The sequence below is a fragment of the Thalassovita autumnalis genome, assembly GCF_001458255.1.
Taxonomy (GTDB): domain Bacteria; phylum Pseudomonadota; class Alphaproteobacteria; order Rhodobacterales; family Rhodobacteraceae; genus Thalassobius; species Thalassobius autumnalis.
This window is the reverse complement of record NZ_CYSB01000025.1, coordinates 1-57,671: the sequence shown is the minus strand read 5'-3', so window position 1 is coordinate 57,671 and position 57,671 is coordinate 1. Positions and strand designations below refer to the sequence as shown.

The following is a 57,671-nucleotide window of genomic DNA, read 5'->3' as shown; positions in this document are numbered from 1 at the left end:
TTGCGCATAAGCCATGGCGCCCCCCATCTCAGAGCGCTGGAATGTGCGCCCTTCCGGTGCATTGAGACCCTGCTGTTTGAGAAGCGCCTTGGTAGCAGATTTGTCAGAAGTCAGCGGAACCGCTGGGCCATTGATGTGCCCGCGCGCACCATCCCCTAACATGATGCGGATCGCACCGTTTGCGACGGAATACTCGTGCCCAGCGAGTTGAAATGTTACGGAATTGATCGGCTCACTGTCCGGTTCAGGCGCGTAGGTCGCAACCTGATAGGGAATGTGCGCCATCGCCAGTTCCCGCGCCATTGCGCGTGCTTCGGGGTCGATCCCGCGCAGGTCCGGATCTGCATCGTCCAAAGCCGAGGGCGCATAGTTTGGCAAGGGTGTCATCTGCCACACCTCGTCGCTGCCCAGCATCGCCAGCAATGCGTCGCTGATTTTTTCGGCCGTGTCAGCATCCGCCGCGCAAAACGGGGCCGGATCCGCGTAGGGGATGACATTGCGCAGCACAACGTCAGCGCCAGATTGCAGGCATGCCCCCTTGGGCGCGAACAGTTCAACCGCACCGTAAGGCATTCCCCCAACGGCGGTGAGTGCGGCCTTGGCAAGCTGGGCAAGTGCGCCGTCATGTTGCCGGTCCAGCGGGTCACTCAGCGCACCCACCTCATAGCCTGACGCACCATCCTGTATCTGCCCGAGTTGAACCCGCTGGCCCGCCTCCGGTCGATCCGTCAGTTTCAGCCCCTGGCGATCAAGCGCCCGCATCAGCGCCGGGCGAAGGCTCAGGGCGTCAGCGGTGTCTTCCGCGCTGTTGCGCGCTGAAATCAACTGATAAATCGTTTGGACACCATCACCGGTCACGCTGGGCGGCGCGCGGCGCTGCGTCGCCTGCACAATACCGCCAACCAGATACACATAGATATGCTGCCCCGGGTGGAGTGGTTCCAATGAGACCACTTCGCTTTGCTCAATCATCTCCAGCGCGGCGGCACGCAACGCATCCACTGCCTCGGCATCATAGATCTGAGCGTTCCTGACGTCCCCGGTCAGCCCGTTTGCCCCATCCGCCATCAACCGCACGAAGCCGGGCGCATTATCGGATGGGTCGCAGACCGTTTGCAGGGCATCGTCAATCTGCGCCGCATCCGCAAGACAGGCCGACCAGACCGGCAGGCCCTGCCCCATCAGAACCGCACGCAATGCGCCGCGGCTGGAACAGATCGCCTCCGCCCCCTGATTGAGGCGGCGCCCTGCACGTCTGGGGCGCAATCGCGATACAAACTGGAACACGCCCTTGCGGCGCAAAAATGGGCCATTGGGATGGTCAATCCGCGTCCAATGCGCCTTGGCGCGTGGTTCGCCCAACACTTCGACCTCATTGCAGGGGATGCCCCTGCGTTTGGCCGCACTCAAAAAAATGTTTGCAAATTGATCTGGTCTCATGCCGTGGACGCTACAACCTAGACGCCGCAAAGCACAATCCATGCTATTGAATTGGCGATAAGTTTTTCGACAGCTGAACAGCTTAGGCTTTGGGGAGAATGCCGCGCGCAACCGCGTGCACGTTCACAACACCCGGGCGTCCTGTCAAAGCAGACAGCGTGGTGGGCTGGCACTCAGGGTATTAGTTTAGAGCTTGCACCCCAACAAAGCCAACCTGCGCCTCAAACGGCTCATTTTCATCGGTAAAGGCATGACCGCCCGCAGAGACGCGGGTCGCTACTGCGCCGGTCAGCGGCATGAGGGTCTGACCAGCGCACCGAACGCGCAAATGGCATACAGCACCAGACAAATAAAACTCGCAGAGTGCGCCTTAATGGACATGCCAATACGGCCAACTTATTGGAACCCTTGGGTTGTATCTTGATGGTGAGCTCATCACCCGGACACGGGCGGCGCGCACCGGTCACGACATACTGGCCAAGAAGAGCCAGCTGTAGGGTCATGCGTGACGAATCAACCCGGCATAAACCGCGCCCAGGGGCGGTCTGAAAACTGCTAAAAGTCGGAAAAAATGGTGCGGGTGAAGGGACTTGAACCCCCACGCCTTGCGGCGCCAGAACCTAAATCTGGTGCGTCTACCAATTCCGCCACACCCGCATCCGGTCAATGAAACAAGCGATCACAGCTTGCTTCGCAGAGCCGCTAGATAGCAAACAGTTTCAGAAGATGCGAGAGGAAATTTTTACTAAAAAACAGAAGACAAGGGACGTTATCCACAGTAAGCTGCTTGTATAAAAAATACAGGCAGAGCAGTAGGACATAGCCCATGAAACCGAAAACGGTCGGGGCGCGGCGTGGCGGGATCGCCACTAAGGCCCAATCGGAGTCTATCTTTGGCATATTGCCAGGGACTCAAATCCTGACTTTGGACGGCGCATTGCCGGTCGAAGTCTTGGCTCCAGGAGACAAGATCATCACCCGAAGCAGCGGTGTGGCGATGCTGAAAGGCGTCGAACACGGCTACCAGATGTGCGAAACCGTGCGCGTACGTGCAGGATCGCTGGGGCATGATCGCCCAGGTATGGACACCGTCCTGCCCTCCCATCAGAAACTTTTGATCCGGGATTGGCGCGCCAAGGCCCTTTATGGCGAGCCCCAGAAACTGATCGAGGCCAAGAGCCTGATCGACGGTGAATATCTGCGCCTGCAGCCCAAAGCGCGGCACATGGTGTTCCGGCTCTACTTTGATGAGCCGCAGGTGGTTTACGCCGACGGGCTGGAGCTGGAATGCGCCACAGCCACCATTCGCATGACGGCCTGAGCCACACGCGACAGAGATGAGAAACGGGCCTGCCAGATGCGGGCCCTTTTTCGTTGTTACACCTCTTTTGCCAATAAATCGTTAAGCACCCGCGGCAGCTGTTCCGGCAGATCCTCGGCGATCAGCCCGGGCCCAAAGCTGCGGGCACAGTCTACATGCAGATAGGCCGCTGCTGCCGCCGCCTGATGCGGCGCAAACCCGCGCGCCAATAGACCGGTGATGAATCCCGCCAGCACATCCCCTGCCCCGGCGGTGGCCAGCCAGGGGGCGCTGCGTTCATAGCTGGCGGAATGCACCGAACACTGGCCCGACGGATCGGCGATCACCGTATCCGCCCCCTTGAACAACACGGTACAGCCGGCCCGCGCCGCTGCTTCACGCGTGGCATCCACCTTGGAATAGGCCGGGCCCTTGGTGGCGGGCGCCTGCAGTTTGGCGGCAATGTCGGGGAACAGCCGGGCAAATTCGCCGCCATGTGGGGTCAGAACGCAGTTTTCATGCACCATGGCAAACAGCGCCTCTGGATCCTCAGCAAAAGCGCTCAGCGCATCGGCATCCAGAACCGTTGACCGCGCGGCCGCCAGCGCCACCGGCACCAGATCACGCGCCCGCGCCAACCCCAATCCCGGCCCCAGGCAGAGCGCATTGAGCCGCGCGTCCTCCAGCACCTCAGCCAGCCCCGCCGCATCCGCCACCCGCGTCAGCATCAGGGCCGTGATCTGCGCTGCAACCTCCATCTGCGCAGACGGCGGCACGCCAAGCGTCACCAACCCCGCCCCAATCCGCAACGCGCCACGCGCCGCCAGCCGCGCCGCCCCTGTTTTGCCAGATCCACCGGTCAGAACCAGCGCGTGACCGTGGGAGAATTGGTGCACTCCGGTGGTTTTGCCGAGATAGGTTGAAGGTGCCTCAATCAACCCCGCAACAACGCGCCCAAGTCGCGCCTCGCCCGTCAGCTTCTGCAACGCCTTCCGAGACATCGCATCGCCCAGCTCAGCATGGCCAAGTCCAATGTCCTTGACGACGACCTTGTTGCAGGCACTTGGGCCACCCGCCAAGACGTGCCCGGGCTTTAAGGAATGAAATGTGACCGTAAGAGCCGCCGATATTTCCTCACGGCGCCTGTCTGGCTCATCGGTGTCGAGGTAAACACCTGAATCAGAGCAAACCCCGCTGGGCAAATCCACCGAGACGACGCGAACACCTGGGTATGCCTGCCGTTGAAGTTCCGGCGCGAGACGCCATTCTGACAAATGTGTAACCCAGCCTACAGCGTCAAAGCCCTGAAGAGGGCGCGTCAAACCTGTGCCAAACAAGGCATCAATTAACACCGTTTCGGTCGTGTATATGGATGGATCAAGCCGGAACGCGTCCTCCCCATCGTCTACATATTCCGTCACCACCCCAATCTCACACCAGCGCTCATAATTCACCCGCGCATCCGGCGGCAGTTTGTCAGGGTCGCCATAAAGAAACACCTCCACCACCCAGCCGCGCGCGGCCAGCAGGCGCGCGACCACAAATCCGTCGCCGCCATTGTTGCCCGGCCCGCAGAGCACCACAGCTTTCAACGTTTCAGAAATACTCTGGGGGGCGGTCGCAGGCCGGGGGGCAAGGCCCCCTTCCGCCGCATCAGCCGCGCGCGCGACCTCGGGCATATCGGCTGCCAGCTCCGGCCATTCCTCAAAAATCGCCTCCACCACGCCCTGCCCGGCCCGTTCCATCAATTCCAAACCGGTGACCTGCCCCGACTCGATCGCGGCCTGCTCAATGGCGCGCATCTGTGCAGCGGTTAGCAATTGTGTCATCTTTGCCCTCTATATCTGCCTGTAAATCCGGCAATTGGCGATCCGCGTCGCCGCAAAAGTTTTCAAAACGCCTTAATTTTGTGCATCTCGCACAATTCTTGACCTGCCCTCAGAAAAGCGCCCGCAAAATGGGCTGACTTCACCCTATCCGTTTGAGCCTGCCGAGGGAAAGTGATCTGACGTCATTCAACGCAGTTCGGCCAGTGGAGGGGACGCTCCGCAACGGCCCCGTTTAGCGAGGAGACCCGGGCGATGAAGAAGATCGAAGCGATCATCAAGCCGTTCAAATTGGACGAGGTGAAAGAAGCGCTGCAAGACGCAGGCATTCAAGGCCTGAGCGTGATCGAAGTAAAAGGCTTTGGGCGCCAGAAAGGCCATACCGAGCTGTACCGCGGCGCGGAATACGTGGTTGATTTCCTGCCGAAAGTGAAAATCGAAGTGGTGCTGGACGACGATCTGGTCGACGGCGCTGTTGAAGCGATCATCGACGCGGCCAAAACCGATAAAATCGGCGACGGCAAGATCTTTGTCAGCCCCGTCGAACAAGCCATCCGCATCCGTACCGGTGAGACCGGTTCGGACGCCCTGTAATCCACCCAAATTCTTAACAGAAGGGACAAGAGCATGAGCGCAGAAGCCGTTCTCAAGCTGATCAAAGACGAAGACGCCGCCTACGTGGACATCCGTTTCACCGACACCCGCGGCAAGCTGCAGCACGTGACCGTGGATGTGGACCTGGTTGACGAAGACTTCCTGGAAGAAGGCTTCATGTTCGACGGTTCCTCCATCGCTGGCTGGAAGTCGATCGAAAACTCGGACATGAAACTGATGCCCGACACTGAATCGGCCTATGTCGATCCTTTCTACGCCGAGAAAACCATCGCGATCCATTGCTCGATCGTTGAGCCCGACACCGGCGAAGCCTATGAGCGTGACCCGCGCGGCACCGCCCAGAAAGCCGAAGCTTACCTGAAGTCCTCGGGCATCGGTGACGTGGCCTACATGGGCCCGGAAGCAGAATTCTTCCTGTTCGACAACGTGCGTTTCGCCAACACCATCAACAAAGTGTCCTACGAAGTAGACGCGGTTGACGGTTCGTGGAACACCGACACCGAATATGAAATGGGCAACACCGGCCACCGTCCGGGCGTCAAGGGTGGTTACTTCCCTGTGAACCCGATCGACGATGCACAGGAAATCCGTTCGGAAATGCTGTCGACCATGAAGCGCACCGGCATGAAAGTGGACAAGCACCACCATGAGGTTGCCTCCTGTCAGCACGAGCTGGGCCTGATCTTTGACAGCCTGACCAAACAGGCCGATGAGCTGCAGAAGTACAAGTACATCATCCACAACGTAGCCCACGCCTACGGCAAATCGGCCACCTTCATGCCGAAGCCGATCTACGGTGACAACGGCACCGGCATGCACGTGAACATGTCGATCTGGAAAGACGGCAAGCCGCTGTTTGCTGGCGACAAATACGCCGACCTGTCCCAGGAAGCGCTGTATTTCATCGGTGGTGTTCTGAAGCACGCGAAAACCCTGAACGCCTTCACCAACCCGTCGACCAACAGCTACAAGCGTCTGATCCCGGGCTTTGAAGCACCTGTTCTGCGCGCCTACTCGGCACGCAACCGTTCGGGTTGTGTCCGTATCCCATGGACTGAATCGCCGAAAGCCAAACGTGTGGAAGCCCGCTTCCCCGATCCCTCGGCCAACCCCTACCTGTGCTTCGCAGCTCTGCTGATGGCCGGTCTGGACGGCATCAAGAACAAGATCGATCCGGGCGAAGCCATGGATAAGAACCTCTACGATCTGCCGGCCGAAGAACTGGCTGACATCCCGACCGTATGTGGCAGCCTGCGCGAAGCTCTGGACAGCCTGGCGGCCGACCATGACTTCCTGCTGGCCGGCGACGTGTTCACCAAAGACCAGATCGAAGGCTACATTGAGCTGAAGATGGAAGAGGTCGAAACCTACGAACACACCCCGCACCCGGTTGAGTTCGGCATGTACTACAGCTGCTAATCCGCACCCGCGGTACGCAGAAAGGGCGCCCCATGGGGCGCCCTTTTTCGTGGGGCGCTCCGCCGGTCCTTGCAGCCACCACCGCTGACACCACGTGGGTTCTGCGGGCTTGAACCCGGTTTCAGTTGCCGCCATGCTAGGAACTGCGAACAAACGGATGAGATGAACGGCCTATGGATCCCCTCAGCCTCTGGGACTTTGACGATCTGCTTGCCAGCAAGGCGCGGCTGGAGGCGGCGCTGGCCGCGGCCACGGCCCCTCAGGATCAGGCGATCTGGCTCACTCAGCTGGCACGGATGGCGGGGCTGGAGGGCGATTTCACCCAAGGTGAGCTGCTGCTGGATCAGGCCGAAGCGATAGGCCCCACTGCCGCAACAGCGGCGCGTATCACCTTGGAACGGGCGCGGCTGGCACGCGAAGAGGGCCGCAGCGCTATGGCGGCCACCGGGTTTCATCAGGCGGCCGGACAGGCCCGCGCGGCGGGTGCCACCGATGTGGCACTGGATGCGCTGCACATGCAGGCCATCGCCGCACCGCCCGCCGTGGCCCGCGCCATTGTGGATCAGGCCGAGAGACTAACGCGCGAGGCGCCGAGCCAACGCCATTGGCTGGGCCCGTTTTACAACAACCTCGGCTGGGCCCTGTTCGAAGCGGGCGAGATCGCCGAAGCGCTGGAAATGTTCAACCGCGACAAGGCTTTGCGCCGCAGCCTGGGGGCAGAAAACGAACGCCGGGTCGCAGGTGTGAACGCCGCCAAGATGCTGCGCTATCTCGGCCGCAATGCCGAAGCGCTGGACCAGCTGCAGCGGCTGGTGGTGGAGATCGGGCCGCAGGGCTTTGGTCTGGGGCTGGTGTTTGAGGAACGGGCGGAATTGGCCTTTGCTACGGGCAAGCCGGAAGAGGCGCGCCATTACGCCGATGAAGCCCGCCGCCTGTTTGAGGCCCGTGGCATGAGTGCGGATCAGCAGCCCTCGCGCTTTGCCCGGCTGAGCCATCTGGCCGAACCCACCGGCTAGGCCCGTCCCCCCGCCGCTGAGGCCGGGCTTGACGCGCCCCCCTCACCTGCCTGACCCTATGCATATTCAGACCACGCCCTTTTCCGGAGGTTGCCGATGCTGCGCGCCCTTTTCACACCTGCCTTCACATTGACCTTGTCCCTGACCTTATCCCTCGCCCTGCCCCCCGCCGCCACGGCGGCCACCTGCGGCAATAGCGCGGTGGGCTTTCAGGCCTGGAAACAGGATTTCGCCAGCTACGCCCGCAAAAAAGGCGTGAAGCAACGTGGCCTCGCCGCCCTTGCCGGGGCGCAGTATGCCAGCCGCACCATCGCCGCCGATCGCAACCAGAAAAGCTTTCGCTATTCACTGGACAAGTTCATGCAGATCCGCGGCGCCCCCACCATCGTGGCGCAGGGGCGCAAACGCAAAGCGCAGGATGCGGCGTTCTTTGCGGCACTGGAAAAACGATATGGCGTTCCGGCCGGCGTGATCCTGGCCATTCACGGCATGGAAACCGGCTTTGGCCGTTTCATGGGCGACAGCAATGTGGTCGATGCCATCAACACGCTGTCCTTTGACTGCCGCCGCCCAAGTTTTTTCACCCCACATGCGCTGGCAGCGCTGCAGCTTGTGGATCGCGGCGGGCTGAGCGCAGACACTTTGGGCGCCAAACATGGCGAGGTGGGCCACACCCAGTTCCTGCCCGGCAATATTCTGAAATACGGTGTCGACGGTAACGGCGATGGCCGGGTTGATCTGACGAACCGGGTGGATGCGCTGACCTCCACCGCGAACTTCCTGAAAAAGAAAGGCTGGCGCCGCGGCCGCCCCTATCAGGAGGGCGAGCGGAATTTCAAAGTCATTCAGGAATGGAACGCCGCAACAGTCTATCAACAGGCCATTGCACTGATGGCCGCCCGCATTGACGCGCCTTAGGGTAATGCGCCCCTACCCCTTTCAATGTTCCCCAAATACTCATTGCCCCCTCACCGCAGGGTGCCAGACCTCAATCAGCCCGCAACGCGGGCCGGTCCCGCCGCCAGGGCGCGGCCCAGATCGCCCTCCAGCATGAAGGTGTGAATGGAAAACACCGCCGCACCGGTCTGCGGCAGGCGCAGGATGCATTGCTTTTCTGAGCGCAGGAAAGAGGCCTCCTCCTTGCTGACCCATTCGCGGTGGTCAAATTCCGGCCTTGGGTAATACAGCTCACTAACGCCGTACCACAGGATGTTGAACCGCCAGAGCGGCCGGCCGGGGCGCACACCGTCAAACAGCCGCTGCACCCGTTTGGCCAGGCTGGCGTCATATTCGTCCACCGGCACATGGATCGCGATCAGCGGCTTGCCCAGCTTCTGCGCCAACGTCCAGCTGGAGGGGAAACACAGAACCGCGCCGGTCAGCACATGTTCGCCGCCCTCTGCGTCGCCCTGTTTTTGCAGAATACACAGATCCTCCTGCACCAGATGGCCAAGGGTGGCCAACGGATCGCTGCGGTCAATCTGCACCCGCTGACCATCAGGGCGCAGCACGGTTTCCGCGCTCACAGTGAAATCCGGGCGGCTGGCCAGTTGGCTCAGAACCAGATCCAACAGCTCCGCCGCAGGCTCTGCCGCTTCGGGCAGCAGACCGATCACCTTGTCGCGTTTTTCCGCAATCAACTGCGCGCGGTAGGCCATCTGGCCGAGGTAAGCCTCATCCACATGTAGCCAATCGGCCATATCCAACGGCTGGATCCCCGGCAGGGGCCGTTGCGCGGATAAATCATAGGGCAATTTTGTCTGTAAGATCTGTGTCATAGCCCCCGATCTAACAAAAAACGAAATAAATTGAAAAGAGCGCTAAACATCCAGATGGCCTAGGCCGTTAGGTATATCAAGCCGCTGCAAAAAGAATGGCGGCATGGCATGAGGCTTGCACACCCCTATCGCATGCAAGTGGTAAAAACGCCTGTCCCAGGCGTGAAAACCCCGCGCTTTTTGCGCCGACCTTTGGTGACTCGACTTAACGAATCACCCGAGTCGCATTGGCATGGGAAAAGACCAGAGATCGCCCCGGAGAGGGCGAAAAATTCGACATGGTCACGACGGCACCCCGCCGGATTTTAGGATAAAATTTTGCGCTCTTAAGGCGAAACGACACCTCCTTTGGGGGGTATCGGACCTCGAATAAGTCGGCAATTCCGGCTTGCCGTGGACTTGGCACGGGGCCTTCCACAGTCTCCATCTCAGAAATCTACATCAGGCAGCTCCCCACCTATCGAGCATCAAAAAAATAAGGTTGGGAAGCGTCCGAAAAATCGAAGCGAACACCCTAACCACCTTTTCTTGACGAAAAGAGGGAGCAGTAATGATTTATCTGAACGCACAGTCTCTGGGCGCTAATGAGTACACACAAGAACTCTTTGGGGCCAATGTTTTGTCCAGCCGGGATCAGATCGGCGAAGACGGCACCTATGATGAAAAAGTGGCCGCGCTTGGCGTGGAACACATCCGCTATCCCGGTGGATCGCTGACCGAAGACTATTTCGATCTGCGCAACCCCGACAAAGAGACGGCGATCGATCCCGACACCGGCAATACGGTTGAGCTGCTGCCTTACAGCGAGTTCATGTCTTATGCCGAAGACAACAACATCGACGTCACGGTTGTGCTCCCCACGCGCTATTACCTGAGCCAGGAAGAAGACGCGAGCGGCCACCGCACCGAAGCGGTGGATGATCAGGTGCTGCGTGATTTCATCCGCGACACGCTGGACGGCAAATATGGTGAGCCGACCATCCGCGGTTTTGAAATTGGCAACGAATACTGGGGCAGCGGTGAGATGACCGCGCTGGAATACGGTCGTGTCTCGGCCCGTATGGCCGAGATTGTGCATCAGGAAATCAACGCCCACCCGCAGGCAGAGCTGTTTCAGGACATCGATATCCTGGTGCAGAACGGGCAGAACTACGGCTCCTCGCGCCTGTCCAATGACTATGACCACTTCCTGACCGGCGAAGAGCAGCTGGCGGCGGTGATCGAAGATTATAACCTGGGCGATCTGGACCCCGAGGTCTTTATCTACAATTCAGGCGATGTGGCCTGGCCGAAGGTGATGAATGAAATCATCATGTCGGAGTATGACAAAGCCTCTGAGATCGAAGCGGTCGATGGTCTGGCGCTGCACATCTATTCCAAAGGTGCTGACAACCCTGGCAGCCGCGATTTCGATCTGCGCACGGTGGAACAGACCTGGGACGAACGGTTTGGTGAGCTGGAAAAGCACATCACCGAATGGAACCTGAAAGCGACCCACAATTGGGACGTGACCGAAAACTACGGTCTGAAACAGGCCCATGAAATGCTGAACATGACCGAGGAGTTCACCGAACACGGTGTCGACTCGGGCTTTGTCTGGGCGATCCAGCAGAACAACCTGACCAACCTGGCCGGCAATGAGGGCGAAGACGTGCCCCTGACCGTCCCTGGTGAGATGTTCCGCATGATGAATGAGGTGCTGCCCAACACCACGGCGCTGGATCTCAGCCCCGATGATCGCGATGAACATGAGGTGACCGAAGAGGAAACCTCGGTGCATGCGTTCTACAGCGAAAACACGTTTGTGACCTTTATCGCCTCCAACAACGATGAGGCGCAACAGACCGAGATTGACTTCAACCAGATCCTGGAGGCCGGTGGCACCATGCGGGTTGAGGTTCTTGGGGTTCAGGACGGCTACAGCCCGACCGACAGCAACAGCCCGGCGGAAGTGACCCAACTGGATCCGGCCGACGTCTTCCGAGACGGCATATTCACGGCCGAGCTCGACGCTTATGAAATCATAAGGGGCGTGGTCGAAGATCCCAATTATACCGAGGACTTCGACAGGATGGTGAAACTGGAACAACAAGCCAACAGCGACACCGAACCAGACGACGAAGTCCTGATTGTCACCCCAAGCGAACCCGACCAACCACCCGCACAACCACCCGCAGAGGAGAACGAACCACCCGCCGAAGAAGAAAGCCCAGACGACGGCGGGGCAATGGAAGCAGGAATGAGCGGCCTCTTAGGTTTCCTCCCCCTGCTGGCTCTTCTGGGCGGCTTCTAAAACAAACAAACGACCTTGGGTGCTGACCCTGACTTCGGTCCAAAACAGAACCAAACATAGGATCTCATGATCTCTTCGACGTCACATTCCGAAGATTGAGAACGACGATCCAGCGATACGCGGCCAGGATCCGGCACGCATCAGCAAGGCTGAAGCAGGATTTCCCGGACACCGCAGAAAAAAATCCAAACATTCAGAAATTGCGCCGAAGTGTGTCTAATTGCGACCTATACTTTGGATAGATTCTTACCCCCCTCCGCCATCCCTGCTACCCCCCTCCGCAACGCAGCGCATGGCCCAAGGATATCCCCCATGTCCGATCTGATGCGCCGGCGCGCGATGGGCGATATCGCGCCGCACAAAGGGGCGCGGCAGGATCGTTGGGCTATATAGGATTGGGTCTGGCGGATATGCGGCACATGCAGATCTGGCGCTTACCACAGAAGGGAAAGGGGCGTTGCCCCTCTGCTTTCAAAATGGGATTTTGACCGCATTCACCCCAGAGTATTTGGAAAACGATGAAAGCGCCTTTCAATGATCCTCAAATACTCTCGACGCGACGGTAATTCGAGCGCATCACATAATCCTTACGCGGGCCTTTGACCGTCCAGGTCGCCTGCCAGTCGGGCCAATGGGCGAACTCCATCACCACATCATATTGATCCGGGCTGCACCAATGGGCGGCGGCGATCTGTGCGGCAGGTGTGAAGCGGAAGAACGGGCGCTCATCAGCAAAATACGTCGCGATCTCCGCGCCCTCTTGACGCCAGATGTAGCGCTGCTCCCCCTGCATCGGCGGCTGACCCGCCACCTGCAACGTACCGCTTTCGATCAGCATCAGCCCGTCCTCATGGGGGCGAAACTCGGCCCATCCGGTGAGGGTCATATCGGGACCAACGGCATTTGTGACCAAACGGTCAAGCTGCCAGCGCCCCTCAAAGGCAAAAAGATCAAGATTTACGGGGATCTCAGCCATGTTATCCGCCCTCCTACCCTTGTCGTAACCTCGTCACACAGGTAAAGAAACCGCGAGTTCCAGCCGATCAAGGAAAAACCGATGATCCCTCGTTATGCCCGCCCCGAAATGACCGCCATCTGGTCACCGGAAACCAAGTTCCGCATCTGGTACGAGATTGAAGCGCACGCCTGTGACGCTCAGGCCAAACTGGGGGTGATCCCGCAGGAAAACGCCGATGCCGTTTGGAAAGCCAAGGACGTTGAATTTGACGTTGCGCGCATTGATGAGATCGAAGCGGTCACCAAACATGACGTCATCGCCTTCCTGACCCATCTGGCCGAACATGTCGGCTCTGAGGAAGCACGGTTTGTGCATCAGGGCATGACCTCCTCGGACGTGCTGGACACCTGCCTGAACGTGCAGCTGGTGCGCGCCGCGGACATCCTGCTGGCCGATATGGACCGCCTGCTGGCGGCGCTGAAAACCCGCGCCATGGAACATAAAGACACCGTGCGTGTGGGCCGCAGCCATGGCATCCACGCCGAACCCACCACCATGGGCCTGACCTTTGCCCGGTTCTACGCTGAAATGGACCGCAACAAAGCGCGTCTACAGCAGGCCCGCGAAGAGATCGCCACGGGCGCCATCTCGGGCGCGGTTGGCACCTTCGCCAACATCGACCCGGCGGTTGAGGAGCATGTCTGCGCTGAGCTAGGCCTGAAGCCCGAGCCGATCAGCACCCAGGTGATCCCACGTGACCGTCACGCGATGTTCTTTGCCGTGCTGGGTGTGATCGCCTCGTCGATCGAAAACGTCGCCGTTGAAATCCGCCACATGCAGCGGACCGAGGTTCTGGAAGGTGCGGAGTTCTTCTCGATGGGTCAAAAAGGCTCCTCGGCGATGCCGCATAAGAAGAACCCTGTGTTGACCGAAAACCTGACCGGTCTGGCCCGTCTGGTGCGCATGACCGTGATCCCGGCGATGGAAAACGTGGCGCTTTGGCATGAGCGTGACATCTCGCACTCCTCGGTGGAGCGTGGCATTGGTCCGGATGCAACCGTGACGCTGGACTTCGCACTGAACCGTCTGGCCGGTGTGGTTGAGAAGATGCTGATCTTCCCCGACAACATGCTGGACAACATGAACAAATTCCCCGGTCTGGTGATGTCGCAGCGGGTGCTGCTGGCCCTGACCCAGGCCGGTGTCAGCCGTGAAGACGCCTATTCCATGGTGCAGCGCAATGCGCTGAAGGTCTGGGAAGAGCGTGTTGATTTCCGCGAGTTGCTGCTGGCCGATGATGAGGTTGTGGCCGCGCTTGGCGTTGATGGCATCAACGAAAAATTCGACATGGGCTATCACACAAAACATGTCGACACGATCTTCAAACGGGTGTTTGGCGAAGCCTAAGCCGCCTGTCCTGAGATGATGAAACCGCTCCCTCCGGGGGGCGGTTTTTTTGTGCCCGTAGGGTTCGTGGTGGCGCCCATTCGATTTTGCGCCGGATTTGTGGTAAGGTTACGGATCTTTAGGGAGACCTGCCAATGTATCGAACCCTTGTGATCGCCGCCCTTCTGACCGTGGCTCCTATCATGTCCCATGCGATGGGCTGCTCCTCCGGCCATAGCCAGCAAGCGATGAGCTGCGCCGACGGCACCGTCTGGGACGAAACCGCACGGGCCTGCGTCAAGGTCACCGGCTGACGCCCCATCAACGGATCGGACCGTTGAACCCTGCCAGAGGCATCGCCTGTGGCATAGCTGCCCCTGAACGTCTCCAAGCCACTTGCGTCCCGCAACAAAGACGCAATTACAGCACCTTAAGGCCCGAACCTCACCTTCATGACATGCACTAGACCGGCGCACCCAGCGCCCCGTCCCGCTGCCACCTGCGCGAAAACTCTGCGGTGACAGTTACAAATGGATGCGTTAAAGCCGATATGTCGGCTTGCCCGGCCAGATCACACGGCCCGGCCGAACGGCGATCTGATATCCCCTCAAGCCACGGATCCGCGCCGCGTATGTCCCAGAACACCAAAGCCATTTTGCTGATGATCAGCGCCATCTTTTTCTTTGCCGCAATGGATGCCACCGCCAAGGAGTTGAGCCAACGGGTTGGCACCCTGCAGGCGGTCTGGGCCCGTTACGCCGGTCAAACCGTGATGGTATTCCTGATTGTTCTGCCCCGCATTCAGACTGTGGCGCGCACCCGTTATCCGCTGCTGCAGCTGGCGCGTTCGGTGATCCTGCTGGGGGCGACCGCCTCCTTCTTTACCGGGATCACCCATATTGGTCTGGCTGAGGCCACCGCCATCATGGACATCAACCCGGTGCTGATCACCCTGGGCGCGGCGCTGTTTTTGGGGGAACCGCTGGGGCCACGCCGCGCCTTTGGCATTGCGGTATCGCTGATTGGCGCCCTGATCATCATCCGCCCGGGCAGCGGTGTTTTTTCGGTCTACGCACTGTTCCCGCTGGCGGCGGCGTTTTTCTATTCGGCCTATAACCTTGTGACCCGTTATGTGGGCATGAATGAGGATCCCTGGACCTCGCTCCTCTATACGGCGGCCTTTGGCGCGGTGATCCTCAGCTGTCTGGTGCCATTTTACTGGACGCCGCTGGATCTGACCTCCTTTGCGTTGCTGTGTCTGCTGGCCTGCTTTGGCACCATCTCGCAGCTGTTGCTGATCAAGTCGCTGTCACTGGGTGAGGCCGGGATGCTGGCCCCCTTTGCCTATGTCGGGCTGATCTTTGCCACGCTCTGGGGCATGGTCTTCTTTGATGAATACCCGGATTTCTGGACGGTGATCGGGGCGCTTGTGATTGTTGTGGCTGGGATTTATGTCTGGCATCGAGAAACTGCGCAGAAACGGACCTGATCCCAGATGGCCAAACCCAAGCCCCCCTTTCTGACCCGTGCGGGCCAGTACACGGCCAATCTGATCCTCAGCGCGCCGCTGAAGCTGGCACTGTGCCTGCCCTACCGGCCGCGGGTCTGGCTGATGGGCGCGATGATGTCGCGGGTGCTGGCGCCGCTGCTGGGCTATCGCAAGCGGGTGCGCGACAATCTGGATCTGGTCTGGGCCGACCTGCCTGAGGCCGACAAGCGCCGCCTGGCCCGGCAAGTGCCGGAAAACTTTGGCCGCACGCTGGTGGAGATCTATTCCGGCGCGCAGCTGAAGGACCATCTGGCCGACACCAAACCCGAAGGCCCCGGTGTGGCGGCCCTGGAACAGGCCCATGCTGAGGGGCGGCCTGTCATTCTGGTCTCCGGGCATTTTGGCAACCACGACGCGGTGCGCGCCACAGTATCGCGTGATTTTTCGCCCGTGGGCGCACTCTACCGGCCGCTGGACAACAGCTATTTCAACGAACATTGGGAAGCCGCGATCGAAAGCGTCGCCGAACCCGCCTTTGCCCGCGGTCGCCGCGGGCTGGCCCAGATGGTGAAATACCTGCGCAGCGGCAACATCATTGCACTTCTGGTGGATCAGCATGTCAGCGACGGCGCGGATCTGACCTTCTTTGGTCATCCGGCCCGAACCACCCTGTCGGCCGCGGAAATGGCGTTGAAATACAACGCTCTGGTGCTGCCGGTCTTTGGTGTGCGCCAGCCCGATGGCTATGGTTTCCGCGCCATCATTCAGGATGAGATTCCCCATGGCAGCGCCGAGGACATGGCGCAGGCGATGAACGACGCGCTGGAGGCAATGGTGCGCCAGCATCCCGAGCAATGGTTCTGGGTGCATCGCCGCTGGAAACAACGCGGTAAGAAAAAAGCCGGCTGAGGGGTCCCCCGCCGGCTCGTTAAACTTACTATCAATCGCTTAGCGCAGACGCGCCGCAGCCAGAATGCGGCCCGGGCCACGTTCCTGCACGATTACCACCAGCGGATCCTCTCCGCTGACCTTGGTGCTGAGATCCAGCGGCCGGCGCATATTCCATTCATCCAGCAGCTGCCAGTCGGTGACGATATTGGCGTAGGTGATTGTACGGCCAGCGTTTTCACCGGACCGGATCTGTACCGATTTGCGCGGCATATAGCGCACCAGCTGCACCAGAACCGGGGTCTTGGCGCGGGCGACCTTGCTGGCCGTGACCTGCAGCTGATTGCCGGTGATCGACAGCTGTAGATCCACCGTGACCTCAGCCGCGCCATGACGTTCGATCAAAGCGTTAACATTCTTGGGGTGGTTGCCGACCACATGTTCCTGCCCCTGAACGATCATCTGCGGCGTATAGATCGAGCGGCGCCCGGCGGCGCTGGCATAGGCCTTCTGGCGTTTGGTGTGCTGCGGTGAGGCGAACTTGTCCTTCCAGCCGATGTAATCCCAGTAATCCACGTGCAGTGCCAATGGGATCACATCTTCTCGCTTGGCCAGCTCACCCAGAAAGGCATCCGCAGGTGGACAGGACGAACAGCCCTGCGAGGTGTAAAGCTCGACCACCACAGGGCGGTCTACAGATTGGGCGGCGGCCGCCGTGGGTAAGGCCACAGTCGTCACGCTGCCCCAAACGGCCAAAGCCGCGGCAAACTTGGTAACCAGTCGACGCATGAGTTTCGTTTTCCCCAACGAATGTCTTTTCTTGGTTTTAGCCAATTCGGGCTGAAATAACCAATCAATGATTTGTCACGAGACGGTGATAGCAAACGTGAGCAAGTGCGGCGTGCCATTTTTCACAGCACTTGTGCGGCCTTAGCGCAAAGGCATCCGCGCGCCAGACTTGATCGCTCAGGCGGGATGCGGCAGAACCAATCGCAGCAAGACCCTTATCGTATTTCAAGAGGGAGACCAGCCATGCCCATCACAGTTGGACAAGACACTGCCAAAACGCGTCAGACCCTGACCGCTGGCAGCCAATCGATTTCCTATTATTCCATCCCCGCCGCGCAGGCCGCAGGGCTTGGCGATTTCGCCAAACTGCCCGCCGCGCTGAAGGTGGTCTTGGAAAACATGCTGCGCTTTGAGGACGGCGGGCGCACCGTGTCTGTGGAAGATATCAAAGCCTTCGCCGAATGGGGCGCCAAGGGAGGTAAAAACCCACGGGAGATCGCCTATCGCCCGGCCCGCGTGCTGATGCAAGATTTCACCGGCGTGCCGGCGGTTGTGGATCTGGCCGCAATGCGCGACGGCATTGTCGGCCTTGGTGGCGATGCGCAGAAGATCAATCCGCTGAACCCGGTGGATCTGGTCATCGACCATTCGGTGATGATTGACGAATTTGGCAATCCGCGGGCCTTCCAGATGAATGTGGACCGCGAATATGAACGCAATATGGAGCGTTATCAGTTCCTGAAATGGGGGCAGTCCGCCTTCAACAACTTCCGCGTGGTGCCGCCGGGCACCGGGATCTGCCATCAGGTGAATGTGGAATATCTGGCGCAAACCATATGGTCCGACACCGATCAGAACGGTGAAATGGTCGCCTACCCCGACACGCTGGTCGGCACCGACAGCCACACCACCATGGTGAACGGTCTGGCCGTGCTGGGCTGGGGTGTTGGCGGGATTGAGGCTGAGGCCGCGATGCTGGGTCAGCCGATTTCCATGCTGATCCCCGAAGTTGTTGGTTTCAAGCTGACCGGCGAAATGGTTGAAGGCACCACCGCCACCGACCTCGTGCTGAAAGTGGTGGAGATGCTGCGCGCCCATGGCGTGGTCAGCAAGTTTGTGGAGTTCTACGGCGACGGGTTGGACAATCTGCCCCTGGCCGATCGCGCCACCATCGCCAATATGGCGCCGGAATATGGCGCCACCTGCGGTTTCTTCCCGATCGACGGTGAGACCCTGCGTTATATGCGCCAAACCGGCCGGGATGAGGATCGCCTGGCGCTGGTTGAGGCCTATGCCAAGGAAAACGGGCTGTGGCGGGATGCGGATTATGATCCGATCTACACCTCCACGCTGGAGTTGGACATGGGCACCATTGTGCCTGCGATCTCTGGCCCGAAACGGCCGCAGGATCACATCGCCCTGACCGAAGCCAGCGCCGCCTTTGGCCGCGAGATGGCCGAGACCTTCAAACGCCCGACCGACAAGACCGTGACGGTTGAGGGCGAAGACTACAGCCTGTCGTCAGGTAAGGTGGTGATTGCTTCGATCACCTCCTGCACCAACACCTCAAACCCCTATGTGATGATCGGGGCCGGTCTGGTGGCCCGCAAGGCGCGTGCCCTGGGGCTGAACCGCAAGCCCTGGGTCAAAACCTCGCTAGCGCCGGGGTCACAGGTGGTGACCGAATATCTGGAGGCCGCGGGCCTGCAAGAGGATCTGGATGCCATCGGTTTCAACCTTGTGGGCTATGGCTGCACCACCTGCATCGGCAACTCTGGCCCGTTGCAGCCGGAGATTTCCAAAGCAATTGCTGATGGCGATCTGGTGGCCACCTCGGTCCTGTCGGGCAACCGCAACTTTGAGGGCCGGATCAGCCCGGATGTGCGCGCCAACTATCTGGCTTCGCCCCCCTTGGTGGTGGCCTATGCGCTGGCCGGTGACATGAACATCGACCTGACAACAGAACCTCTGGGGCAGGATAAGAACGGCAAAGATATCTTCCTGAAAGACATCTGGCCCAGCAATGCTGAGATTGCGGAATTGGTTGAGAAAACTGTCACCCGTGAGGCCTTCCTCAGCAAATATGCCGATGTCTTCAAAGGGGATGAGAAGTGGCAAAGCGTCGAGGTGCCCCAGCAGGAGGTCTATGATTGGCCTGCCAGCTCAACCTACATTCAGAACCCACCCTATTTCCAAGGCATGGGGATGGAGCCGGGAACGATCAGCAACGTTGAAGGTGCCAAGGTGCTGCTGGTGCTGGGCGATATGGTCACAACCGACCACATCTCCCCCGCGGGCAGCTTTGCCGCCTCCAGCCCGGCGGGGCAGTATCTGACCGACCGGCAGGTGCAACCGCGTGAGTTCAACTCCTACGGATCGCGCCGGGGCAACCATGAGGTGATGATGCGCGGCACCTTTGCCAACATTCGCATCAAGAACGAAATGCTGGACGGGGTTGAAGGCGGCTATACCAAAGGCCCCGATGGGCAGCAGACCTCGGTCTATGAAGCGTCGATGGCCTATCAGGAGGCCGGCACACCGCTGGTGGTCTTTGGCGGCGAACAATACGGTGCCGGATCCAGCCGCGACTGGGCGGCCAAAGGCACCGCGCTGTTGGGCGTCAAAGCGGTGATTGCGGAAAGCTTTGAGCGGATCCACCGGTCAAACTTGGTGGGGATGGGGGTGATTCCGTTCGAATTTACCGGCGGGGACAGCCGCAAGACGCTAGGGCTCACCGGGGAGGAAACTGTTTCCATCACCGGCCTCGACAGTGTTGAGCCGCTGCAAGAGGTGCCCTGCAGCATCACCATGGGCGACGGTACGGTGAAGGACATCACCCTGAAATGCCGGATCGATACCGAGGTTGAAGTGGAATACATCGAAAACGGTGGCGTGCTGCATTATGTGCTGCGCAATCTGGCCAAGTCCTGACGCCACCACCGAATAACTGCACATAAACAGATGGTTAAAGCCCGAAGCGATGCAAATCCTTCGGGCTTTTCTATGGAAACCCTACGGGACCGACGGGCGGCATCACTCCCCTTTAGCGGGATGAAATCCGAAAAACTCACCCTATTGGGAAATTTCTTTGCGGATCGCCCTAAGAAATCAGCCTGCGTGCCGTACTTATGGATAGCTATACGATTGCACAGGGTGGCTGGAAGGGGTCTCCAGAGAGATACCACTCATGTGCAGGCAAGTCCTTTTTTAGCAGGGCCCGGTGTTTTACCGGGCCCTTTTTACATCCATTCAGCGATTAGGCGGTGACAGTGGACCATTGCCGGATCTGCGCGGCCAGGGGTGACAGGGTAACACCAAATGTCGCCTCAACCTCACCCGTGTTGATGGCCAGCTGATCAGGCGCCACTTTGTTCAAGGCATCATAAAGGTCACTCAACACATAGCTCAGACCCGGTGCACCCAGGGCGGCCTCCGCCCGGTTGCCAAAGGCCACAGGCGTCAGTGGCTGGAAACTCAGCGCACGCCCCTGCCAGTCAGACAGCAGCTGTGCCAGCTCGCCCCCGGTGACCGCGCCGGGGGTGGCGATTTCATAGGCTTTGCCCGCCAGATCCGGCCGCTGCAGCGCCGCTGCGGCCACCACCGCCTGATCGCGGTGTGAGGTCCAGCTTACGCGGTGTTCCGAGCTGAGCGGCGGGTAATCCACGATCCCCTCACTGGCCATGTTTGGCAGGAAAGCTGGGATTTGCAGGTTTTCCAGATAGATCGTCGGCTGCAACACAATGGCCGGAATGCCCGAGGCCAGAATGGCATCCCGCGCCGCGGTATTGCCGGAAATCATTGCAGAGGCCGGATAGCGCTCACCCGTGCTGCCCGAGGTCGAATAGACCAGCAATGGCAGCGCCACCTCATGGGCCACCTCAATCAGGTTCTGCAGCCAGCGCTGCGGCGCTTCGGGGTCTGTCGGCATCGGCAGGTGCACGAAGGCCGCCGACACGCCGGTCAAAACCGTGGCCAGCGCGCCCTTGTCATCCAGCGTTGCGGCATAGGCCTCAGCGGTCGGATGACGCTGCGCCACCTTAGCAGCATCGCGCGCCACAGCGCGCACCTTCAGCCCTGCCTTCAACGCCTCTTCAACCACGGGGGCGCCCTGTGCACCGGTTGCCCCAAAAATCGCCACTTCCTTTGTCATCTCTGGTTCTCCATAATGCGATGGTTACGATTAGGAACCACACATAGGCGCCCCATGAAGACCGCGAAAGAAGGCATGATTTCATCAGATAGGCACGTTGAGGTAACCACCCCAATGGCCGAGGACACCGTCACAGCGATGAATGACGGCGTGGATGAATGGGTGGCCAATGACTTTGCCGGCAGCTGCCCGGTGCGCGATGTGCTGGACCGGATCGGTGACAAATGGTCGGTACTGGTGATCCTGCGGCTGGGGCGGCGCACCGAACGGTTCCGCCAATTGCTGCGGGCGGTTGACGGGATTTCCCAGCGGATGCTGACCGTCACCTTACGCGGATTGGAACGGGACGGTCTGGTCCACCGTGAGGTTCAGCCCACAAGCCCGCCGACGGTGGAATACAGCCTGACCCCGCTGGGCCAGTCGCTGCTGTCCCATATCACCGGCTTGGCGACCTGGGCGGTGGCGCAAGAGGCCGACATTAAAAGCGCCCGTCAAGACTATGATAACAAACACGATCAGGCATAGAAAAGGCCGGCTAGATCACCGGCCCGTTCGCTTGAGTTAGGGGGGCAAAAAGCGCAGGCCGATCACTCCGCCGCGCGCGCCTTTTCGATCGCCGGGGCCAGAACGCCCTCAATCACCCGCTGGGTCACGGGGCCAGCGTGGCGCGTCACAATGCGGCCCGCGCCGTCGATCACATAGGTTTCCGGCACGCCATAGACGCCCCAGTTCAGCGCCATACGGCCATTGCCGTCCTGACCCACCGCCTCATAGGGGTTGCCCAGCTCCGCCAGGAAATCCAGCGCATTGGCCGGGTTGTCTTTGTAGTTCACCCCGTAGATCGGCAGCCCCTGTTCGCGCAGCGCCTCCAGATTGGGATGTTCCACCCGACAGGGCGCGCACCAGCTGGCCCAGTAGTTCACCAGCTTGACCTCACCGTCCTTCATATCGGCCAAATCAAACATCGGCAGATCCCCCAGCGGCGTCATCTCAACACTGGGCACGTCGCGTCCGGCCAATGCCGTGGGCAGCTCATCCGGGTTTTCCCGCATCATGCCGATGAAAAACGTCGCCGCCAGACCGCCGAAGATCACCGGCGGCAGCACCATCAAAATGTTGACCTTAGCCATCTGCCTGCTCCTGTGCTTTACCACCGGTTTTGCCGCGGGCCTCAACCTCGGCCAGCTGCGCCTTGACCTTTCGGGCGCGCAGGACCGACAGCACCACCAGCGCCACGATCAGCCCCAGCGAAATGGCGTAGGAGGACAGCACCGCCTCAGCGTATTTTCCCAGATCAGGCATCATTGCATCCTTTCACGGGCCAAGAGCGCCCGCATGCGACGGGCGCGAATTTCGGTTTGGGTGCGCAGGAAGACCAGCGCGATGAACAGCATCAGGAAGCCTGCCATGGAGATGAACAAGGGCGTGGCAAAGACATTGCTCACCCGCTCCTCGGTGTCGCCCGCAAGGGCGCCGGCGCGCAGGACCGAAGCACCCTGATGCAGGCCCTGGTTCCAGAAGTTCACCGCATAGCGGCTGAGAAGCGCAAAGACCGATCCGACAAGACACAGGATCGAGGTCAGGTCGGCGGCGGTGTCATCATCCTCTATCGCGGACCACAGCGCGATATAGCCCAGGTAGAACAAAAACAGGATCAGGAAGGAGGTCAGCCGCGGATCCCATTCCCACCAGGTGCCCCACATCGGCTGGCCCCAGATCGCCCCGGTGGCCAGCGCAATCACCGTCATCACCGCACCAATTGGGGCAGCAGCACGGGCAGCCAGCGCCGACACGTGATGCCGGCGCACGATCCAGACCAGCGAAGCCACCAGCATCATCGCCCAGGCGTTGATCGCCATCATGGCCGAGGGCACATGGATATAGATGATCTTGACCGTGGATCCCTGACGGAAGTCATCCGGCGTGAAGAAAAACCCCCAGACCAGACCCAGCACCATTAGGCCAAGCGCCAGCGCTGAGACCCAGGGCAGCAGCCGGTCCGTAGTCGCAATGAATTTTTTTGGGTTGGCATATTCCCAGATCGAGCTCATGTCTCTTTCCTATCCGTCCTGACGCCCATTGCAAGAGCGTCCCTGTTCAAGTCTTCGTCGGTTCCGTGTCGGCCATTCCACGTGCCCCCTATCTAAGGTTCACACGCAAAACAGCGGCTGAGGCAAATGGCAGCAGTGCGATCACCGCGCATGTGATCCCCGCCAGCATCAAGAGCGATGTCTGCGCGTTCAACCCCTCAATCGACCGCCGCGCCATCTCGGCGCCGAAAATCAGCGTCGGCACATAGAGCGGCAGCACCAAAAGGCTCAGGAGCAGGCCACCGCGTTTCAACCCCACCGTCAGCGCCGCGCCAAAGGTGCCAATCACGCTCAGCGCCGGGGTGCCGATCAACAGTGACAGCACCAGCGGGCCATAGCCAGCGGTAGGCAGGTTCAAAAGGATGGCAAAGACCGGCGCCGCCAGCACCAGCGGCAGCCCAGTGGTCAGCCAATGGGCCAGCGCCTTGACGCTGACAATGGCCTCCAATGGCAGGGGCGCGGTGGCCAAAAGATCCAGCGAGCCATCCTCCCAATCCAGCGCAAAAATCCGGTCCAGTGACAACAGGCAAGCCAAAAGCGCGCCCAGCCACAGAACGCCGGGGGCAATTTTACTCAGCAGACCTGAATTTGGCCCGACGCCAAAGGGCACCAGCACCACCACGATCAGAAAAAAGGCCAGCCCCAGGCCAAAACCACCCCCGGCGCGAATGGCCAGTTTCAGATCTCGCATCAAAAGGGCAATCACAGGAACGCTCCGTCAAAATCTTCCAGCGCCGGTGGTTTGGCTTTGAACGGGCCCACATCCAGCACCCGCGCCTCAGCCAGCCCCAGATCGATATGGGTGGCCAGCAGCGCCAGACCTCCGCCCGCCAGATGGGCCCGCACGGCCTCGGCAAAAAGCTGCACCGCGCTGGTGTCCAGTGACACGGTCGGCTCATCCATCACCCAGACAGGGCGGCCCGTGACCACCATGCGCGCCAGACCCAACCGCCGTTTCTGCCCCGCCGACAGCGCCCCTGCGGGCCGTGCCGCCAGCGCCTCCAGATCAAAGGCCTGTAGCGCCGGGGCGATCGATCCGGTGCCAAAGACCGCGGCCCAGAACTCCAGGTTCTCAGTGACACTCAGCGGGGCCTTGATGCCATCGGCATGGCCGGCATAGGCCATCTGTTCGCGGTCAAGGCTGACCTCCCCCCGCAGCGCCGGCTGCAGACCTGCGACCGTGCGCAACAACGTGGTCTTGCCGATCCCATTGGGGCCACGCAGCACCAGCGCCTCGCCCGCCTTGACGGCAAAGCTGACGTCCTCCAGGACTTTGATCCCGCCACGGGTCACGGTGAGGTCTGACACATTCAATTCCATGCAATGGTCCTATCCCATTGTTTGCGCATCGCAAAGCGCCTTAATGCCTGCCGCGACACCGCGTCTTGACCTGTGTCAGGCAAACCGGGGAAATCTGCCGAAAATCGCTTTCAACGTTTCAGAAATACTCTGGGGGTGACGTTCAAAACCCTTTTGAACGGAGGGGGCAACGCCCCCTTCCCCCTCAAACCGGCAGCACCGCCAGCGCCACACGCCGCCCCTCAGACAGCAGCACATTGTAGGTGCGGCAGGCCGAGGGGGAGGACATCACCTCAACCCCGACACCGGCGGCGTCCAGTTCGGTTCGCAGGTCTTTGGGCAGATGGGCAATCTCTGCCCCCATGCCGACGAAGATCACGTCATGATCGCCGGCCAGCGCTTTCAGCGCCTCAGCGTCCTGCAGACCGGCCCAGCTGCGAGCCTGTTTTTCGGTCACGATCACCGCGCCTTCTATCACCTTTCCGCCGATGCGGAAAAACCCAGGGCCATAGCCATCCACTGGCACGGCGTCGCTGAAACTCACTTCGTTAAGCTGCATCCTGTCCCCCTGTCCTAACGGTCATCGCCGACCGTACTGACCCAACGGGCCCATTCGGTTCAGCTGGCTAAACACTCAGCCGTCCCACAGCGGAAGCCCGCTGAGGCCAACCGTGATCATCACCACATAGCCAAACACACGATAAAGCATTTGGCGGTCGGGGTGGAACATAGCGGCCCCAGCCAGATTGCCCAGCAGATTCGGGATTGCCAGCAACAGACCCAGCACCAGCGGCATCAGCGCCATTTCGCCTTTCAGGCTGAGAATGCCAATCAGGCTGAGAATGCCAATCAGGAGCAGATCCACCGCCACAAGGTAGAGCATGATATTGGCCCGCGTCACTGCAGCCGCGGTTGTGGAGGCCATATAAAGCAGGATCACCGGCGGCCCCGGCAGACCGGCCACCCCACCAATGAAGCCCGAGATCAGACCGGTGCCATATTGCATCGGTTGCGTGATCGCCCCCTTGAGGCGCATACCGCTCATCAACAGAAACGGCACCATCAGCGCAATGGCGCTGACCGCATAGCGAAACACCTCCGGCTCCACCGCCAGCAGCACCGCCAGGCCAATGGGCAGGGCCACTGCCCCGCCCAGGGCAATGCGGCCCACCTGCCCCAGGTCTGCGGTGCGCCAGGCACTGGGCAGGTTGGGGATCGGGCCAAAGACCTCCATCACCACAAGGGTGATCAGCGCCCAGACCGGCGGCATGAACTGGCCTGCGATGGGCATATAGACAAGGGCGGCGCCAAAGCCTGAAAAGCCCCGCACCGCCCCTGCCAAAAATACCCCTGCACAGAGCGAGGCCAGCCCGTCAAAGGCCAGCACTTCGCTCAGAATGTCAGGCATCTACGTTCCCGAACTGATTGCCCTGATTGTTGTCAGGCTTGGACCAGTCGCGTTTCACACCCAGCATCAGCACCACATTCTTGGCCACATAGACCGAAGAATAAGTGCCCACAATGACGCCCCAGGTGATCGCAAACACAAAGCCACGGATCACATCGCCACCCAGCGTCAGCAGGGCGATCAGCGCCAGAAGCGTGGTGCCCGAGGTCATGATCGTCCGGCTGAGGGTTTCGTTCACCGTGAGGTTCATCAGATCGGTCAGCGGTTTTACCTTATACTTGATCAGGTTTTCGCGCAGGCGGTCAAAGATCACCACAGTGTCGTTGATCGAATAGCCGATGATGGTCAGCAGCGCCGCAATGGTGGCCAGTTCGAACCGGATCTGCAGCACCGAGAAGATGCCGATGGTCAGGATCACGTCATGCGCCAGTGCTGCCACCGCGCCGACCGAGAACTGCCATTCAAAGCGCAGCCAGATATAGAACAGGATCGCTGCCAGCGAGGCCGCAACTGCGATGATCGCGGTTTGGATCAGCTCGCCCGACACCTTGGGGCCAACAGATTCGACCAGCGGGAAGGTGATGGTGGGATCCACGCTCTTCAGCGCGTCTTCGATCTGGGTGATTACCTCTTCGGTGACGCTTTCCTGACCTTCCTGCGCCTGGATTCGGATCATCGCAACATGCTCATCCTCGGCAAACGAAGGATCAAACACCTCGGTGATCGACACATCGCCCAGCTGCAGCGGATCCAGCGCGCCACGGTAGGCGCCCACGTCCACGGCGGTTTCGGCCTGTGTCCGGATGGTGGTGCCACCGCGGAAATCGATGCCGAAGTTCAGGCCAATGACCAGCCAGGCCACCAGCGAGGCAATGACCGCCACCACAGACAGGCCCATGGTCAGCTTGCGCAGGCGGAAGAAGTCGTAGTTGGGGACTTCGCTAAACAGTCTCAAACGCATGATCAGACCTCGATGGTTTTGGGGCGTTTACGTTCGAACCACATCACGATCAGCAGCCGCGTCACGAAGATCGCGGTGAAGACCGAGGTGAGAATCCCGAGGCCCAGTGTGATCGCAAAGCCTTTGACCGGGCCCGAGCCCATGACGAAGAGGATCACAGCAATGATGAAAGTGGTGATGTTGGCATCAATGATCGCCGAAAGTGCGCGGTCATAGCCCAGCTCAATCGCGCGGGCTGGCCCTTTGGCGGTGCGCAGTTCTTCGCGGATCCGTTCAAAGACCAGCACATTGGCGTCCACCGCCATACCGATGGTCAAAACGATACCTGCGATGCCCGGCAAGGTCAAAGTGCCGCCGATGAGGCTCAGCGCGCCAAAGATCAGGGCGACGTTCACCAGAAGCGCGATATTGGCGAACAGACCAAACAGGCCATAGCTCAGCACCATGAAGACCAGAACCGCGACGAAGGCCACAATACAGGCGATCTGACCGGCGGCGATACTGTCTGCCCCCAGTTCTGGCCCGATGGTGCGCTCTTCGAGGAACTCCAGACCCGCAGGCAGGGCGCCCGCACGCAGCAAAACCGCCAGGTTGGTGCTTTCCTCAACGGTGAAGTTGCCGGTGATGATGCCGGATCCACCCGGGATATGCGACTGGATCACGGGGGCCGAAATGACCTCGCCATCCAGAACAATCGCAAAGGGGTTGCCGATGTTTTCAGCGGTGTAATCGCCAAACTTCCGCGCACCTGTGGTGTTGAAGCGGAAGTTCACGGCCGGACGGCCGTTCTGGTCAAAGGCGGGCTGGGCATCCACCAGCTCCTCGCCGGTGACCACGGGGGCCTGTTCCAGAACGTAGTATTCGCCTTCCGTGTCCAGCGAGGGCAGCAGTTCGTTGCCCGCGCCTGCCGGCATATCGGCGTTGGAGGTGCGGGTTACAACCGGCTGGAAGGTCAGCTGCGCGGTGGTGCCGATGATCGCTTTCAGCTCAGAGGCCGAACCAATGCCCGGCACCTGAATAAGGATCCGGTCCGAACCCTGACGCTGAATGGTCGGCTCACGCGTGCCCACCTCATCAATCCGGCGGCGGATGATTTCCAGCGATTGCGCCACGGTGCGCTCATCGGTGGCGACACGTTCTGCCTCAGACAGGGTCACAACGATATCGGCGCCATCCACGGCGACATCAATATCGGTGGCCCCAGCGCCGGACAGGCTGACAACCGGGCGGGCCAGACCGCGCACCAGTTCGGCGGCCGCAACAACCTGATCCGGTTTCTGGTTCAGCCGCACCCGCAGCTCAGCGCCTTCGGTCTTTTGCAGACGAATGGTGCCGATCGTGTCGCGCTCTTCGCGCAGGAGATCGCGCACCTCTGGCCACATGGCCTGCAGACGGCTTTCGTAAACATCGGCCACCTGCACCTCAGCCAGGAGGTGTGCGCCACCGCGCAGGTCCAGACCCAGATTGACCAGGCTGGACGGCAGGAAAGACGGCCATTGCGCCGCCTGCTCTTCCAGACCATTGCCCGAGGCGCCTGTTTCCAGCGCGGCGACTGCGTCATTACGGGCCTCAACCCGCGCATAAAACCCATTTGGAAGGGCACAGAGGATCCCGAGCGCACAAACCGCCCAGATCAGCACCCGTTTCCACATATCAATCTGAAGCATAGTGAACCGCTTTCAAAAAACAAAAGGCCCGGGGGTCAGGAAACCCTCGGGCCGGTCTTCGGGGTGAGATCAGCCTTCGGCCGGCTCAGTCTTGCTTTTCACCTGAGCGATGGTCGAGCGGACAACGCGGACCTTCACACCTTCGGCGATTTCAACTTCCAGCTCGTTTTCCGCGTCCTTAACTTTGGAAACCTTGCCGATCAGACCGCCCTGGGTGACCACCTGATCGCCCTTGCGCAGCGCGTTCACCATGTTCTGATGCTCTTTCATCTTCTTCTGCTGCGGACGGATCAGCAGGAAATACATGATACCGAAGATGAGAATGAGGGGGATGAACTGGCCGATGGCTTCCATATGTCTGTCCTTAGATCCGTTAGGCGGCTTGAGCCGCGATTTGGCAGGGAACCTATGTGCGCTAACGGGGTTTTGCAAGGCGGGTTGCGCATTGCGGTCAGGCTTTTACGGGCTTTGCAGGCCATGCCCTAGGGGCGGCGGCTTCTGATCGCAGGCAGATCACGGGTTGATCCCCGGTTCCAACGCCCCCGCGCGGCGCAATGGTGGCTTTCAACCGAGACAAAAATCAGCAATAACGCCAGCGTTGAAGAATGATTCCGGTCAAGGAGCAAACCCATGCATGACATCAAAGCGATCCGCGAAAACCCAGAGGCCTTTGACGCCGGTCTGGCCCGCCGGGGGGCCGCGCCGATGTCATCAGAGGTGCTGAAACTGGACGAAGCGCGCCGGGCCAAGATCCTGGCGGCCGAAACCGCCCAGTCGGACCAGAAGAAAGCCGCCAAAGAGGTCGGCGCCGCCAAAGCCAAAGGTGATGAGGCCGAGTTTGAACGGCTGCGCGCTCTGGTCGGTGAGAAAAAAGCCGAAGTGGCCGCGATGCAGACCGAAGCTAAGGAGCTGGACGCGCAGCTCAATGACCTGCTGATGGGCCTGCCCAACCGCCTGCATGACGATGTGCCGGATGGCGCGGACGAAGATGACAACGTTGAGGTGCGCCACTGGGGCACCCCGCGGGAGTTCACCTTTGCGCCGAAGGAACATTATGAACTGTCGGGTGTGCAGCCGGGCATGGATTTTGAAACCGCCGCCAAACTCTCGGGCTCGCGCTTTGTGGTGCTTTCGAAGGGCGTGGCCCGGGTGCACCGCGCGCTGGCGCAGATGATGCTCGACACCCATGTGGAAGAGCATGAGCTGCAGGAAACCTGGACCCCGGTTCTGGTGCGCGAAGAGATGATGTATGGCACCGGCCAGCTGCCGAAATTTGGTGAAGACAGCTACAAGACCGAAGATGGCTGGTGGCTGGTTCCCACCGCTGAGGTGACGCTGACCAATATCGTCAACGGCGAAACCGTCGAGGAGGCCGCGCTGCCGCTGCGCTACTGCGCCCACACCCAGTGTTTCCGCTCCGAAGCGGGCAGCGCCGGTCGTGACACCTCGGGGATGCTGCGCCAGCACCAGTTTGAAAAGGTCGAAATGGTCTCGATCGTGCATCCCGAAAATTCGATGGAAGAGCATGACCGCATGACCCGCTGCGCCGAGGCGATCCTGGAAAAACTGGGCCTGCCTTATCGCACCGTGGTGCTGTGCTCGGGCGATATGGGCTTTGGCATGATCAAAACCCACGATCTGGAGGTCTGGCTGCCCGGTCAGAACAAATACCGTGAGATCTCCTCGGTCTCGGTTGCGGGGGATTTCCAGGCCCGCCGCATGAACGCGCGGTTCAAACCCGCGGCGGGCGGCAAGCCTGAGTTTGTGCATACGCTAAACGGCTCCGGCCTCGCCGTCGGGCGCGCCCTGATTGCGGTGCTGGAAAACGGCCAGCAGGAAGACGGCTCCGTCACCCTGCCTGCCGCACTGCACCCCTATCTGGGCGGCAAGACCAAGCTCAGCGCCGAGGGCGCGCTGGTCTGAACGGGCCAAACTGTCTGAACACCGAAGGGGCCCGCTGGGCCCCTTTTTTGTGGCGCTGCGCACCAGAGTATTTTTGAAACAGTGAATTGCCGCTTTCATCGTTCCCCAAATACTCGCGCCGCAGGCAGGCCCGAGGACCGGAGGTCCGAGACAAAAAGAGCGCCCCGAAGGGCGCCCAATTTAATTTGGTTTAGTGCGAGCCGCGGGGCAGGCCGCGTTTTTTGTTCAGGTGTTTGCCAAGCGCGCCGGGCTTTTTGTCTTTCTTATTCTTATAGGGGTTCTTATCCCCCTGCCCGCGCATTGTCAGGCGGATCGGCGTGCCGGGCATATCAAAGTCTTCGCGCAGACCGTTGACCAGATAGCGTGAATAGCTGTCGGGCAGCTTATCGGGCAGCGAACACATCACCACAAAACCCGGTGGGCGGGTTTTGGCCTGGGTCATGTAGCGCAGCTTGATGCGGCGACCCCCAGGGGCGGGCGGCGGGTGCTGTTCGGTCATCGCATTCAGCCAGCGGTTCAGCTTGGCGGTTGAGACGCGGCGATTCCAGACGTTGTAGGCGCGTTCCACAGCCTCCTGCAGGCGGTTGAGGCCACGGCCGGTTTTTGCGGACACCGTGATCAGCGGCGCGCCACGCAGCTGCGGTAGAAGGCGGTCGAAGCTTTCTTTCAGCGCCTTCAGCTTTTCCTGTTTCTCATCCTCAATGTCCCATTTGTTCACCGCGATGATCACCGCACGGCCCTCACGTTCCGCCAGATCGGCGATACGCAGGTCCTGCTGTTCAAAGGGAATGGCGGCGTCCAAAAGAACAATCACCACTTCGGCAAATTTCACCGCGCGCAAGCCGTCGGAGACCGAGAGTTTTTCAACCTTGTCCTGCACCTTGGCGCGTTTGCGCATGCCGGCGGTGTCCCAGATCCGCACCGGCAGCCCGCCCCAGTCAATGGTCAGCGAGATGGCGTCACGGGTGATCCCGGCCTCAGGGCCGGTCAGCAGGCGGTCTTCGCCGAGGATCTTGTTGATCAGGGTGGATTTGCCCGCGTTCGGGCGGCCCACCACTGCGATCTGCATCGGCTTGTCGAAGGTCGGCAGACGATAGGTGATCGGGTTGCCGTGTTCGTCCAGAACCTCTTCCTCATCGTCGTCCATATGGACGTCAACATCGGTTTCCGGCGCATGCTGGGCAGCGCGTTCTTCGAACTCATCGGCGATGGGCTGCAGGATGTGCATCAGCTCACCCATGCCTTCGCCGTGTTCACCGGACAGGCGCAGCGGGTCACCAAGGCCCAGGCTATAGGCCTCCAGCGCGCCAGCTTCGCCAGCTTTGCCTTCGGCCTTGTTGGCCGCCAGGATCACCTTGTCGGCGCGTTTGCGCAGGATCTCGGCAAACATCTCATCCGTGGGGGTCAGACCGGTGCGGGCGTCAATCATGAACAGGCAGACATCCGCCATATCCACCGCACGTTCGGTCAGGCGGCGCATCCGCCCCTGCAGACTGTCATCGGTGGCCTCTTCGAGACCGGCGGTATCAATCACGGTGAATCGCAGGTGACCCAGTTTGGCATCGCCTTCGCGCAGGTCACGCGTTACCCCCGGCTGGTCATCGACCAGAGCCAGTTTTTTGCCGACTAAGCGGTTGAAAAGCGTAGACTTCCCCACGTTGGGGCGGCCTACAATGGCGAGGGTAAAGCTCATCTCAATGGCTCCGGACGGATGGCAGACGGCATGTCTGCGCTGGATAAAGGGCGGATCAAGCCGCCCTGTTATACCAGTTTTGCGTCAACGGAAAGCGTGCAATTGCCCTTTGGTGCCAACAACGTAAAGCGTGCCGCCTGCCACCACGGGAGCGGTGGTTGCGCCGCCGGGCACCTCAAGCTGACGGGTCATCTCACCCGAGGTGGGATCAAAGAAGCGCAGGAAGCCATCGTTGGAGGCCACGATCAGCTGACCACCGGCCAGAATGGGGCCGTGATGGGCGTAAACTTCGCTGGCTTTGCGCTGTTTCGGCTTCAGCAGATTGGGCAGTTTCTTGGCCCAGATCGTCACGCCGTCACGGGCATCGATGCGCAGCAGCTCATTGTGGTCGCTGACCGCAAAGAGCGACCCTGAAAGCGGCAGAACCGGGCTGATCGCCCCTTCGCGCGCCGTCCACAGGCGATCGCCGGTGTCAATGTCCAGCGCCAGAATACGACCGGCGTGCGAGCCGACATAGACCTTGGAGCCATCGATGACCGGATCAGCGGTGATGTCATTGACCTTAGCCAGGGCATCGCTGCGGCGCTGACCGGAGACATAGGCCGTCCACAGACGCAGACCACCATTGCGGAAGGTGCCGTGCAGCGCGCCATCGCCAAAGGCAAAGATGGTAAATTTGTCATTCACAGCCGGGGCCGGTGCGCCCAGCACGTTGTTCACGTCGCTGGCCTGTGTGGTCTGCCAGCGGATGCGGCCGGTGTCGACTTCCAGCGCCCAGCCGGTGTCATCACCGCCAACCAGATAGACCAGATCGCCGTAAACTGTCGGCGCGCCGGAGCCGGTGGAACCGATATCCTGCTGCCACAGCACTTCGCCGGTGGCGGGATCAAGCGCGGTGAACAGGCCAAAGCCTGAGGTGACAAAGACCTTGTCCGCGCCATAGGCCAGACCACCGCCGGTGGCCTCACCAGAGCTGTCGCGGGCAGGTGTCAGATCGCGGCTCCAAAGGGTTGTGCCTGCGGTGCTGGTGGCGCTGACGCGCGCTTCGGCATCAAGGGTAAAGACCCGGCCGTCTGCCACAACAGGTTCTGCAGTGATACGGTTGCGGCGACCATCACCGGTGCCGATGTCGGCGCTCCAGACCAGCTGCGGCGCGGCGGCCAGGCTGGCGTGGCTGACGCGGTTATTCGGCGAGCCAAAGCGCTGGGTCCAATTGGCGTTCTGCACCATCTTGGGCAGCCGCACCTGCGTTGCAGCGCGGCTGACATCGGCGGCCAGATCTTCGACCGGCACGCCGCCGCTTAGAATGGCGCGCGGATCTTCCCGCTTGCCGGGCAGAATGCTTTCACGTTCGGAACACCCGGCCAGAACCGCGGCTGCGGAGACCGCCAGAATAATGGAACTGCGTTTCACCAAACCTGCCCTCTAAGTCTTTATCTCTTCAATTCTTGTCGCAAGACATAGGCTGTCTTGCTGGCTCACGCTTCGGAGCGGTCGCCCCCAAGCGCTACAATCAACTGAGTTGCGCGACGACGCAAGCCTGCGCTTGCTTCGGCATCCGCGGCAATCCGCTCAAGCCGTTCCAATGCGGCGGCGGTGTCACCGGCTTCAACCTCAATCAGGGCCAGCTGTTCTTCGGCCAGCAGGCGCAGCGGCGACGAGGTTTGGATCAGCCCTTCAAGCACCGCGCGGCGCTCATCGGCGGCCATATCACTGCCTTTCAGCAGCACGGATTTGAACCCGGCGATCTGGCGGTAGATAGCATCAACATCACCGTTGGAAGCCAATGCATCCAGCAGGCTGGCGGCCTCAGTGTTGTTGCCAGCGGCCTGCAGTTCCGAGGCACGCTGAAGGATCAAAACCGCCCCCGCCATGGTGCCTTCGGCCGATACATCTGCCAGTGCAGCAGCGCGGGCGGCGGGATCTTCGGCCTCCAGCGCGGTCATGATTCCATCGCCAAGCGCCTGCGCCGCTGCGCGATCCTGCGCTTTGTTGTATTCATTCCACGAGGCGCCGCCAACAATGGCCACAACACCCACAACCGCAATCCAGCCATAGCGACGGATCATGCCATAAAGCCGGTCACGGCGCACTTCTTCGCTGACTTCTTCAATGAAACTATCGGTTTCGCTCACGGCACTGCCCCCTTGGTTTGGTTTCTCTTAGCGCTTTGGCACGCCACTGCCAAGTACCCGCAACATTGGGCTGCGGCAGGTTGCCACTATCGGCTTGCAGCGACTAGGCGTCAGGGATAAACTGAACTAAAACGTTCAGAACGGTTCAAAGGACCTTGCAATTGATCGCGACGCGGCCAACTAACGTACTATCTGAACAGAAGTAATTTAGTCTAAGGACCCCGTAGATGCGAATTGTCCCAGTTTTGACCGCCATTGCGGTGACAGTAACACTGTACCTATTGATCATGGAGCGTGAGACGCTCATGGCCTTTGCCCTTGGCCAAGAGGAGGTGAGCGCGGAAGACACCACGGCAATTCCTGCTAAAGACAGCGCCCAAATGCAAGCAGTAGCGCAAAACCTTGTTCGGGTCGTGGTGCAGAGCTCTGAAAGCGAAGAGATCGACAGCGCCGTTCAGCTGCGCGGTGAGACCGAAGCCGCGCGTCAGGTTCAAGTGATGGCTGAAACCACGGCTGTGGTGATTTCCGACCCGCTTCGCCGCGGGTCTTTTGTTGAGGCGGGACAGGAAATGTGCCGCCTTGATCCCGGCACCCGTCACACCAATCTGGCGCAGGCCCAGGCCGATCTGGCCAACGCCCGCGCCCAGGTGCCCCAAGCGCAGGCCCGCGTGAAAGAAGCGCAGGCCCGTTTGGACGAGGCCCAAATCAACGACAACGTGGCCAAGAAACTGTCGCAAACCGGTTACGCTTCGGAAACCCGTGTTGCTGGAACCCAGGCCGCTGTGGTCTCGGCTGAGGCTGGCGTTGAAGCCGCTCGTTCCGGTCTTGAAACCACGCAGGCCGGCATTCGCGCCGCTGAGGCGGCAGTTGCGGCGGCCGAAAAAGAGATTGAGCGCCTGACGATCAAAGCGCCTTTCGCGGGCCTCCTGGAAACCGACACAGCTGAGCTGGGCAGCCTTCTGGGGGCTGGCGGCGTTTGTGCCACCATCATCCAGCTGGATCCGATCAAGGTTGTTGGCTACGTGCCGGAAACGCAGGTCCACCGGGTGTCGCTCGGCAGCCTTGCCGGTGCCCGCCTGACCGATGGTCGCGAAGTGCGCGGCCGGGTGACCTTCCTGTCGCGTTCGGCAGACCCTGAAACCCGCACCTTCCGCGTTGATATCGATGTTGCCAACGCTGATATGTCGATCCGCGATGGTCAGACGGCAGATATCCTGATCGCTTCGGCCGGTACGATGGCACACCTGCTGCCCGGTTCGGCGCTGACGCTAAACGACAAAGGTGATCTGGGTGTGCGGATTGTCGAGAGCGGCAATATCGTGGCCTTCAAACAGGTCAACCTGATGCGCGACACCAGCGAAGGTGTCTGGGTCACCGGATTGGCGGACAAGGTTGATGTGATCGTTGTGGGTCAGGAATTTGTGATCGACGGCGTGAAGGTTGAGCCCACCTACCGGGAGGCCGCACAATGACGGGTATCGTCGATTGGGCCGCATCCCGTGCGCGGATGGTGCTGGCCTTTGTTCTGCTATCACTGCTGGCTGGGGGCTTTGCCTATTCCAGCCTGCCCAAAGAGGGCGAACCGGATATTGAAATCCCGGCGCTCTTCGTGTCGGTCCCCTTCCCCGGCATTTCGGCCACTGACGCGGAAACGCTGCTGGTCAAGCCGATGGAAACCGAACTGGCTGATCTGGACGGGCTGAAAGAGATGTCCGCCACCGCCGCCGAAGGCTATGCCGGTGTGGCGCTGGAATTCGAGTTTGGCTGGGACAAGACCAAGATCATGGCCGACGTGCGCGATGCCATGTCGAAAGCCGAGGGCAACTTCCCCGCCGGTTTTGAGAGCTATTCGGTCAATGAGATCAACTTCTCTGAGTTTCCGATCCTGATCGTCAACCTGACCGGTGATGTGCCGGAACGGACGATGTACCGGGTGGCCAAGGATCTGCAGGACAAGCTGGAAGCGCTGGATTCAGTGCTGGAGGCAGGCATTGCAGGCAACCGCGATGAGATGGTCGAGGTGATCATCGATCCGCTGCGTCTGGAGAGCTACAACGTCACTGCGGGTGAATTGATCAACGTTGTGACCAACAACAACATGCTGGTGGCCGCCGGTGAAGTGGACACCGAACAGGGCTCCTTCGCGGTGAAGATCCCATCAAGCTTTGATGAGCCGCGCGACATCTATTCGCTGCCGGTGAAAATCAACGGCCAGCGGGTTGTGACCCTTGGCGATCTGGCTGAGATCCGCCTGACCTTCGAAGACCGTCTGGGCACCGCGCGCTTCAACGGCGTCAACACCGTGGCGCTGCAGGTGGTCAAACGCAAAGGCTACAACATCCTCGACACCACCAAGTTGGTGCGTCAGGTGATCGATGAAGCTAGCGGCGAATGGCCTGCGGATCTGCAGGCCGCGGTTGAAGTGGGCACCTCCAACGATCAGGGCCGCATCGTGGGCTCGATGGTCAGCCAGCTGGAAGGGTCAGTTCTGACCGCGATTGCGCTGGTGATGATCGTGGTTCTGGCCGCCCTGGGCAGCCGTGCCGCCCTGCTGGTGGGCTTTGCGATCCCGACCTCCTTCCTGTTGTGTTTCGTCCTCTTGGCGATCATGGGGATCACCATCTCCAACATCGTGATGTTCGGTCTGATCCTTGCGGTGGGCATGCTGGTGGATGGCGCCATTGTCGTGGTGGAATATGCTGACAAGCGCATCAAAGAGGGCACAGGCCCGATGCACGCCTATGTCGAGGCCGCCAAACGCATGTTCTGGCCGGTGGTCAGCTCAACCGCGACAACGCTCTGTGCCTTCCTGCCGATGCTGTTCTGGCCGGGCATCCCGGGCCAGTTCATGGGCATGCTGCCGGTGACGCTGATCTTCGTTCTGTCGGCTTCGCTTGTAGTGGCGCTGATCTATCTGCCGGTTCTGGGTGGTGTGTCGGGCCGGTTGAGCCGGACTTTCAGCAACCTGTCGGAATGGCTGAAACGCAAACTGCCCTGGTGGATTGCCCGCGCCGCGTTGGTGCCGCCCTCGATCATGCTGATCTTCACCGGTGCCATGCAGCTGTTGAACCCCAACTATGTGGTTGCAATGGGCGAAGGTGGACTGGCCAATCTGCTGGTGGGTGGCGTGATGTTCATGACCGGCGCCTTTGCTGCCTCGGTCACGCTGGGCGCTGCCGAAATCCACTGGAGCCGCAAGCGCATCAAAGCCGGCCACAAACGCACCCTCTTTGGCTATTTCATCAAAGCAATTGCCGGCAACCCGGTGATGCCGATTGTCTCGGCCGTTGTGGTGATCGGCTTTGTGATGCAGGTGTTCAGCTACTTCGGGGAAAACAACAACGGTGTTGAATTCTTCGTAGAATCCGAACCGGAAATGGCGATCGCCTATGTGCGGGCCCGTGGCAACCTCTCGATTGAGGAGAAGGATGATCTGGTCAAACAGGCCGAAGATATGATCCTCGCCCACCCCGGTGTTCTCAACGCCTTTGCCTTTGCAGGCGAAGGGGGCCTCAGCAACAACACCGGTGGCGCGCAACCGCCCAGCGATACCGTCGGGCAGGTCCAATTCGAAACCATTCCGTGGGAAGACCGCGCCGACCGTCCGGATCTGGATGGTGACGTGGTGCTGGATGAGCTGACCGCGCAGCTGGATCAGATCCCTGGCATCAAAATCGAAATCCTCGCCGCATCGCGTGGGCCTGCCTCGGCCAAACCGGTGCACCTGCGTCTGAAATCGGACAACTGGGATAACCTGTTGCTGGCAACGCAAACCGCCAGCGCCAAGTTCAGTGATACGCTGGCCCTGGAGCTGGTCGAAGACACCCTGCCCCTGCCCGGCATCGACTGGCAGATTGACGTGGATGTCGAAAAAGCCGGCCGCTACGGCGCCGATGTGGCCACGGTTGGGGCCATGGTACAGCTGGTGACCCGCGGGATCCTGCTGGACACCATGCGCGTCGACAGTTCGGAAGAAGAGATTGAGATCCGTGTGCGTCTGCCCGAAGAAGACCGGGTGCTGTCGACGCTGGACACGCTGAAGGTGCGCACCCAGGACGGTCTGGTGCCGCTGGCCAACTTCATCTCGCGCAAACCTGTGGCCAAACTGGCCACCATCGACCGGGTGGATCAGAAACGCTACTTCGACGTGAAAGCGGCTGTCACTGATGGCTATGTCAAAGCGATGGACGGTGAGGCGCAGCTGGGCTTCCTGCAGCAGGTTGCAGCGGGCGAAGGCACTGTCATCGCCCCCGATGGCACCCAGTATGTGATCGCTGAGGCCGCAGATCCCGATCTGCTGAAATCCACTGTTGAGGCCGGCGATGCAACCTTTGTCGTCGTCACCCCTGCGGAACGGATTGAGGCGCTGACCGCCTGGCTGGGCACCAATCCGATCCCGGAAGGCATCGCTTGGGAATGGACCGGTGATCAGGAAGACGAAGCGGAATCTCAGGCCTTCCTCAGCCAAGCCTTCGCCGGTGCGCTGGCGTTGATGTTCATCATCCTCCTGGCGCAGTTCAACTCGATCTACAACTCGGTGCTGGTTCTGTTGGCGGTGGTTCTGTCGACCACGGGTGTGCTGATCGGCATGTTGGTGATGGACCAGACCTTCTCGATCATCATGACCGGGACGGGCATCGTGGCGCTGGCCGGGATCGTAGTGAACAACAACATCGTTCTGATCGACACCTATCAGGAATACAGCCAGTACATGCCACGGATTGAAGCCATTGTGCGCACCGCCGAAAGCCGCATCCGTCCGGTGCTGCTGACCACGGTGACCACGATGGCGGGTCTTGCGCCGATGATGTTCGGCCTGTCGCTTGATTTCATGGGCGGCGGCTACACCGTCGACAGCCCCACCGCACTGTGGTGGAAACAGCTGGCCACGGCTGTGGTCTTCGGTCTGGGCATTGCCACTGTGCTGACGCTGGTCTTCACGCCCGCGATGCTGGCAATGCGTGTCTGGTTCACCACCTATGTGCTGTGGATCGCCCGGGCGCTGCAGGCGCTGTCGCTTGGGCGTGGCAGCCGTGCGGCGCAGGACATGGCGCTGCGCAGTGCCGCCCGCAAGGTCAAATCGCCCGAGCTGATCTGGGAAGACGATGAGCCTGAGCTGTTTGAGGTGATCTCCGACAATGAGGAAACCACGCCGGAGCCGCCCAAAGGGGGCAAGCTGGCAGCTGCTGAATAAAGAACAGGCCGGGGCAACCCGGCCTTTTCTTTTGCCCCCATTTCTTTTCTGCCCTGTGCCTGTACCACGCTACCCGCTGCGCGACTTTCTGGCGCTGGCGGTGCATCCGATCCATCAGGGCAAGAGTGCAGGCGCCGCACTGGTTGCCGCAGCGGAACAGCGCCTGCAGGACGCAGGCGCCCGTCTGTTAATTGTGGACACTTCAGGCACCGCGGATTTCGCAGCAACCCGCCATTTCTATCGCCAGAACGGCTATGAAGAAGAAGGCCGCATTCGTGATTTCTGGGCCGCCGGCGATGACAAGGTGATCTTCCGCAAACCGCTCTGATCCTGCGCACCCGCAAACAGCAAAAGGGCGGTCCAAAAGACCGCGCCTTTCAATGTTCTGCAAATACTCTGGGGGTGGCCCGTCAGGGCCGGGGGCAACGCCCCCTCATCCACCCAAATCAGGCGGCATCCTGCTCATTGGCCTGACGGTGCCAGAGATGGGCATAACGCCCCTGACGCGCCAGCAGCTCCGCATGGGTGCCCTGCTCCACCACCTCGCCTTTTTCCAGCACCACGATCTGATCCGCTTCGGCGATGGTCGACAGGCGGTGGGCGATAGTGATCACCGTGCGGCCTTGGCCTGCACGGGCCAGCGCATCCTGGATTTCCTGTTCCGTATCCGTGTCCAGTGCCGATGTGGCCTCATCCAGCAACAGGATCGGCGGGTTTTTCAACAGGGTGCGCGCGATGCCAACCCGCTGTTTTTCACCACCGGACAGTTTCAGCCCACGCTCGCCCACAGCGGTGTCATAGCCTTCTGGCAGGGCCATGATGAAGTCATGGATCTGGGCGGATTTGGCGGCGGCGATCACATCCTCTTCGGTGGCGCCATCACGGCCATAGGCGATGTTGTAGCGGATGGTGTCATTGAAAAGCACCGTGTCCTGCGGCACCACGCCGATCTGCGCGTGCAGGCTCTCCTGCGTGATGTCGCGCACATCCTGCCCGTCGATACTGAGGCTGCCACTGTTCACATCATAAAAGCGGAACAACAGCCGCCCGATGGTAGACTTGCCCGACCCAGAGGAGCCGACAATCGCCACAGTCTTGCCCGGCGCAACATCCAGTGAGACGCCGTTCAGGATCGGCCGTTCCGCGTCATAGCCAAACTGCACGTCTTTCAGCTGCACATGGCCGCCGTTCACTTTCAGTCCAGGGGCCTGGGGCTTGTCGGTAACCTCAGCCGGTTGTTCCAGCAGGTCAAACATCTCCCCCATATCCACCAGCGCCTGGCGGATTTCACGGTAGACCGTGCCAAGGAAGTTCAATGGCATGGTGATCTGGATCATGTAAGCATTGACCATGACGAAATCGCCCACGGTCAGATCGCCGCGCTCCACACCCACTGCGGCCATGACCATCACTGCAACCAGACCACCGGTGATCAGCAGGGACTGACCGAAGTTCAGAAACGCCAGTGAGTATGAGGTCTTGAGCGCCGCCTTTTCATAGCCCGCCATCGAGGCGTCATAACGTGCCGCTTCGCGCTTTTCCGCGCCGAAATACTTGACCGTTTCAAAGTTCAGCAGGCTGTCGATCGCCTTTTGGTTGGCGTCCGTGTCCTGATCATTCATCACCTTGCGCAGCTTCACCCGCCATTCGGTCACGGCAAAGGTGAACCAAACATAAAGCGCGATGGTCAGCGCCACTACGGCCAGATACCAGACATCAAAGAGGAAGAACAAAACCCCCGCGATCATCAACAGTTCCAGCACCAGCGGGCCGATGGAAAACAGCAGGAAGCGCAGGAGGAACTCAACCCCCTTCACACCGCGTTCGATCACACGGCTGAGGCCACCGGTTTTGCGGGTGATGTGATAGCGCATCGACAGGCGATGGATATGGGTGAAGGTTTCCAGCGCAAGTTGGCGCAGGGCCCGCTGCCCCACAGCGGCGAAAATCGCATCGCGCAGCTGCTGGAACCCGTTCGACATCAACCGCGCCCCGCCATAGGCCAGCGTCAGCCCAACCGCGCCGATAGCCAGTTGCGATGTGGCATCCCCCGCCAGTGAATCCACCGCATTTTTGTATAGCAGTGGCGTCCAGACCGCGACAACCTTGGCCAGCAACAGCGCCAGCATGGCAAAAACCACCCGGTATTTCACCCAAGACAGCTTGGGGTCGGAGGGCCAGAGGTAGGGCGCAACCCGGCGAATGGTGCGCCAGCCCGAAAGCTGTTCGTTGTTCAAGTTGGAAGCAGTGTGCTGAAGGCGGCGCATGTGGGTCCTTTCTGGCTGGCACACAAAAATAGGGGAGCATGCGGTGTTTGACCAGTAGAGGGGCCTTTTCTTTGCCCTGCACAGATGCGCAGCGGGGGCTTCATCGACGCATACCCGACAAAAACCATACGCCAGTGGGGCTAAGTTCGCTGTTTTTGCGGTTCCCCAAACAGAGGAAGAGCCGCCCCAATGGGACGGCTCTTAGGTTTTCGGGCCGTTGCGGGCCATCGTTTGTCAGACCAAGCTGGCGCTTATTCCGGCACGGTGAAGATCTGGCCCGGATAAATCAAGTCCGGATCCCGGATCAGGCCACGGTTGGCCTCAAAGACCCGCACATACAGGATCCCGTCCCCGTAAGCGTCACGCGCAATCGCCCAGAGCGTATTGCCCGGCTGCACCGTCACCACACGCACCGGCGGCACGCTGGGGCTGGCATCGGGATCGGCCGCTGTTGGCTGAGCGCCGCTGTCGGTATTGGCGGCGACGATGGTTTCCTCGGCCTCGCGTTTGAACGGGGTTTCTACACGTGAGGTCACTTTGCCCTCACCGTCCAGCTGATCCACACGCAGGGTGTAGATGCCCGGTGCAATGTCATTGAGCACCAGCGTCCAGCTACCACTGTCACCAACACGGCCCTCCCCCACAGCAGCGTTGCTGAGGTAGACGCGCAGGAAGGCGCTAGCGGCGCCACGGCCGGTCAGTTCCACCGCACCCGTTTCGCTGTAGCTGATGGCATCCAGAACCAAGGCGCTGGCCTCAGCCGCAGCTGCGGGCTGCACCACTTTGACGCCATCATCACCCGCGATGATCACCACGGGGGCTGCGGGTTCGGCATCTTCCGCAACGGGTTGCGGGGCGGGCTGAGGTTCGGCGTCGGCTGCCGGGGTTTCGGCGCTGGCGGGGGTCTCAGATGCTGTAGGTGCCGCGCTTTCGGTGGCCGGTGTCTGGGCTTCTGCGCTTTCTTCCGGGGCAACCTGAGCCTCAGCCACAACGGTGGTTTCGGGTTCCGGCGCAGGGGTGACCGCCGGGGTCTGAGCGACAGCATCAGCGGCAGGTTCTGCGGGTACTTCAGTCGGAGCCTCAGCAGGAGTTTCAGGCGCAGGTTCTGGCGTGACCTCCACCGCTGCGGTCTCAACCGGGGTGTCCGGGGTTGCCACAGGCTCTGCCGGGGTTTCGGTGACCGCTTCCGCAGCCTCCGCCGTTTCGACCGCCGCAGCCTCCGCAGGGGTCTCAACCGATGTCACAACTGGGGTTTCCGGGGCTTCCTGCGCGACCTCTGGTGCCGCCTCTGCCGGGGTCTCAGCCGTTGTCACTTCAGCCGTGGCTGCCTCAGCAGTTTCAACAGCGGTCTCAGGCGTTGCCACCTCTGCGGCCTCAGCCACAACGGTTGGCGCCGGTGCGATGATCACCTGATCGGTTGAGCGCACGGAGACATCGCCAAGACGCAGCAGCAGCGCCATCACACGCGGCTGATCCGAGGTTTCGATAGACAGGAAGGCGGCGAATTTTCCATCAGACCCGGGCTGGGCCGTGTGGATCACCACTTCATTCAACAGAATATCCACGTCGCTGCCGCTGACGGCCTGACCGGCAACCAATGTGGTGCCATCGGCCTCAATCCGGACCACGTCAAAGCTGGGGGCGTCTGGCAGGACGGGCGCAGCTTCGGGTGTGGGTTCTTCAGGCGTGGCCTCTGCCGCCTCTGTCGTCTCCGTTGCGGGTTCTGGCGCTGGCTCAGGTGCGGGTTCCGGCGTTTCCGCAGGCTCAGACTGCGCCGGCGTTTCAGCCGCATCCGCAGTTTCCACCGGTGTGGTCTCAATAGGCGCGGTTTCTACTGGCGTCGCCGTCGCCGGTTCCTCAGTGACATTGGCAGGGTCTTCGCGGTCAAATACGCCCAAGCCAAAAAGCGCCGCCACCAGAGCCACAGCCGCCCCGGCACCGTACAGAATGAGTGGTTGGCCCGCGGCCGCCCCGGTTTCTTTGGTCATCTTTTTCCTTCCCCCAAGCCCGCCGCTCTGACGTGGAAATCAGCAGATCAGAGCAGTTGAGCAGCCCCTTGAACAAGGGTATCAGAGGTCACAAGCACGATTGTCATAGGAAAATCAAGATGATTACCCCTTCCGTTTGCGTCTTTTGTGGCTCCCGTCCCGGGAATGACACGGCCTATAGCGCCGCTGCCGAAGAAGTGGGCCATGCGTTAGCGCATAACAACTGGCGGCTGGTTTATGGCGCTGGTGATGTCGGCCTGATGGGCACAGTGGCCCGTGCGGCCCAGACCGCGGGCGGCGAAACCTTCGGCGTGATCCCCACCCACTTGATGAAAGCAGAGGTCGGCAAGACCGATCTGTCGAGCTTTGTGATCACCGAAAATATGCATGAGCGCAAAAAAGTCATGTTCATGAACTGCGATGCAATTGTGGTTCTGCCCGGTGGTGCAGGTTCATTGGATGAGTTCTTTGAAGTGCTGACATGGCGCCAGTTGCAGCTGCACCAGAAACCTATTTTCCTTTTGAACACCAATGGGTTCTGGGACCCTCTTGTGGCGCTGATCGATCATGTGATCGCGCAGGGGTTTGCCAGCCAGTCCCTGCGGGAACTGATCCGCACGGTCGCCACCCCAGAGGAGCTGGTAGTAGGACTAAAAAGCGCCCTGCCCGCCTGAGGCACACTCAGCCAGAGATTACCCGCCAGTGCGGCGGGCCTGCCAAAGGCTCGCCCCGCTGTAAAGCGCCAGCGCCGCCCAGATGATCGGGAAGGCAATGGCGTGCCACGGCCCAAAGGGTTCGGCAAAGACCAGTGTGGCCACCAGAAACTGCAGCGTTGGGTTCAGATATTGCACCAGCCCCACCGTCGCCAGTTGAACGCGCTTGGTGGCAAAGGAAAACAGGATCAGCGGTGTTGCGGTCAGCGGACCTGAGATCATCAGCAATGCGATGTCCCGCGCCCCATTGCCCCAGACCGACCCGCCCCCGGCCCAGACCTGCCACAGAATGATCAGCGCCACCGGGCTGAGCAGCAAAACCTCAACCGTAACCGAGACGACCGGGCCCAGCGTCAGCTTCTTTTTGATCACACCGTAAAGGCCGAAGGTCACCGCGATCAGCAGCGACACCCAGGGCGCAACGCCCAAGCCCCAGGCCAGGATCGAGACAGCCAGAACCGCCAGCGCCACCGCCCCCCATTGCAACCGCCCCAGACGTTCGCGGAAAAACACCACCCCCATCAGGACCGAGACCAGCGGGAAGATGTAATAGCCCAAGGATGCTTCGGTGGCTTTGCCAACCTGAATAGACAGGATGAACATGAACCAATTGGCACCGATCATCAGCGCTGCCACCAGCAACGTAAGGGTTTGACGCGGCTGACGCAGAACCCCGCCCACCAAATGCAGACGGCCCTGCACCAGCAGGACAAGGGCAAAAAACACACAAGACCACAGCGTCCGGTGGCTGAGCACCTGCAAGGGCGGCAGATGCGACAGCAGCTTGTAAAACAGCCCCGACAGGCCCCAGACCACACAGGCCGACACCAGCGCCAGAACGCCCAGTTTTGCGGCAGAGTTGTCGGTGGCAGTGTCTTGGGGATTGGCGGTCATCTGAGGGCTCTCCTTCGCCCGCAGACATTCTGATTTGATCAACTGTTGTGCAAGCGAAATCGACCGGATTGGATACAATTTCACGGGTCACAGCGGATCACACTTGGACCCCACCGATACGCTGCCCTGCCCCCATTCCGCCACCTCACAAAAGAAAAGCGCCCCACCAAAGGCAGGGCGCTCAAACTCAGATGCAACGATTAAGGCTTAGCCCAGACGCGATGCAACGTTTTCCCAGTTCACCAGCTTGTTCAGGAAGTTATCCAGGTAAGCCGGGCGCTTGTTGCGGAAGTCGATGTAGTAGGAATGTTCCCACACGTCGCAGCCCAGCAGCGCGGTCTGGCCGAAGCACAGCGGGTTCACACCGTTTTCGGTCTTGGTCACTTTCAGCGAACCGTCTTTGTCTTTCACCAGCCAGGCCCAGCCCGAGCCGAACTGGCCAGCGCCAGCAGCAGCAAATTCGGATTTGAAGGCGTCAACCGAACCAAAGCTTTCAACGATGGCTTTTTCCAGCTCACCCGGCATGGCGTTGCCGTTCGGGCCCATCATTTCCCAGAACTGGTTGTGGTTCCACAGCTGCGAGATGTTGTTGAAGATGCCGTTCTGGGCAACTGCATTGGCGTCATAGGTGCCAACAATGATCTCTTCCAGGGATTTATCCGCCCACTCGGTGCCTTCGATCAGCTTGTTGCCGTTCACAACATAGGCGTTGTGGTGCAGGTCGTGGTGGTATTCCATCGTCTCTGCAGACATGCCCAGATCGGCCAGAGCGTCGTGCGCGTAGGGAAGGTCGGGAAGTTCAAATGCCATGGGGATGCTCCCTGTTCTTTTTGCAAGTTTCCGTTGGCCCTAGATGTGACAACTCACGCCGAAAGGTCAAGCGTTTGGGTCAGGTTTTTCCGCACAATCTCTGAGCGCTGGCGAAACAATGGCTGCCCCCTACGATCAAACGCGCTTTGGGGCGCTGCCCCCTTGGCCTGCCGGCCAATTCCCCCGGAGTATTTCAGGAACGATAAAAGGGAAAAAGCGCCAGCAGGGGTACGCCGCAAAAAACCCTGCCTGTAAGGTGTGAGTGGATCTCACGCAGGCAGGGCTTGGGTGCTATAGTGGTGGCGGAGGGCGTTTAGCCGAAGTGGCCGACCTCACCCCCTGTTTCTGCTGAAACGCTCAGCAGATCGAAGGTGTATTGCGCCACGGAGCGGAAACAGATCACCTGCATCACACCCTCTTCCGGGGTCCAGAAGGCACCGGCCACCTGCGCCAGGCGGGAACGGCGGATGTCGCCCTTGCCAAAGGCGGCGGGGCTGAAATCGACCGGTGCCAGTTTCGCCATCACGTCGCGCACCGCCCCATCCGCGCCGGAAAGGCGGAAGAAGGCGCGGGCATCGGACACATCCGCAACCAGCGCATGTTCACCTTCCAGTGCGGCGTTCAGCTTTGCCACCGTGGCGCCGACCTGATCGTAATCGACCAGGACCAGCAGTTCATCCGGCGACATCCAGGCAACTGAGCCGCCTTTGCCGGTGGAGATCTTGCGCTGTTTCGGCAGTGCCAGGCCCACGGCCTTTTTCACCGCAGCGGCAAAGCCTGCGCTGTCGAAATCCCCGCGCAGGGTGATCATGCCCTGCGGGCCAAGTTCCTCAACCCGCACAAAGCCGTCAGATGATGCGCCCGAGAGCGCGGTTTTCAGCAGGGCCTCAGACATTCTGCTTCTCCCCGTCCTTGTCGTAGAAGACCGGATCGCAGATCCGCGCCTTGTAGATTGTGCCATCGGTGCCAGGGATTTCCAGCACCTCGCCCATGCGATCCGGCCCGTTGTGAACCAGCGCCATAGCGATGCCTTTGCCCAGTGTTGGCGAGTGATAGGTCGAGGTCACGCGGCCCTGGGTGTTGCGCTGGCCGTTGGCATTGTTGCCGCTGGCGGGCACATAGGCGCCATCGGGCAGCACCGCGCCATCGAGCGTTTCCAGACCCACCAGTTTCCAGCGGTTCGGATCGGCCATATGGCTGCGCAGCTGGGCGCGTTTGCCAAGGAAGTCCTCTTTCTTCTTCGAGATCGCCCAGTTCAGCCCCAGATCCTGCGGGATCACGGTGCCGTCGGTTTCGTCCCCGATCATGATGAAGCCTTTTTCGGCCCGCATCACGTGCAGCGCCTCAGTGCCGTAGGGCATGACGTTGAACTCTGCGCCCGCCTCCAGCAGCTTGTCCCAGAGCGCGCGGCCCAGCGAAGCAGGCACCGCAATTTCATAAGACAATTCGCCTGAGAAGGAGATCCGGTACGCCCGCACCGGGATGCCCGCCAATTCGCCATCGGCCCATTCCATGAACTTCAGACCGTCTTTGGAGACTTCCATGCCACCCAATTTTTCCAGCACCTCACGGGCCTTCGGACCCACCACGGCGATCTGAGCATATTGCTCGGTCACATTGGCGGTGTAGACCTTCCAATCCCACCATTCGGTTTGCAGCCATTCTTCCATGTGACCGTGGATGCGATCGGCCCCGCCGGTGGTGGTGTGGCAGAGGAAGGTGTCCTCATCAATGCGGGCCACAACCCCGTCATCAATCAGGAAGCCGTTTTCGTTACACATCAAACCGTAGCGGCATTTGCCCGGTTTCAGCGTCGACATCATGTTGGTGTACATCATGTCGAGGAACCTGCCCGCATCGGGGCCTTTGACGATGATCTTGCCCAGGGTCGAGGCATCCAAAAGCCCCAGCGCGGCGCGGGTCTGGTTGATTTCCCGGCTGACCGCCTCGGCATGGCTTTCGCCCTGACGTGGGTAGCAGTAGGGGCGCCGCCAATGACCCACCGGTTCAAAGAAGGCGTTCTGTTCTTCGTGCCAGTCGTGCATCGGGGTGCGGCGCAGCGGCTGGAAGGTTTCCGCACGCGCTTCACCCGCAATGGCCCCCATTGAGATCGGGGTATAGGGCGGGCGGAAGGTGGTGGTTCCGACCTGCGGAATGTCCACGTTCAGCGAATGCGCAAGGGTGGCCAAGCCGTTGATATTTGACAATTTCCCCTGATCGGTTGCCATGCCCAGCGTGGTGTAACGCTTGGTGTGTTCAACGCTTTCATAGCCTTCCTGCGCCGCCAGCATGACGTCAGAGACCTTCACGTCGTTCTGGTAATCCAGGAAGGCCTTCATCCGCAGCGCCGGACCGGCGCCCTGTGGCATCAGCCAGACAGCGGCGGGGTTGGCCTCGGCCAGGGTTTCGCCTGCGGGGGCTTCGGCTTTGGATTTAGGTTTGAGGCCAGCCGCGGTCACGGCGCTGAGGCCTGCCTCAGTGGCGTCTTTCAGAATGGCGCCAAGGTCAAATTCACCGTTGGCGGCACCGGCCACTTTGACGAACCCCTGCCCTTCGGCGCCCAATGGGGGACGGTTGGGATCGGGGCGGAAATGGGCCTGAGCCTCATCCCATGTCAGCTTGCCACCGCAATGGGACCACAGGTGCACCACCGGCGACCAGCCGCCGGACATGGCCACGGCGTCACAGGTGATTTCCTCCAGCACCGCGCCTTCGCCAGCTTGCGTGCAGATCGCAACGCCGGTGACACGTTTGCCGCCTTTGACCTTGCTGATCGCCTTGCCGTTTTCGACGCGGAAACCCTGTTCGCGGGCCAGTTCGGCCAGCTTGCCGCCGCCTTCGGGGCGGGCATCCAGAATGACCGGCACCTCAAGCCCGTGACGTTTCAGCGTGAAAGCGGTGCGATAGGCGTCATCGTTGTTGGTGACCACAACCACACGATCCCCGGAGGAGACACCGTAGTTGACGATGTAGTCACGCATGGCACCGGCCAGCATAACGCCGGGGATGTCGTTGCCCGCAAAGCTCAAGGGGCGTTCGATGGCGCCGGTGGCGGTAACGATCTGGCTGGCGCGGATGCGCCACAGGCGATGCCGCGGGCCGTCCTGATCCGGCGTGTGATCCGTCAGACGTTCATAGCCCGTCAGGTAGCCGTGGTCATAGACCCCTGCCCCCATCATACGGGTGCGGAGCGTGACGTTTTCCATCGCCTGCAGTTTGGCAACTGTGGCGTCGATGAAGTCATCAACCTTCTCACCTTCAACGGTGCCGCCATCCACTGGCGCGCGGCCACCCCAATGGGCGGTCTGTTCCATCAACAGAACCTTGGCGCCGGCCTCTGCCGCAGCCAAGGCGGCCTGCAGCCCCGCCACACCGCCGCCGATCACGGCAACGTCGAAGAAGGCATAGAAATGCTCATAGCGATCGGCATCACGGTCTTTCGGCACCCGGCCCAGACCGGCGGACTGACGCACGATGGGTTCAAAGACGTGTTTCCACGCCGCCCGCGGCGCCATGAAGGTCTTGTAATAGAAACCAGCCGGGAAGAACCGCGCCAACTTGTTGTTTACCGCGCCGATGTCAAATTCCAGGCTGGGCCAGTGGTTCTGCGAGGAACAGTTCAGGCCGTCAAACAGCTCGGTCGTGGTGGCGCGCTGGTTCGGTTCGAACTTGGCGCCAAGGCCCAAGCCCACCAGCGCGTTCGGCTCTTCCGCGCCCGAGGCGACGATGCCGCGCGGACGGTGGTATTTGAACGAGCGGCCCACCAGCATCTGGTCATTGGCCAAAAGGGCTGAGGCCAGCGTGTCGCCTTCGAAGCCGTGGAACTGCTTGCCGTTAAAGGCAAAGCGGACCTGTTTGTCCTTGTTGAGAAGGCGGCCGCCTGTGGAGAGACGTGTGCTCATGTCTTAAGCCTCCTTGCCCGGTTGCAGGGCGGGGAATTGAGTATTTTTGGCAAGATGAAAGGTCATTGGTCACTGCCTTTCAGATCGCGCCACTCCCAGCCGGGGCGTTTGGCGCTGATTTTATCCTGCAGTTCCTGCGGCGGTTCAAAGACCTGCGCGCTGTAGGTGCCAAAAACCTCAAGCGTATTGGTGCAGCGGGCGGCGTGGAACCACTTGCCGCAGCCGTTCACATGGCGCCAGCGTTCGAAATGCACGCCTTTGGGGTTTTCGCGGTGGAACAGGTAGCCTTCGAACTCTTCATCCGAAGAGCCGGGACCGAAGCGTTTCAGATGCGCCTCGCCACCGGCGTGCAGTTCGGTTTCTTCGGCGTCAACGCCGCAATAGGGGCAGTGAAGGATGAGCATATCGTGAGGTTCCTTCTTAGTGGGCGACGCCGGCCGCGACGCTTTCGTCGATGAAGCGGCCTTCGGAGAAGCGGTTGAGGCCGAATTCCTCGGTCAGGGGCGAGTGGCCTTTGGCCATCAGTTCCGCCATGGCCCAGCCGGAGCCGGGGATCGCCTTGAAGCCACCGGTGCCCCAGCCGCAGTTGACGAAGATGCCATCTACCGGGGCTTTCGACAGGATCGGCGAGCGGTCACCGGTCATATCCACGATGCCACCCCATTGGCGCAGCATTTTCAGGCGCGAGATCATCGGGAAGGTTTCCACCAGCGCCCGCACGGTTTCCTCGATATGGTGGTAGGAGCCGCGCTGGGTGTAGTTGTTATAGCCGTCGGTGCCGCCCCCGATGACCATTTCGCCCTTGTCTGACTGGCTCATGTAGCCATGCACGGTGTTGGCCATGACCACCACGTCCATGCAGGGTTTGATCGGTTCTGAGACCAGCGCCTGCAGCGACAGCGATTCAATTGGCAGACGGAACCCGGCCATTTCGGCCAGCACGCCCGAATGGCCCGCAACCACCATGCCCAGCTTGTCACAGTCGATCGCGCCTTGGGTGGTGTCAACGCCAACCACCTTGCCCCCTTCGGAGCGCACACCGGTCACTTCGCATTTCTGGATGATGTCCATGCCCATCTGTGAACAGGCGCGGGCATAGCCCCAAGCCACCGCATCGTGACGCGCGGTGCCGCCGCGTTCCTGCCAGAGGCCGCCCAGAACCGGGTAGCGCGGACCATCGATGTTGATGATCGGCACCAGCTCCTTGACGCGCTCAGGACCAATGAACTCGGTCTTGACGCCCTGCAGCGCATTGGCATGGGCCGTGCGCTGGTAGCCGCGCACCTCATGTTCTGTTTGCGCCAGCATGATCACGCCACGGGGGCTGAACATCACGTTGTAGTTCAGATCCTGGCTCATCGTCTCATAAAGAGAGCGCGCCTTTTCGTAGATCGCCGCCGATGCATCCTGCAGGTAGTTAGAGCGGATGATCGTGGTGTTGCGGCCTGTGTTGCCGCCGCCCAGCCAGCCCTTTTCCAGCACAGCCACATTGGTGATGCCGAAGTTTTTGCCAAGATAATAAGCGGTTGCAAGGCCGTGGCCACCGGCACCAACGATAATCACATCGTATTTCTTTTTCGGCTTGGGTGAAGCCCAGGCGCGTTCCCAGCCGGTGTGATACCGGGCTGCTTCGCGGGCAATGGCAAAGGCGGAATATCGTTTCATGGGGCGTCTTTCACGTCGAATCCGGGGATTGAGGTCTTGTTCCTGTTTGACCGGATTGCGACATCTGCCCCCGTTTCCAAGCGTCATATTTCCGTCTGGTTGCGACATGGCGCTGCCGCAGCGGGCATTTCAGGGGATTTTGCCGCCGATCACAGTTGCGACAAGAGCGCCCCCTGCCCGATTTCGCGGCACTTTGGGGTTTTTCCTAACGGGGTGGCGGTTTACATCTGTCACAACTGTAGCTGGAGGCCACATGACATTCTGGATCATCATCACCGTACTTGCCCTTGCTGTGTCAGGGCTGATGGGTTTGGCGCTGCTGCGCGGACGGGTGGGCGATGAGCCACCAGCGGCCTTTGATCTGCGGGTCTATCGCGCCCAGCTGAAAGAGGTGGACCGGGATTTGGCCCGCGGTGTGGTCAGCGCAGAAGATGGCGAACGGACCAAGGCCGAAATCTCACGCCGTATTCTGGCGGCGGATGCGCAGTTGCGTGAAGGCGGCGAAACCGGTGGACAGCCAGCGCTAGCGGGCAAGGCGCTGGCGGTGATCTGCACCCTGTTTCTGGTTGGCGGTGCGCTGTGGCTTTACAATGACATGGGCGCGCCGGGCTATCCCGATCAGGGGTTGGAGGCGCGGCTGACGCTGGCCGATGAGGCCCGCAAAAACCGCCCCAGCCAGGCCGAGGTTGAGGGGCGTCTGCCCCCCTCGCCCGCGATGGGCGATGTCAGCCCGGAATATCAGGAGCTGATGACCAAACTGCGCGCCGCCGTGGCGGAGCGCCCGGATGAACTGCAGGGCCAACAGCTGCTGGCGCGCAATGAGGCGGCGCTTGGCAATTTCGTGGCGGCGCATCAGGCGCAGGCCAAAGTGGTGGAGCTGAAGGGCGATCAGGTCCGTGCCGGTGATCTGACCGATCTGGCCGACATGATGATCCTGTCGGCAGGTGGTTTTGTCTCACCTGAGGCAGAGCGTGTGCTGATGCGCGCGCTGGAACTGGATCCCAGCAACGCCGTGGCGCGCTATTACATGGGGCTGATGTTTGCCCAGGTGGGCCGTCCCGATGCGACCTTCCGCACCTGGTCGCGCCTACTGAACGAAGGCCCGGATGACGCGCCCTGGATCACCCCGATCCGTGGCCAGATCATGGAGGTCGCGCGGCTGGCCGGTGTGCAATATGAGCTGCCCCCGGTTGGTGGCACCGACGCAGCGCCGGGCCCGGATGCCGATCAGGTGCGCGCCGCGCAAGAGATGAGCGAAGAAGACCGTCAGGAGATGATCCGCGGTATGGTTGCAGGGCTGGCGGAGCGACTGGCCACCGATGGCGGCACCCCGGAGGAATGGGCGCGGCTGATCTCGGCATACGGTGTTCTGGGTGAAATGGCACAGGCGCAGGCGATCTACCAGGAGGCACTGACCGTCTTTGCCGAGGTGCCAGAGGCCTTGCAGCTGATTGAGGCTGGCGCGGAAAATGCAGGACTGCGACAATGATTTATGAAACCGAACAGGAAATGGCGGCAGCGCTGTCGCCGATGCAGCCTTTGATGGGGCTGGATCTGGGCACCAAGACCATTGGGGTTGCGGTCTCTGACGTGCTGCGGTCTGTCGCGACGCCGGTGGAAACCGTAAAGCGCAAGAAATTCGGTGTGGATGCGGCACGCCTGATGGAGATCTGCAAGGACCGGCAGGTCGGCGGTATCCTCCTGGGCCTGCCGCGCAACATGGATGGCAGCGAAGGCCCACGCGCCCAATCCACCCGCGCTTTTGCCCGCAACCTCAGCCAGCTGACCGATCTGCCCATCGGCTTCTGGGATGAGCGCCTGTCGACCGTGGCCGCCGAGCGTGCGCTGCTGGAGGCTGACACCTCACGGGCGAAACGTGCGGAAAAGATTGACAACGTGGCCGCCTCCTTCATTCTGCAGGGGTTTCTGGACCGGCTGCGGAACCTCTGAGGGGGTGAACGAACAGCTGGCCGGATGAGGCCCCACCCAACAGGCACCTGCCTAAACGAGAGTAGCCCCTGGATGAACCAAGTCTGGCGACGCGATGAGATTGAGAGCCCCTGTGTGCAGATCTGTGTGATGCACCCGGAGGAGAAGATCTGTTTGGGCTGTTATCGCAGCATTGAGGAAATCAGCGCCTGGTCCGGCATGACGCCGGATCTGCGCAGCGCCATCATGGCCGATCTGCCAGAGCGTAAATCACGCCTCAAGAAACGTCGCGGCGGCCGTGCCGGCCGGGTCCGCAAAGCCTGATCCTGAGCAGAGCCCCCAATAGAAAAAGCCGCGCCATCCGAAGGGACGACGCGGCTTTTCTACTGTGTTGTGAGGGCCTTAAGCGGCGGTGATCCAGTCAGCCACCGGGGTCAGCACCACGTCGGTTACGGTCAAGGTGCCATGGGCGCCCTGCACCACTGCGGCCACCACACCGTCAATCAGAATCTCAGCATCGGCAGGCGTGGTGCCCGACTGCTGCAGCGTGATCACAGGCGGGGTGGTATCGGCGGCGTTGTAGTTCAGCACGATCACGTCCTGACCACGCACATAATCGGTAATGGTCACGTCCTGATCGATCCAGGTGCCCAGCACATGCATGTCAGCGCCCGCACCGCCGGTCAGCGTGTCACCGCTGCCAGCCAACAGGGTGTCATTGCCTTCGCCGCCATCCAGCAGATCCGGGTCATGCACATCGCTGTCGCGGAACCCGGTGTCGGCAGAATCAACGGCCAGATAGCCCTGCAGCGCATCATTGCCCGCTTCGCCGTAAAGCGTATCCATGTCCGCGCCGCCGTCCATCAGGTCATTGCCCGCGCCACCATAAAGCGTGTCATTACCCGCTTCACCCAGCAGCGCGTCATTACCATCTTCACCTGCCATCACGTCGGCGCCATTGCCACCAAACATCAGGTCATTGCCGTCTGCGCCCGCCATGAAGTCATAGCCGTCGCCTGCCAGCAAGGTGTCATTGCCTTCGTCGCCTTCCAGACGGTCATTGCCAAGACCACCCTGGATCACGTCATCGCCGGAACCACCGCGCAGATCATCATTGCCTTCGCCGCCGTCCACCTGATCACGGCCGACACCGGCACGGATCGTATCCATGCCCTGGCCGCCATTGATGGTGTCATCGCCCCCCCGGCCCAGAATGTCATCCGCGGCGTAGGTGCCCTCCATCAGGTCATTGCCTTCGGTGCCCTCACCAGAGCCAACGAAATCCGGCCCGCTGTCTGTGCTGTCGTCGCTGTCCTCATCAAAGAGGGTCACAATGCCGGCAATCCCGGCAAGTCCAAGTAGTGCATAAAGAGTTAACATAATAGCAGCCCCTAGAATTCACACTTTTAGGCGTAGGACACACCATCCAAAGTTGCAACATGTAAAGAAATCGACGGGGCTATTTGGAAACAAAGGGCGGAACGACTTGTAATCGTTGCCATTCCGCCGACAATTTTCCGTCATCCCCCGTCATCCTAGGCGCGATCACGGAGGTGTTTCAGGCCTGTTTACCGGTAAGGCCTACCAGCCAAGCGCCTTGCGCAGCATGTTGAGCGCCACCAAGGTCAGGAACAGCGCAAAGACCCGTTTCAGCGGTTTGGGATCCATCGCATGGGCCAGTTTCACCCCCCAGGGGGTGGTGATCAGCGTCATGGCGATGGTCACCGCAAAGGCCACCAGATTGACCGCGCCGATGGTCAGTGGCGGGCGATGTGCGGCGTCAATCGGCAGCAACAGGAACCCGATGACCGAGGGCACCGCGATGATCACGCCAAAGCCCGCAGCCGTCGCCACCGCCCGGTGGATCGGCGTGTTGAACAGGCTCATCAAAGGCACGCCAAAGCTGCCCCCGCCGATGCCCATCAGCACCGACAGGAAACCCATGGCAGGTGACAGGATCACCCGCCCCAGCCCCTTGGGCATCGCCTGGCCCAGCCGCCATTCCGCACGGCCAAACCCCATGTAGAGGCCGATCACCAGCGCCAGCACGCCAAAGATCCCCTGCAAAGTGGTGGAGCGCAGCGAGGCCGCCACCAACATGCCAAGGATCGCACCGACCACAATGCCCGGCCCCCAGCCGCGCAGGATCTCCCAGTCAACGGCGCCTTTTTTGTTGTGGCTCATCACCGACCGCAGTGAGGTCACGATGATCGTCGCCAGTGAGGTCGCCAAACACATCTGCATCAACTGAGGCCCACCATAGCCAAGCGTCTGAAATGCATAGAAATAGGCAGGCACCAACACGATACCGCCACCGACGCCCAACAGGCCCGCCAGCACGCCGGCCAGCGCACCGATGACCATCAACAGCCCCAGCATCATCAACAACAGATCCATTTCTGGCATCGGGGTCCCCTCTTCTGTCCCGTCCGTCTCGCAGCGGTCACATGTTGACCTCTCTGACAGGTACCAAAACACCGCTGCACATCCCGCGCAGACTTAGACCGGGTTTTCGGAAAAACCACAATGGCGCAGCGAAAAAATGCCTTGGCTGGACGTTTTACCGGCTTTCTTTGCCCGACATTGGCTCAGCTGCCGTCAGGCGGCCACAGGCAAGGCGGCCAGCGCCTCTTCGACCAGTTCCGGTCCCATGCCGGGCTTATGGGCGTTTTCCGAGAGGATGCGACGCCACTGGCGGGCGCCGGGGTTGCCGGCAAAGAGCCCCAGCATATGGCGCGTGACCTGCCCCAACTTACCGCCGCCACTGACATGCAACTCAATATAGGGCAGCATCTGGCGCACCACATCCACCGGATCCGTGGCCTGACCGGTGCCATAAATCAGCGGATCCGCCTGACACAGCACATCGGCAGGCTGGTGATAGGCCGCCCGCCCGATCATCACCCCGTCAAGGCCGCGCGCCAGATGATCCTGTGCCTCAGCCAAAGTGGTGATGCCGCCGTTGATCGAGATATGCAGATCCGGAAACTGCGCCTTCATCCGATGCACCAGATCGTAATCAAGCGGCGGAATATCGCGGTTTTCCTTTGGGCTCAGCCCCTGCAGCCAGGCCTTGCGGGCATGGATTGTGATGCGTTTACAGCCGGTTGCAGCAACTTTCTCAATGAAGTCCGGCAGCACGACCTCAGGATCCTGATCATCCACGCCAATGCGGCATTTCACCGTGACCTCGACCGAGACCGCATCCTGCATCGCCTTGACGCAATCCGCCACCACACCGGGGGAGCGCATCAGCACAGCGCCAAAGGTGCCCGATTGTACCCGATCCGAGGGGCAGCCGCAGTTGAGGTTCACCTCATCATAACCACGCTCCTCACAGAGTTTGGCTGCAGCCGCCAGCTCCGCCGGATCAGATCCCCCCAGCTGCAGCGCAACCGGGTGCTCTTCGTCATTGAAGTCCAGCAAATGCATCGCCCCACCCCGCACCAGCGCCGGTGAGGTGACCATTTCGGTGTAAAGCAGCACCTCCTTCGACAGCAGCCGATGCAGATAGCGGCAATGGCGATCCGTCCAATCCATCATCGGGGCAACGCTTAAACGTGCACTTTTCTCGATATTTTTGTCTTTATTTATAGTCACTATAAGTTCCAAGACTTCGGCGTCACACCTTCTAGCACACAAGATCAGCAAAAATGAGCCACAAGATGTAGTCGGAACAACAAAAGTTGATCCGAAATGTTGTTTGTTGTTCCGCTCTTTCCGCCCCAAGCTAGGCTCAGGACTCATAGCCAGTAAATAACGAGTGCGGCGAGAGCGATGGCTGAC

50 protein-coding genes and 1 tRNA gene (1 of these 51 running past the window's edge) are annotated in these 57,671 nt (G+C 60.6%); 20 read left to right on the top strand and 31 right to left on the bottom strand.

Annotated features, from left to right (window positions below; translation table 11 throughout):
• Together TL5118_RS06295 and TL5118_RS06290 are read right to left on the bottom strand one after the other, a co-directional pair.
• A protein-coding gene (locus tag TL5118_RS06295) for a hypothetical protein (protein ID WP_165590024.1) crosses the window boundary here: on the bottom strand, positions 1-1,365 show its beginning. It extends 2,061 nt beyond the left edge of the window; only the first 1,365 of its 3,426 coding nucleotides appear in the window; its start codon is at positions 1,363-1,365; the stop codon falls past the left edge of the window.
• 647 nt (positions 1,366-2,012) lie between these two features.
• Positions 2,013-2,097 (bottom strand) — tRNA-Leu (locus TL5118_RS06290).
• Positions 2,098-2,266: 169 nt separating this feature from the next.
• Here TL5118_RS06290 and TL5118_RS06285 point away from each other — a divergent pair.
• Positions 2,267-2,761: a Hint domain-containing protein gene (locus TL5118_RS06285; protein WP_082638144.1), complete on the top strand. Its 495-nt coding sequence runs from the start codon at positions 2,267-2,269 to the stop codon at positions 2,759-2,761.
• 56 nt (positions 2,762-2,817) lie between these two features.
• Here TL5118_RS06285 and TL5118_RS06280 read toward each other — a convergent pair whose 3' ends face one another.
• Positions 2,818-4,569 (bottom strand): bifunctional ADP-dependent NAD(P)H-hydrate dehydratase/NAD(P)H-hydrate epimerase, encoded by a 1,752-nt coding sequence (locus tag TL5118_RS06280; protein WP_058241823.1) that lies wholly within the window; start codon positions 4,567-4,569, stop codon positions 2,818-2,820.
• Positions 4,570-4,821: 252 nt separating this feature from the next.
• Between TL5118_RS06280 and TL5118_RS06275 the strand changes: the two genes are divergently transcribed.
• The 4 genes from TL5118_RS06275 to TL5118_RS06260 all read left to right on the top strand — a co-directional run bounded on the left by TL5118_RS06275 (position 4,822) and on the right by TL5118_RS06260 (position 8,534).
• Complete coding sequence (locus TL5118_RS06275) at positions 4,822-5,160, top strand: P-II family nitrogen regulator (RefSeq protein WP_058241822.1); 339 nt, start codon at positions 4,822-4,824, stop codon at positions 5,158-5,160.
• A gap of 33 nt (positions 5,161-5,193) precedes the next feature.
• Positions 5,194-6,600, top strand: a complete 1,407-nt coding sequence (gene glnA, locus TL5118_RS06270; protein ID WP_058241821.1) for a type I glutamate--ammonia ligase — start codon at positions 5,194-5,196, stop codon at positions 6,598-6,600.
• A 173-nt stretch (positions 6,601-6,773) separates the two neighbouring features.
• Entirely contained in the window at positions 6,774-7,616 is an 843-nt protein-coding gene (locus TL5118_RS06265; protein WP_058241820.1) for a tetratricopeptide repeat protein, read from the top strand.
• A 96-nt stretch (positions 7,617-7,712) separates the two neighbouring features.
• Entirely contained in the window at positions 7,713-8,534 is an 822-nt protein-coding gene (locus TL5118_RS06260; RefSeq protein ID WP_082626119.1) for a lytic murein transglycosylase, read from the top strand.
• Between the two features lie 74 nt (positions 8,535-8,608).
• Here TL5118_RS06260 and TL5118_RS06255 read toward each other — a convergent pair whose 3' ends face one another.
• Positions 8,609-9,394, bottom strand: coding sequence for a heme-dependent oxidative N-demethylase family protein (locus TL5118_RS06255; RefSeq protein WP_058241819.1), 786 nt, complete (start codon positions 9,392-9,394; stop codon positions 8,609-8,611).
• Between the two features lie 550 nt (positions 9,395-9,944).
• Here TL5118_RS06255 and TL5118_RS06250 point away from each other — a divergent pair.
• Positions 9,945-11,687: a hypothetical protein gene (locus TL5118_RS06250; protein ID WP_058241818.1), complete on the top strand. Its 1,743-nt coding sequence runs from the start codon at positions 9,945-9,947 to the stop codon at positions 11,685-11,687.
• 541 nt (positions 11,688-12,228) lie between these two features.
• Here the strand turns inward: TL5118_RS06250 and TL5118_RS06245 are convergent.
• Complete coding sequence (locus TL5118_RS06245) at positions 12,229-12,663, bottom strand: DUF6314 family protein (protein WP_058241817.1); 435 nt, start codon at positions 12,661-12,663, stop codon at positions 12,229-12,231.
• Between the two features lie 81 nt (positions 12,664-12,744).
• On the opposite strand from TL5118_RS06245, the gene purB reads away from it, so the two are divergent.
• The 4 genes from purB (at position 12,745) to TL5118_RS06230 (ending at position 16,429) form a co-directional block, all read left to right on the top strand.
• Positions 12,745-14,052: an adenylosuccinate lyase gene (purB, locus tag TL5118_RS06240; protein ID WP_058241816.1), complete on the top strand. Its 1,308-nt coding sequence runs from the start codon at positions 12,745-12,747 to the stop codon at positions 14,050-14,052.
• 134 nt (positions 14,053-14,186) lie between these two features.
• Positions 14,187-14,345: a chitin-binding domain-containing protein gene (locus TL5118_RS21165; RefSeq protein ID WP_131727415.1), complete on the top strand. Its 159-nt coding sequence runs from the start codon at positions 14,187-14,189 to the stop codon at positions 14,343-14,345.
• A gap of 317 nt (positions 14,346-14,662) precedes the next feature.
• Positions 14,663-15,520, top strand: coding sequence for a DMT family transporter (locus TL5118_RS06235; protein ID WP_058241815.1), 858 nt, complete (start codon positions 14,663-14,665; stop codon positions 15,518-15,520).
• 6 nt (positions 15,521-15,526) lie between these two features.
• Positions 15,527-16,429 (top strand): lysophospholipid acyltransferase family protein, encoded by a 903-nt coding sequence (locus tag TL5118_RS06230; protein WP_058241814.1) that lies wholly within the window; start codon positions 15,527-15,529, stop codon positions 16,427-16,429.
• Positions 16,430-16,468: 39 nt separating this feature from the next.
• On the opposite strand, the gene TL5118_RS06225 is transcribed toward TL5118_RS06230, so the two are convergent.
• Complete coding sequence (locus tag TL5118_RS06225; RefSeq protein WP_058241813.1) at positions 16,469-17,197, bottom strand: DUF1223 domain-containing protein; 729 nt, start codon at positions 17,195-17,197, stop codon at positions 16,469-16,471.
• Between the two features lie 243 nt (positions 17,198-17,440).
• On the opposite strand from TL5118_RS06225, the gene acnA reads away from it, so the two are divergent.
• Positions 17,441-20,128, top strand: coding sequence for an aconitate hydratase AcnA (gene acnA, locus TL5118_RS06220; protein ID WP_058241812.1), 2,688 nt, complete (start codon positions 17,441-17,443; stop codon positions 20,126-20,128).
• 325 nt (positions 20,129-20,453) lie between these two features.
• On the opposite strand, the gene TL5118_RS06215 is transcribed toward acnA, so the two are convergent.
• Positions 20,454-21,347, bottom strand: coding sequence for an SDR family oxidoreductase (locus TL5118_RS06215; protein ID WP_058241811.1), 894 nt, complete (start codon positions 21,345-21,347; stop codon positions 20,454-20,456).
• Between the two features lie 54 nt (positions 21,348-21,401).
• Between TL5118_RS06215 and TL5118_RS06210 the strand changes: the two genes are divergently transcribed.
• A complete protein-coding gene (locus TL5118_RS06210; RefSeq protein WP_242601738.1) occupies positions 21,402-21,872 on the top strand; it encodes a winged helix-turn-helix transcriptional regulator in 471 nt (156 codons plus the stop codon).
• Between the two features lie 62 nt (positions 21,873-21,934).
• On the opposite strand, the gene TL5118_RS06205 is transcribed toward TL5118_RS06210, so the two are convergent.
• From TL5118_RS06205 to yajC, 10 genes are all read right to left on the bottom strand, one after another.
• Positions 21,935-22,477, bottom strand: a complete 543-nt coding sequence (locus tag TL5118_RS06205) for a DsbE family thiol:disulfide interchange protein (RefSeq protein ID WP_106404191.1) — start codon at positions 22,475-22,477, stop codon at positions 21,935-21,937.
• On the bottom strand, positions 22,470-22,652 hold the full coding sequence (gene ccmD / locus TL5118_RS06200; RefSeq protein WP_179945268.1) for a heme exporter protein CcmD: 183 nt from the start codon (positions 22,650-22,652) through the stop codon (positions 22,470-22,472). Before ccmD ends, TL5118_RS06205 begins: the two co-directional genes overlap by 8 nt.
• On the bottom strand, positions 22,649-23,398 hold the full coding sequence (locus TL5118_RS06195; protein WP_058241809.1) for a heme ABC transporter permease: 750 nt from the start codon (positions 23,396-23,398) through the stop codon (positions 22,649-22,651). Before TL5118_RS06195 ends, ccmD begins: the two co-directional genes overlap by 4 nt.
• 88 nt (positions 23,399-23,486) lie before the next feature.
• Entirely contained in the window at positions 23,487-24,143 is a 657-nt protein-coding gene (ccmB, locus tag TL5118_RS06190; protein WP_058241808.1) for a heme exporter protein CcmB, read from the bottom strand.
• A complete protein-coding gene (gene ccmA, locus TL5118_RS06185; RefSeq protein ID WP_058241807.1) occupies positions 24,140-24,757 on the bottom strand; it encodes a heme ABC exporter ATP-binding protein CcmA in 618 nt (205 codons plus the stop codon). Before ccmA ends, ccmB begins: the two co-directional genes overlap by 4 nt.
• A 184-nt stretch (positions 24,758-24,941) precedes the next feature.
• Complete coding sequence (locus TL5118_RS06180; RefSeq protein ID WP_058241806.1) at positions 24,942-25,295, bottom strand: Mth938-like domain-containing protein; 354 nt, start codon at positions 25,293-25,295, stop codon at positions 24,942-24,944.
• Between the two features lie 75 nt (positions 25,296-25,370).
• Positions 25,371-26,144 (bottom strand): sulfite exporter TauE/SafE family protein, encoded by a 774-nt coding sequence (locus TL5118_RS06175; protein WP_058241805.1) that lies wholly within the window; start codon positions 26,142-26,144, stop codon positions 25,371-25,373.
• Positions 26,137-27,105 carry a protein translocase subunit SecF gene (gene secF / locus TL5118_RS06170; RefSeq protein ID WP_058241804.1) on the bottom strand — a complete coding sequence of 323 codons (969 nt, stop codon included), beginning with the start codon at positions 27,103-27,105 and terminating at the stop codon, positions 26,137-26,139. Before secF ends, TL5118_RS06175 begins: the two co-directional genes overlap by 8 nt.
• Before the next feature lie 2 nt (positions 27,106-27,107).
• Positions 27,108-28,772, bottom strand: coding sequence for a protein translocase subunit SecD (gene secD, locus TL5118_RS06165; protein ID WP_058241803.1), 1,665 nt, complete (start codon positions 28,770-28,772; stop codon positions 27,108-27,110).
• 69 nt (positions 28,773-28,841) lie between these two features.
• Positions 28,842-29,126, bottom strand: coding sequence for a preprotein translocase subunit YajC (yajC, locus tag TL5118_RS06160; protein ID WP_058241802.1), 285 nt, complete (start codon positions 29,124-29,126; stop codon positions 28,842-28,844).
• Between the two features lie 276 nt (positions 29,127-29,402).
• On the opposite strand from yajC, the gene serS reads away from it, so the two are divergent.
• Positions 29,403-30,695 carry a serine--tRNA ligase gene (serS, locus tag TL5118_RS06155; RefSeq protein WP_058241801.1) on the top strand — a complete coding sequence of 431 codons (1,293 nt, stop codon included), beginning with the start codon at positions 29,403-29,405 and terminating at the stop codon, positions 30,693-30,695.
• 190 nt (positions 30,696-30,885) lie between these two features.
• On the opposite strand, the gene der is transcribed toward serS, so the two are convergent.
• The 3 genes from der to TL5118_RS06140 form a co-directional block, all read right to left on the bottom strand.
• Complete coding sequence (gene der / locus TL5118_RS06150; protein WP_058241800.1) at positions 30,886-32,388, bottom strand: ribosome biogenesis GTPase Der; 1,503 nt, start codon at positions 32,386-32,388, stop codon at positions 30,886-30,888.
• Positions 32,389-32,472: 84 nt separating this feature from the next.
• Entirely contained in the window at positions 32,473-33,801 is a 1,329-nt protein-coding gene (locus TL5118_RS06145) for an outer membrane protein assembly factor BamB family protein (RefSeq protein ID WP_058242063.1), read from the bottom strand.
• Between the two features lie 65 nt (positions 33,802-33,866).
• Entirely contained in the window at positions 33,867-34,523 is a 657-nt protein-coding gene (locus TL5118_RS06140; RefSeq protein WP_058241799.1) for a tetratricopeptide repeat protein, read from the bottom strand.
• A gap of 227 nt (positions 34,524-34,750) precedes the next feature.
• On the opposite strand from TL5118_RS06140, the gene TL5118_RS06135 reads away from it, so the two are divergent.
• The 3 genes from TL5118_RS06135 to TL5118_RS06125 are packed head-to-tail and all read left to right on the top strand — an operon-like array spanning position 34,751 to position 40,045.
• Entirely contained in the window at positions 34,751-35,995 is a 1,245-nt protein-coding gene (locus TL5118_RS06135; protein WP_058241798.1) for an efflux RND transporter periplasmic adaptor subunit, read from the top strand.
• Positions 35,992-39,717 (top strand): efflux RND transporter permease subunit, encoded by a 3,726-nt coding sequence (locus TL5118_RS06130; RefSeq protein ID WP_058241797.1) that lies wholly within the window; start codon positions 35,992-35,994, stop codon positions 39,715-39,717. Before TL5118_RS06135 ends, TL5118_RS06130 begins: the two co-directional genes overlap by 4 nt.
• A gap of 31 nt (positions 39,718-39,748) precedes the next feature.
• A complete protein-coding gene (locus TL5118_RS06125; protein WP_058241796.1) occupies positions 39,749-40,045 on the top strand; it encodes a GNAT family N-acetyltransferase in 297 nt (98 codons plus the stop codon).
• Between the two features lie 118 nt (positions 40,046-40,163).
• Here the strand turns inward: TL5118_RS06125 and TL5118_RS06120 are convergent, their stop codons facing one another.
• Together TL5118_RS06120 and TL5118_RS06115 are read right to left on the bottom strand one after the other, a co-directional pair.
• On the bottom strand, positions 40,164-41,984 hold the full coding sequence (locus TL5118_RS06120) for an ABCB family ABC transporter ATP-binding protein/permease (protein ID WP_058241795.1): 1,821 nt from the start codon (positions 41,982-41,984) through the stop codon (positions 40,164-40,166).
• Positions 41,985-42,235: 251 nt separating this feature from the next.
• Complete coding sequence (locus TL5118_RS06115) at positions 42,236-43,972, bottom strand: LysM peptidoglycan-binding domain-containing protein (RefSeq protein WP_058241794.1); 1,737 nt, start codon at positions 43,970-43,972, stop codon at positions 42,236-42,238.
• Between the two features lie 119 nt (positions 43,973-44,091).
• Between TL5118_RS06115 and TL5118_RS06110 the strand changes: the two genes are divergently transcribed.
• A complete protein-coding gene (locus tag TL5118_RS06110) occupies positions 44,092-44,646 on the top strand; it encodes an LOG family protein (protein WP_058241793.1) in 555 nt (184 codons plus the stop codon).
• Between the two features lie 18 nt (positions 44,647-44,664).
• Here TL5118_RS06110 and rarD read toward each other — a convergent pair whose 3' ends face one another.
• The 6 genes from rarD to TL5118_RS06080 form a co-directional block, all read right to left on the bottom strand.
• Entirely contained in the window at positions 44,665-45,579 is a 915-nt protein-coding gene (rarD, locus tag TL5118_RS06105; protein ID WP_058241792.1) for an EamA family transporter RarD, read from the bottom strand.
• Positions 45,580-45,786: 207 nt separating this feature from the next.
• Complete coding sequence (locus tag TL5118_RS06100; protein ID WP_058241791.1) at positions 45,787-46,389, bottom strand: superoxide dismutase; 603 nt, start codon at positions 46,387-46,389, stop codon at positions 45,787-45,789.
• A gap of 313 nt (positions 46,390-46,702) precedes the next feature.
• Positions 46,703-47,284, bottom strand: coding sequence for a sarcosine oxidase subunit gamma (locus TL5118_RS06095; protein ID WP_058241790.1), 582 nt, complete (start codon positions 47,282-47,284; stop codon positions 46,703-46,705).
• Positions 47,277-50,291: a sarcosine oxidase subunit alpha family protein gene (locus tag TL5118_RS06090; RefSeq protein ID WP_058241789.1), complete on the bottom strand. Its 3,015-nt coding sequence runs from the start codon at positions 50,289-50,291 to the stop codon at positions 47,277-47,279. Before TL5118_RS06090 ends, TL5118_RS06095 begins: the two co-directional genes overlap by 8 nt.
• Before the next feature lie 62 nt (positions 50,292-50,353).
• Complete coding sequence (locus tag TL5118_RS06085) at positions 50,354-50,695, bottom strand: sarcosine oxidase subunit delta (protein WP_058241788.1); 342 nt, start codon at positions 50,693-50,695, stop codon at positions 50,354-50,356.
• Positions 50,696-50,711: 16 nt separating this feature from the next.
• The gene (locus TL5118_RS06080) at positions 50,712-51,956 is read right to left on the bottom strand and encodes a sarcosine oxidase subunit beta family protein (RefSeq protein WP_058241787.1); all 1,245 of its coding nucleotides are present in this window, start codon (positions 51,954-51,956) and stop codon (positions 50,712-50,714) included.
• 253 nt (positions 51,957-52,209) lie between these two features.
• Here TL5118_RS06080 and ccmI point away from each other — a divergent pair, with 253 nt between their 5' ends.
• The 3 genes from ccmI (at position 52,210) to TL5118_RS06065 (ending at position 54,209) form a co-directional block, all read left to right on the top strand.
• Positions 52,210-53,445, top strand: coding sequence for a c-type cytochrome biogenesis protein CcmI (ccmI, locus tag TL5118_RS06075; protein WP_058241786.1), 1,236 nt, complete (start codon positions 52,210-52,212; stop codon positions 53,443-53,445).
• Entirely contained in the window at positions 53,442-53,906 is a 465-nt protein-coding gene (ruvX, locus tag TL5118_RS06070; protein ID WP_058241785.1) for a Holliday junction resolvase RuvX, read from the top strand. Before ccmI ends, ruvX begins: the two co-directional genes overlap by 4 nt.
• 72 nt (positions 53,907-53,978) lie before the next feature.
• Positions 53,979-54,209, top strand: coding sequence for a DUF1289 domain-containing protein (locus tag TL5118_RS06065; RefSeq protein ID WP_058241784.1), 231 nt, complete (start codon positions 53,979-53,981; stop codon positions 54,207-54,209).
• Positions 54,210-54,287: 78 nt separating this feature from the next.
• Here TL5118_RS06065 and TL5118_RS06060 read toward each other — a convergent pair whose 3' ends face one another.
• The 3 genes from TL5118_RS06060 to dusA form a co-directional block, all read right to left on the bottom strand.
• A complete protein-coding gene (locus TL5118_RS06060) occupies positions 54,288-55,265 on the bottom strand; it encodes a calcium-binding protein (RefSeq protein WP_058241783.1) in 978 nt (325 codons plus the stop codon).
• A gap of 201 nt (positions 55,266-55,466) precedes the next feature.
• Positions 55,467-56,291: a sulfite exporter TauE/SafE family protein gene (locus TL5118_RS06055; protein WP_058241782.1), complete on the bottom strand. Its 825-nt coding sequence runs from the start codon at positions 56,289-56,291 to the stop codon at positions 55,467-55,469.
• 192 nt (positions 56,292-56,483) lie between these two features.
• Entirely contained in the window at positions 56,484-57,479 is a 996-nt protein-coding gene (gene dusA / locus TL5118_RS06050; RefSeq protein ID WP_370701672.1) for a tRNA dihydrouridine(20/20a) synthase DusA, read from the bottom strand.
• Positions 57,480-57,671: the final 192 nt, after the last annotated feature.

Coding starts and splice junctions, on each gene's coding strand:
- TL5118_RS06285 (WP_082638144.1), top strand. CDS start 2,267: ATGAAACCGAAAACGGTCGGGGCGCGGCGTGGCGGGATCGCCACTAAG.
- TL5118_RS06280 (WP_058241823.1), bottom strand. CDS start 4,569: ATGACACAATTGCTAACCGCTGCACAGATGCGCGCCATTGAGCAGGCC.
- TL5118_RS06275 (WP_058241822.1), top strand. CDS start 4,822: ATGAAGAAGATCGAAGCGATCATCAAGCCGTTCAAATTGGACGAGGTG.
- glnA (WP_058241821.1), top strand. CDS start 5,194: ATGAGCGCAGAAGCCGTTCTCAAGCTGATCAAAGACGAAGACGCCGCC.
- TL5118_RS06265 (WP_058241820.1), top strand. CDS start 6,774: ATGGATCCCCTCAGCCTCTGGGACTTTGACGATCTGCTTGCCAGCAAG.
- TL5118_RS06260 (WP_082626119.1), top strand. CDS start 7,713: ATGCTGCGCGCCCTTTTCACACCTGCCTTCACATTGACCTTGTCCCTG.
- TL5118_RS06255 (WP_058241819.1), bottom strand. CDS start 9,394: ATGACACAGATCTTACAGACAAAATTGCCCTATGATTTATCCGCGCAA.
- TL5118_RS06250 (WP_058241818.1), top strand. CDS start 9,945: ATGATTTATCTGAACGCACAGTCTCTGGGCGCTAATGAGTACACACAA.
- TL5118_RS06245 (WP_058241817.1), bottom strand. CDS start 12,663: ATGGCTGAGATCCCCGTAAATCTTGATCTTTTTGCCTTTGAGGGGCGC.
- purB (WP_058241816.1), top strand. CDS start 12,745: ATGATCCCTCGTTATGCCCGCCCCGAAATGACCGCCATCTGGTCACCG.
- TL5118_RS21165 (WP_131727415.1), top strand. CDS start 14,187: ATGTATCGAACCCTTGTGATCGCCGCCCTTCTGACCGTGGCTCCTATC.
- TL5118_RS06235 (WP_058241815.1), top strand. CDS start 14,663: ATGTCCCAGAACACCAAAGCCATTTTGCTGATGATCAGCGCCATCTTT.
- TL5118_RS06230 (WP_058241814.1), top strand. CDS start 15,527: ATGGCCAAACCCAAGCCCCCCTTTCTGACCCGTGCGGGCCAGTACACG.
- TL5118_RS06225 (WP_058241813.1), bottom strand. CDS start 17,197: ATGCGTCGACTGGTTACCAAGTTTGCCGCGGCTTTGGCCGTTTGGGGC.
- acnA (WP_058241812.1), top strand. CDS start 17,441: ATGCCCATCACAGTTGGACAAGACACTGCCAAAACGCGTCAGACCCTG.
- TL5118_RS06215 (WP_058241811.1), bottom strand. CDS start 21,347: ATGACAAAGGAAGTGGCGATTTTTGGGGCAACCGGTGCACAGGGCGCC.
- TL5118_RS06210 (WP_242601738.1), top strand. CDS start 21,402: ATGAAGACCGCGAAAGAAGGCATGATTTCATCAGATAGGCACGTTGAG.
- TL5118_RS06205 (WP_106404191.1), bottom strand. CDS start 22,477: ATGGCTAAGGTCAACATTTTGATGGTGCTGCCGCCGGTGATCTTCGGC.
- ccmD (WP_179945268.1), bottom strand. CDS start 22,652: ATGATGCCTGATCTGGGAAAATACGCTGAGGCGGTGCTGTCCTCCTAC.
- TL5118_RS06195 (WP_058241809.1), bottom strand. CDS start 23,398: ATGAGCTCGATCTGGGAATATGCCAACCCAAAAAAATTCATTGCGACT.
- ccmA (WP_058241807.1), bottom strand. CDS start 24,757: ATGGAATTGAATGTGTCAGACCTCACCGTGACCCGTGGCGGGATCAAA.
- TL5118_RS06180 (WP_058241806.1), bottom strand. CDS start 25,295: ATGCAGCTTAACGAAGTGAGTTTCAGCGACGCCGTGCCAGTGGATGGC.
- TL5118_RS06175 (WP_058241805.1), bottom strand. CDS start 26,144: ATGCCTGACATTCTGAGCGAAGTGCTGGCCTTTGACGGGCTGGCCTCG.
- secF (WP_058241804.1), bottom strand. CDS start 27,105: ATGCGTTTGAGACTGTTTAGCGAAGTCCCCAACTACGACTTCTTCCGC.
- secD (WP_058241803.1), bottom strand. CDS start 28,772: ATGCTTCAGATTGATATGTGGAAACGGGTGCTGATCTGGGCGGTTTGT.
- yajC (WP_058241802.1), bottom strand. CDS start 29,126: ATGGAAGCCATCGGCCAGTTCATCCCCCTCATTCTCATCTTCGGTATC.
- serS (WP_058241801.1), top strand. CDS start 29,403: ATGCATGACATCAAAGCGATCCGCGAAAACCCAGAGGCCTTTGACGCC.
- der (WP_058241800.1), bottom strand. CDS start 32,388: ATGAGCTTTACCCTCGCCATTGTAGGCCGCCCCAACGTGGGGAAGTCT.
- TL5118_RS06135 (WP_058241798.1), top strand. CDS start 34,751: ATGCGAATTGTCCCAGTTTTGACCGCCATTGCGGTGACAGTAACACTG.
- TL5118_RS06130 (WP_058241797.1), top strand. CDS start 35,992: ATGACGGGTATCGTCGATTGGGCCGCATCCCGTGCGCGGATGGTGCTG.
- TL5118_RS06120 (WP_058241795.1), bottom strand. CDS start 41,984: ATGCGCCGCCTTCAGCACACTGCTTCCAACTTGAACAACGAACAGCTT.
- TL5118_RS06115 (WP_058241794.1), bottom strand. CDS start 43,972: ATGACCAAAGAAACCGGGGCGGCCGCGGGCCAACCACTCATTCTGTAC.
- TL5118_RS06110 (WP_058241793.1), top strand. CDS start 44,092: ATGATTACCCCTTCCGTTTGCGTCTTTTGTGGCTCCCGTCCCGGGAAT.
- rarD (WP_058241792.1), bottom strand. CDS start 45,579: ATGACCGCCAATCCCCAAGACACTGCCACCGACAACTCTGCCGCAAAA.
- TL5118_RS06100 (WP_058241791.1), bottom strand. CDS start 46,389: ATGGCATTTGAACTTCCCGACCTTCCCTACGCGCACGACGCTCTGGCC.
- TL5118_RS06095 (WP_058241790.1), bottom strand. CDS start 47,284: ATGTCTGAGGCCCTGCTGAAAACCGCGCTCTCGGGCGCATCATCTGAC.
- TL5118_RS06090 (WP_058241789.1), bottom strand. CDS start 50,291: ATGAGCACACGTCTCTCCACAGGCGGCCGCCTTCTCAACAAGGACAAA.
- TL5118_RS06085 (WP_058241788.1), bottom strand. CDS start 50,695: ATGCTCATCCTTCACTGCCCCTATTGCGGCGTTGACGCCGAAGAAACC.
- TL5118_RS06080 (WP_058241787.1), bottom strand. CDS start 51,956: ATGAAACGATATTCCGCCTTTGCCATTGCCCGCGAAGCAGCCCGGTAT.
- ccmI (WP_058241786.1), top strand. CDS start 52,210: ATGACATTCTGGATCATCATCACCGTACTTGCCCTTGCTGTGTCAGGG.
- ruvX (WP_058241785.1), top strand. CDS start 53,442: ATGATTTATGAAACCGAACAGGAAATGGCGGCAGCGCTGTCGCCGATG.
- TL5118_RS06065 (WP_058241784.1), top strand. CDS start 53,979: ATGAACCAAGTCTGGCGACGCGATGAGATTGAGAGCCCCTGTGTGCAG.
- TL5118_RS06060 (WP_058241783.1), bottom strand. CDS start 55,265: ATGTTAACTCTTTATGCACTACTTGGACTTGCCGGGATTGCCGGCATT.
- TL5118_RS06055 (WP_058241782.1), bottom strand. CDS start 56,291: ATGCCAGAAATGGATCTGTTGTTGATGATGCTGGGGCTGTTGATGGTC.